Source organism: Terriglobia bacterium (genome assembly GCA_020073205.1).
In the GTDB taxonomy this organism is placed as follows: Bacteria; Acidobacteriota; Polarisedimenticolia; order Polarisedimenticolales; family JAIQFR01; genus JAIQFR01.
This window is the reverse complement of the sequence record JAIQFR010000008.1, coordinates 1-57,429: the sequence shown is the minus strand read 5'-3', so window position 1 is coordinate 57,429 and position 57,429 is coordinate 1. Positions and strand designations below refer to the sequence as shown.

General features: G+C 69.7%; 48 protein-coding genes, 1 tRNA gene and 1 riboswitch (1 of these 50 only partly in view). Of the genes, 27 read left to right on the top strand and 22 right to left on the bottom strand.

Annotated features, from left to right (window positions below; all coding sequences use genetic code 11):
* Positions 1–1,238: the 5' portion of a peptidase T gene (gene pepT, locus LAO51_02945; protein ID MBZ5637695.1), read on the bottom strand. The gene continues 25 nt to the left of window position 1, outside the view; 1,238 of the gene's 1,263 nt are visible here — the first part of the coding sequence; its start codon is at positions 1,236–1,238; the stop codon falls past the left edge of the window.
* Between the two features lie 179 nt (positions 1,239–1,417).
* Here pepT and LAO51_02940 point away from each other — a divergent pair, with 179 nt between their 5' ends.
* The 8 genes from LAO51_02940 (at position 1,418) to LAO51_02905 (ending at position 11,638) form a co-directional block, all read left to right on the top strand.
* The gene (locus LAO51_02940; protein ID MBZ5637694.1) at positions 1,418–4,270 is read left to right on the top strand and encodes a PAS domain S-box protein; all 2,853 of its coding nucleotides are present in this window, start codon (positions 1,418–1,420) and stop codon (positions 4,268–4,270) included.
* Complete coding sequence (locus tag LAO51_02935) at positions 4,267–6,546, top strand: response regulator (protein ID MBZ5637693.1); 2,280 nt, start codon at positions 4,267–4,269, stop codon at positions 6,544–6,546. Before LAO51_02940 ends, LAO51_02935 begins: the two co-directional genes overlap by 4 nt.
* Positions 6,547–6,649: 103 nt before the next feature.
* Positions 6,650–7,441 (top strand): 3-deoxy-manno-octulosonate cytidylyltransferase, encoded by a 792-nt coding sequence (kdsB, locus tag LAO51_02930; GenBank protein MBZ5637692.1) that lies wholly within the window; start codon positions 6,650–6,652, stop codon positions 7,439–7,441.
* Positions 7,441–9,108, top strand: a complete 1,668-nt coding sequence (locus tag LAO51_02925; protein ID MBZ5637691.1) for a CTP synthase — start codon at positions 7,441–7,443, stop codon at positions 9,106–9,108. Before kdsB ends, LAO51_02925 begins: the two co-directional genes overlap by 1 nt.
* A gap of 194 nt (positions 9,109–9,302) precedes the next feature.
* Positions 9,303–9,602: a hypothetical protein gene (locus LAO51_02920; protein ID MBZ5637690.1), complete on the top strand. Its 300-nt coding sequence runs from the start codon at positions 9,303–9,305 to the stop codon at positions 9,600–9,602.
* A gap of 20 nt (positions 9,603–9,622) precedes the next feature.
* The gene (locus LAO51_02915) at positions 9,623–10,603 is read left to right on the top strand and encodes a KpsF/GutQ family sugar-phosphate isomerase (protein ID MBZ5637689.1); all 981 of its coding nucleotides are present in this window, start codon (positions 9,623–9,625) and stop codon (positions 10,601–10,603) included.
* 23 nt (positions 10,604–10,626) lie between these two features.
* The gene (locus LAO51_02910) at positions 10,627–11,169 is read left to right on the top strand and encodes an HAD hydrolase family protein (protein MBZ5637688.1); all 543 of its coding nucleotides are present in this window, start codon (positions 10,627–10,629) and stop codon (positions 11,167–11,169) included.
* Positions 11,170–11,176: 7 nt separating this feature from the next.
* On the top strand, positions 11,177–11,638 hold the full coding sequence (locus LAO51_02905) for a LapA family protein (protein ID MBZ5637687.1): 462 nt from the start codon (positions 11,177–11,179) through the stop codon (positions 11,636–11,638).
* A 37-nt stretch (positions 11,639–11,675) separates the two neighbouring features.
* On the opposite strand, the gene LAO51_02900 is transcribed toward LAO51_02905, so the two are convergent.
* Both LAO51_02900 and LAO51_02895 read right to left on the bottom strand, forming a co-directional pair.
* On the bottom strand, positions 11,676–14,420 hold the full coding sequence (locus LAO51_02900; GenBank protein ID MBZ5637686.1) for a DUF4388 domain-containing protein: 2,745 nt from the start codon (positions 14,418–14,420) through the stop codon (positions 11,676–11,678).
* Positions 14,421–14,659: 239 nt separating this feature from the next.
* Positions 14,660–14,848: a Trm112 family protein gene (locus LAO51_02895; protein MBZ5637685.1), complete on the bottom strand. Its 189-nt coding sequence runs from the start codon at positions 14,846–14,848 to the stop codon at positions 14,660–14,662.
* 107 nt (positions 14,849–14,955) lie between these two features.
* Here LAO51_02895 and LAO51_02890 point away from each other — a divergent pair, with 107 nt between their 5' ends.
* Together LAO51_02890 and LAO51_02885 are read left to right on the top strand one after the other, a co-directional pair.
* Entirely contained in the window at positions 14,956–16,080 is a 1,125-nt protein-coding gene (locus tag LAO51_02890; protein ID MBZ5637684.1) for a hypothetical protein, read from the top strand.
* Positions 16,077–16,751, top strand: a complete 675-nt coding sequence (locus tag LAO51_02885) for a hypothetical protein (protein ID MBZ5637683.1) — start codon at positions 16,077–16,079, stop codon at positions 16,749–16,751. The genes LAO51_02890 and LAO51_02885 overlap by 4 nt, the downstream gene beginning before the upstream one ends.
* 22 nt (positions 16,752–16,773) lie before the next feature.
* Here the strand turns inward: LAO51_02885 and LAO51_02880 are convergent, their stop codons facing one another.
* The 3 genes from LAO51_02880 to LAO51_02870 form a co-directional block, all read right to left on the bottom strand.
* The gene (locus tag LAO51_02880) at positions 16,774–17,475 is read right to left on the bottom strand and encodes a hypothetical protein (protein MBZ5637682.1); all 702 of its coding nucleotides are present in this window, start codon (positions 17,473–17,475) and stop codon (positions 16,774–16,776) included.
* A gap of 143 nt (positions 17,476–17,618) precedes the next feature.
* Positions 17,619–18,329, bottom strand: a complete 711-nt coding sequence (tatC, locus tag LAO51_02875; protein ID MBZ5637681.1) for a twin-arginine translocase subunit TatC — start codon at positions 18,327–18,329, stop codon at positions 17,619–17,621.
* A gap of 7 nt (positions 18,330–18,336) precedes the next feature.
* A complete protein-coding gene (locus tag LAO51_02870) occupies positions 18,337–18,813 on the bottom strand; it encodes a twin-arginine translocase TatA/TatE family subunit (GenBank protein MBZ5637680.1) in 477 nt (158 codons plus the stop codon).
* Between the two features lie 183 nt (positions 18,814–18,996).
* On the opposite strand from LAO51_02870, the gene LAO51_02865 reads away from it, so the two are divergent.
* The 5 genes from LAO51_02865 (at position 18,997) to LAO51_02845 (ending at position 24,327) form a co-directional block, all read left to right on the top strand.
* Positions 18,997–20,619 carry a S41 family peptidase gene (locus LAO51_02865; GenBank protein MBZ5637679.1) on the top strand — a complete coding sequence of 541 codons (1,623 nt, stop codon included), beginning with the start codon at positions 18,997–18,999 and terminating at the stop codon, positions 20,617–20,619.
* A 143-nt stretch (positions 20,620–20,762) separates the two neighbouring features.
* Positions 20,763–21,050 (top strand): co-chaperone GroES, encoded by a 288-nt coding sequence (locus tag LAO51_02860; protein MBZ5637678.1) that lies wholly within the window; start codon positions 20,763–20,765, stop codon positions 21,048–21,050.
* A gap of 98 nt (positions 21,051–21,148) precedes the next feature.
* Positions 21,149–22,786, top strand: coding sequence for a chaperonin GroEL (gene groL / locus LAO51_02855; GenBank protein ID MBZ5637677.1), 1,638 nt, complete (start codon positions 21,149–21,151; stop codon positions 22,784–22,786).
* Positions 22,787–23,002: 216 nt separating this feature from the next.
* Positions 23,003–23,374: a PA2779 family protein gene (locus LAO51_02850; GenBank protein ID MBZ5637676.1), complete on the top strand. Its 372-nt coding sequence runs from the start codon at positions 23,003–23,005 to the stop codon at positions 23,372–23,374.
* Positions 23,374–24,327, top strand: a complete 954-nt coding sequence (locus tag LAO51_02845; GenBank protein ID MBZ5637675.1) for a tetratricopeptide repeat protein — start codon at positions 23,374–23,376, stop codon at positions 24,325–24,327. The genes LAO51_02850 and LAO51_02845 overlap by 1 nt, the downstream gene beginning before the upstream one ends.
* Here LAO51_02845 and LAO51_02840 read toward each other — a convergent pair.
* Positions 24,299–25,972, bottom strand: a complete 1,674-nt coding sequence (locus LAO51_02840; protein MBZ5637674.1) for a SpoIIE family protein phosphatase — start codon at positions 25,970–25,972, stop codon at positions 24,299–24,301. The two genes, LAO51_02845 and LAO51_02840, sit on opposite strands and share 29 nt — an antisense overlap.
* An 83-nt stretch (positions 25,973–26,055) precedes the next feature.
* On the opposite strand from LAO51_02840, the gene LAO51_02835 reads away from it, so the two are divergent.
* Entirely contained in the window at positions 26,056–26,811 is a 756-nt protein-coding gene (locus LAO51_02835; protein ID MBZ5637673.1) for an NRDE family protein, read from the top strand.
* Between the two features lie 9 nt (positions 26,812–26,820).
* Here LAO51_02835 and LAO51_02830 read toward each other — a convergent pair whose 3' ends face one another.
* Positions 26,821–28,347, bottom strand: coding sequence for a sodium:solute symporter family protein (locus LAO51_02830; GenBank protein ID MBZ5637672.1), 1,527 nt, complete (start codon positions 28,345–28,347; stop codon positions 26,821–26,823).
* A gap of 372 nt (positions 28,348–28,719) precedes the next feature.
* Here LAO51_02830 and LAO51_02825 point away from each other — a divergent pair, with 372 nt between their 5' ends.
* Both LAO51_02825 and LAO51_02820 read left to right on the top strand, forming a co-directional pair.
* A complete protein-coding gene (locus tag LAO51_02825) occupies positions 28,720–30,402 on the top strand; it encodes a hypothetical protein (protein ID MBZ5637671.1) in 1,683 nt (560 codons plus the stop codon).
* Positions 30,403–30,561: 159 nt separating this feature from the next.
* The gene (locus LAO51_02820) at positions 30,562–31,296 is read left to right on the top strand and encodes a DUF4412 domain-containing protein (protein MBZ5637670.1); all 735 of its coding nucleotides are present in this window, start codon (positions 30,562–30,564) and stop codon (positions 31,294–31,296) included.
* A 14-nt stretch (positions 31,297–31,310) separates the two neighbouring features.
* On the opposite strand, the gene LAO51_02815 is transcribed toward LAO51_02820, so the two are convergent.
* Both LAO51_02815 and LAO51_02810 read right to left on the bottom strand, forming a co-directional pair.
* Positions 31,311–31,841 carry a nitroreductase family protein gene (locus tag LAO51_02815; protein ID MBZ5637669.1) on the bottom strand — a complete coding sequence of 177 codons (531 nt, stop codon included), beginning with the start codon at positions 31,839–31,841 and terminating at the stop codon, positions 31,311–31,313.
* Positions 31,842–31,854: 13 nt separating this feature from the next.
* A complete protein-coding gene (locus tag LAO51_02810; GenBank protein ID MBZ5637668.1) occupies positions 31,855–32,391 on the bottom strand; it encodes a dTDP-4-dehydrorhamnose 3,5-epimerase family protein in 537 nt (178 codons plus the stop codon).
* A gap of 137 nt (positions 32,392–32,528) precedes the next feature.
* Between LAO51_02810 and LAO51_02805 the strand changes: the two genes are divergently transcribed.
* Positions 32,529–33,665, top strand: coding sequence for a site-2 protease family protein (locus tag LAO51_02805; GenBank protein MBZ5637667.1), 1,137 nt, complete (start codon positions 32,529–32,531; stop codon positions 33,663–33,665).
* Here LAO51_02805 and LAO51_02800 read toward each other — a convergent pair.
* The 3 genes from LAO51_02800 to speA are packed head-to-tail and all read right to left on the bottom strand — an operon-like array spanning position 33,662 to position 38,073.
* Positions 33,662–34,987, bottom strand: a complete 1,326-nt coding sequence (locus LAO51_02800) for an amino acid permease (GenBank protein ID MBZ5637666.1) — start codon at positions 34,985–34,987, stop codon at positions 33,662–33,664. The genes LAO51_02805 and LAO51_02800 overlap by 4 nt on opposite strands.
* A complete protein-coding gene (locus LAO51_02795; protein ID MBZ5637665.1) occupies positions 34,984–36,138 on the bottom strand; it encodes a class I SAM-dependent methyltransferase in 1,155 nt (384 codons plus the stop codon). Before LAO51_02795 ends, LAO51_02800 begins: the two co-directional genes overlap by 4 nt.
* Positions 36,139–36,165: 27 nt before the next feature.
* Complete coding sequence (speA, locus tag LAO51_02790; protein ID MBZ5637664.1) at positions 36,166–38,073, bottom strand: biosynthetic arginine decarboxylase; 1,908 nt, start codon at positions 38,071–38,073, stop codon at positions 36,166–36,168.
* 162 nt (positions 38,074–38,235) lie between these two features.
* On the opposite strand from speA, the gene LAO51_02785 reads away from it, so the two are divergent.
* On the top strand, positions 38,236–38,952 hold the full coding sequence (locus tag LAO51_02785; GenBank protein MBZ5637663.1) for a tRNA (adenine(22)-N(1))-methyltransferase TrmK: 717 nt from the start codon (positions 38,236–38,238) through the stop codon (positions 38,950–38,952).
* A gap of 40 nt (positions 38,953–38,992) precedes the next feature.
* On the opposite strand, the gene LAO51_02780 is transcribed toward LAO51_02785, so the two are convergent.
* From LAO51_02780 to LAO51_02770, 3 genes are all read right to left on the bottom strand, one after another.
* Positions 38,993–39,412 (bottom strand): HEPN domain-containing protein, encoded by a 420-nt coding sequence (locus tag LAO51_02780; protein MBZ5637662.1) that lies wholly within the window; start codon positions 39,410–39,412, stop codon positions 38,993–38,995.
* Positions 39,409–39,903, bottom strand: coding sequence for a nucleotidyltransferase domain-containing protein (locus LAO51_02775; protein ID MBZ5637661.1), 495 nt, complete (start codon positions 39,901–39,903; stop codon positions 39,409–39,411). The genes LAO51_02780 and LAO51_02775 overlap by 4 nt, the downstream gene beginning before the upstream one ends.
* Positions 39,904–39,996: 93 nt before the next feature.
* Complete coding sequence (locus LAO51_02770; protein ID MBZ5637660.1) at positions 39,997–40,578, bottom strand: hypothetical protein; 582 nt, start codon at positions 40,576–40,578, stop codon at positions 39,997–39,999.
* Positions 40,579–40,766: 188 nt separating this feature from the next.
* Between LAO51_02770 and LAO51_02765 the strand changes: the two genes are divergently transcribed.
* The 3 genes from LAO51_02765 (at position 40,767) to LAO51_02755 (ending at position 45,038) form a co-directional block, all read left to right on the top strand.
* Positions 40,767–43,436, top strand: a complete 2,670-nt coding sequence (locus LAO51_02765) for a serine/threonine-protein kinase (protein ID MBZ5637659.1) — start codon at positions 40,767–40,769, stop codon at positions 43,434–43,436.
* Positions 43,437–43,498: 62 nt separating this feature from the next.
* On the top strand, positions 43,499–43,801 hold the full coding sequence (locus LAO51_02760; GenBank protein MBZ5637658.1) for a hypothetical protein: 303 nt from the start codon (positions 43,499–43,501) through the stop codon (positions 43,799–43,801).
* 4 nt (positions 43,802–43,805) lie between these two features.
* Positions 43,806–45,038, top strand: coding sequence for a radical SAM protein (locus LAO51_02755; GenBank protein MBZ5637657.1), 1,233 nt, complete (start codon positions 43,806–43,808; stop codon positions 45,036–45,038).
* Positions 45,039–45,057: 19 nt separating this feature from the next.
* Here the strand turns inward: LAO51_02755 and efp are convergent, their stop codons facing one another.
* Positions 45,058–45,630, bottom strand: a complete 573-nt coding sequence (gene efp, locus LAO51_02750; protein ID MBZ5637656.1) for an elongation factor P — start codon at positions 45,628–45,630, stop codon at positions 45,058–45,060.
* Positions 45,631–45,648: 18 nt separating this feature from the next.
* Entirely contained in the window at positions 45,649–46,443 is a 795-nt protein-coding gene (locus LAO51_02745) for a 3'-5' exonuclease (GenBank protein MBZ5637655.1), read from the bottom strand.
* A 136-nt stretch (positions 46,444–46,579) separates the two neighbouring features.
* Between LAO51_02745 and glgP the strand changes: the two genes are divergently transcribed.
* Complete coding sequence (gene glgP, locus LAO51_02740; GenBank protein MBZ5637654.1) at positions 46,580–48,796, top strand: alpha-glucan family phosphorylase; 2,217 nt, start codon at positions 46,580–46,582, stop codon at positions 48,794–48,796.
* A 31-nt stretch (positions 48,797–48,827) separates the two neighbouring features.
* Positions 48,828–49,019 (top strand): hypothetical protein, encoded by a 192-nt coding sequence (locus tag LAO51_02735; GenBank protein MBZ5637653.1) that lies wholly within the window; start codon positions 48,828–48,830, stop codon positions 49,017–49,019.
* A gap of 95 nt (positions 49,020–49,114) precedes the next feature.
* Here LAO51_02735 and LAO51_02730 read toward each other — a convergent pair whose 3' ends face one another.
* The 4 genes from LAO51_02730 to LAO51_02715 form a co-directional block, all read right to left on the bottom strand.
* Complete coding sequence (locus LAO51_02730; GenBank protein ID MBZ5637652.1) at positions 49,115–51,124, bottom strand: fibronectin type III domain-containing protein; 2,010 nt, start codon at positions 51,122–51,124, stop codon at positions 49,115–49,117.
* 246 nt (positions 51,125–51,370) lie between these two features.
* Positions 51,371–52,474: a hypothetical protein gene (locus LAO51_02725; GenBank protein MBZ5637651.1), complete on the bottom strand. Its 1,104-nt coding sequence runs from the start codon at positions 52,472–52,474 to the stop codon at positions 51,371–51,373.
* 77 nt (positions 52,475–52,551) lie between these two features.
* Positions 52,552–53,145: a DUF4382 domain-containing protein gene (locus tag LAO51_02720; GenBank protein ID MBZ5637650.1), complete on the bottom strand. Its 594-nt coding sequence runs from the start codon at positions 53,143–53,145 to the stop codon at positions 52,552–52,554.
* A gap of 242 nt (positions 53,146–53,387) precedes the next feature.
* Positions 53,388–53,462, bottom strand: a tRNA-Cys gene (locus LAO51_02715).
* 109 nt (positions 53,463–53,571) lie between these two features.
* Positions 53,572–53,668, top strand: a riboswitch (TPP riboswitch).
* Positions 53,669–53,773: 105 nt separating this feature from the next.
* On the opposite strand from LAO51_02715, the gene LAO51_02710 reads away from it, so the two are divergent.
* Positions 53,774–56,164, top strand: coding sequence for a TonB-dependent receptor (locus tag LAO51_02710; protein ID MBZ5637649.1), 2,391 nt, complete (start codon positions 53,774–53,776; stop codon positions 56,162–56,164).
* Positions 56,164–57,429 (top strand): sodium:solute symporter family protein (locus tag LAO51_02705; protein MBZ5637648.1); only part of this gene is annotated, 1,266 nt, incomplete at its 3' end. The genes LAO51_02710 and LAO51_02705, both read left to right, overlap by 1 nt.

The window sequence follows — 57,429 nt, the reverse complement described above, 5'->3', positions numbered from 1 at the left end:
ACGCGGCAGAGGTTGACGATCACCTCTACGGCCTTGTGCATGTCCTGCGCCGAGATCCACTCCAGGCGCGAGTGGAAGTTGTGCTCGCCCGCGAACAGGTTCGGCGTGGGCAGGCCCATGAAGCACAGACGCGAGCCGTCCGTGCCGCCGCGGATCGGATGCGTCTTCGGCACGAGCCCCGCACGCCGAATCGCCTCGTTGGCATGCTCGACGGTCTCCGGGTGGCGGTCGAGCACTTCCTTCATGTTGCGGTAGGACTCCTCGATCTTGAACTCCACGGAGGCGTTCGGGACGTCGCGGACCGTCTCGCGCGCGAGCCGCTCGAGGAGGTCCTCCTTCCCCTTGAGCCCGGCGGTGACGAAGTCACGGATGAGGAACTTCACGGAGGTGCGGTCGACGCCCCCCTGCATCACGTAGGGATGGACGTACCCCTCGTACCCCTCGGTCGTCTCCGGCGACAGCCCGTCCTTGGGCAGCCGTCCGATGAAGTCGGCCGCGATCTTGATGGCGTTGACCAGCTTCCCCTTCCCGAGGCCCGGGTGCGTGTTGAACCCCTGGAACGTGACGGTCATCGAGTCGGCGGAGAATGTCTCCATCTCGATCTCGCCGAGGGTCTCCCCGTCGATCGTGTAGGCGAATTGCGCTCCGAACCTCGCCACGTCGAAGAACTTGGTCCCGTTGCCGACCTCTTCGTCCGGGGTGAATCCGATCCGGATCCTCCCGTGGGGGATCTCGGGATGGGCGATCAGGACTTCGGCGACGCCGACGATCTCGGCCACCCCCGCCTTGTTGTCGGCGCCGAGAAGCGTGGTGCCCGAGGCGGTGATGATGTCGTTGCCCATCTGATCCCGGAGAGCCGGATTCTCCGCGAGGCGGATCACCTGGGTCGGGTCGCCGGGGAGCGCCAGGTCGCGGCCGTCGTACCGAGGGTGGACGATGGGCTTGACCCCCGAGCCGCTGACCTCCGGCGATGTGTCCACGTGGGCGATGAAGCCGAGCACCGGCACCCCGGCCTTCTTCGTGGTGGCCGGGATCGTCGCGAACACGTAGCCGTGCTCGTCGATCGACGCGTCTAAGAGGCCGATCCCCTTGAGCTCGTCCACCAGCAGCCGGAGCAGGTCGAGCTGCTTGCTCGTGGAAGGGAACGCCTCCTGGTCCTCTTCGGAGCGCGTATCGAGGGTGACGTATCGGAGGAACCGTTCGACGCAACTGGACCGGATATCGCTCCTCGAGCTCACGGGCACCTCCCTGGCGCCGGGCGCCGACGACGGGGGCCGGATCGCGAAAGACCCAACGCTATAGGAGCCCGCCCCTCGGTGCAAGACCGAGGGCCGCTCCGCCTGTCCATTTCGCGCCGGACGGCATAGACTCTGCCCGATCGCGGGGGCGCGAGGGGTTCGTGGGGAAGTCCGATACCATGAGCGCTGACCTGAATCCTCGCGCGCGGCCCAGACGGCGCGTCCCGCGCATCGCCTTGCGCGTCGCGCTCCTCTACGCGGCGTGCGCGGCGGTCTGGATCCTCGCGTCGGACGCGATCCTCGGAGCGTTCGTCCACGAACCGGCCCTGGTCACGTTCCTGTCGATCGGCAAGGGCTGGCTCTTCGTTCTCGTCACCGGGATCCTCCTCTACGTCCTGGTTTCGCGCGGGGTGCGGCCGATCGCCGAGAGCGCCGAGGAGTACCGGGGGATGTTCGAGAGCCATCCCTCGATCTATCTCAAGGTGGACGGCGAAGGAACCATCCTCTCGATGAATCCGCTGGGGGCCGAGCAGCTCGGCTACGGTCCGGGCGAGCTCCTCGGCCGCTCGGTCCTGCATCTCTACGCCGATTCCGACCGTCGCGTCGCGATGGAGCAGATCGAGGCCCTGGCGCACGGCTCCACGGCCGTGGCGCGATGGGAGGCCCAGGCCGCGCGCAAGGACGGCACCCTGATCTGGATGAAGCTATCGGCGCGCGCCGTGCAGGGGGCGGGCGGGGGTCGGGCGATCCTGCTGGTCGGTGAGGACGTCACCGAGCACCGGCGCTCCGAAGCCGCGCTGGGCGCGGCCCACGAGAACCTGCGCGCGCTGTTCCAGGCCTCCCCGCTCGCGATCGTCGCGCTCGACCGCGGCGGCCGGGTGCTCTCCTGGAATCCGGCGGCCGAAGCGATCTTCGGCTGGTCCGAGCCGGAGGTCCTCGGGCGCCCGCTGCCGATCGTGCCCGACGACCGGCGCGAGGAGTTCGTCGCGAATCTGGATCGAACCCTCGATGGCGAGGTGCTCTCCCAGCTGGAATTCCGGCGCTTCAGGAAGGACGGGACGCTCGTGGACGTGAGCCTGTCCTCGGCGCCGCTTCGCGACGTCGCGGGCCGGACGATGGGAACCATCGCGGTCATCGACGACATCACCCGGAGGAAGGAGGCGGAGCGCGAGCTCGGCCGCCTGAACCGTGCGCTGCGCGTCCTCACGGCGTGCGGCCAGGCCGTGATGAGGGCCTCGACCGAGGACGAGCTCCTGCGCGGCGTCTGCAGGATCGCGGTGGAGGTCGGCGGCTACCGGTTCGCGTGGATCGGGTACGCGGAAAGCGACCCGGCGAAGACGGTCCGTCCGGTGGCTCACTCGGGTCACGAGGACGGGTACCTCGGGACGATGAGGATCACCTGGGCGGACGAGGAACGCGGGCGGGGACCGACGGGCACCTCGATCCGCGTCGGCGCGCCCTCCGTCGTCAGGAGCACCGAGGCGGACCCGTCCTATCGCCCGTGGCGGGCGGAGGCGGCCCGCCGCGGCTACGCGTCGTCCATCGGTCTCCCCCTGACGGTCGGAGGACAGCCGATCGGCGCGCTGTCGATCTACTCGCAGGAGCCGGACGCGTTCGACGAGGAAGAAGTCCGGCTCCTGTCGGAGCTGGCGGACGACGTGGCGTACGGGATCGTGGCGCTCAGGACGCGCGAGGAGAACCGGCGGAGCGCGCGCGCGCTCGAGCGGTCGAGCGAGCGGCTCCGGCACCTCCAGGAGATCGACCGGGCGATCCTCGTCGCCCGCTCCGTGGAGGAGGTGGCGCGGTTCGCCCTGGGCCGGATCCGCCAGCTGGTCCCCTGCGACCTCGCCGTGGTGACGGTCCGCGAGCGGGAGGCGGGCGGCGTTCGGGCGATCGCGGCGGACGGCGGACCCTGGGGGAAAGACGTGGCGGTCGCGTTGTCGCCGGACGAGATGATGGCGTCCCTCGAGGAGATCGGCCAAGAGCCGTACCTCCACCTCGGCGACATCGCCGCCGCGGCACCGCACTCCGCCTTCGCCGAGCGCGCGGCGGGCGACGGTCTTGGCGCCGCGCTCCTGGTCCCGCTCCGAGCCGAGGGGGATCTCATCGGCGGCTTCGCGCTCGGCTCCCGCCACCCCGTCCCGTTCGATCCCGAGCAGATCGAGATCGCCAGCGAGATCGGCGGCCAGCTCGCGATCGCGCTGCACCAGGATCGACTGCGCGAGGAGCTGAGGCGCCGGGCGGCCGAGCTCGAGCGGCGCGTCGAGGAGCGTACGGCCGAGCTGAGCGCCGCCAACGAGGATCTCCTGTCCTTCACGACCTCGGTGACGCACGACCTCAGGGCGCCGCTCCGAGCCATCGAAGGATTCGCGCGGGCCCTCGTCGAGGACCATGCCGCGCGCCTCGACGAGGAGGGCCGGCGCTGCGCCGATCGGATCATGGCCGCGGCCTTCCGCCTGGACCGGATCGTCCAGGATCTCCATCGCTACAGCCGCCTCAGGCGCGTCGAGATCCGGCTCAAGCCCGTCTCCCTCGAGTCGGTCGTGGCCGAGGTGATCGCAGCGCGCGACACCGCGATCTCGGCGGCCGGTGCTCGGGTGGCGGTGGATCCGCCGCTCCCGGACGTCTTCGCCCACCGGCCGACGCTGGTGCAGATCGTCGAGAACCTCATCGACAACGCGCTGAAGTTCGTGGCGCGGGGCGTCGTCCCGCGGGTGCGCATCCGTGCCGACGCGAAGGAGCGCTCGGTCCGACTCTGGGTCGAGGACAACGGCATCGGGATCGGCGAGAGTCATCGGGAGCGGATCTTCAAGGTGTTCGAGCGGCTCCACGGCGTCGAAACCTATCCCGGCTCCGGCATCGGGCTCGCCATCGTGCGGAAGGGAGCTGAGCGCATGGGAGGAAGCGCGGGCGTCGAGTCGCAGCCGGGCCACGGGAGCGCGTTCTGGGTGGAGCTCGAGGCGCACCACGGGGCCGACGACCCGCGGCACGCCGAGCCGTCGGGGGAGGATCCGGGGGGCACCGACCCATGAGCGAGCGGTTCCGCGTGCTCCTGATCGACGACAACCCGGACGACCGGTCGCTGGTCCTGCGCCAGCTCGAGCGCGAGTTCGCCGATCTCGAGGTGGAGCAGATCACCGAGGCCGAGGGGTTCGAGCGCGCCCTGGCGGCCGGCGGGTTCGGCCTCGTGATCACGGACTACCAGCTCATGTGGATCGACGGCCTCGAGATCCTCCGCGCCACGAAGGCCCGGTGGCCGGATTGCCCCGTGGTGATGTTCACCGGCACGGGGGGGGAGGAGATCGCCGTCGAGGCGATGAAGGCCGGGCTGGACGACTACGTCCTGAAATCGCCTCGCCATTTCGTACGCCTCCGGGTCGCCGCCCGCTCCGCGGTGGACCGAGCGCGGCAGCGCCGAGCCGTGAAGGAGGGGGAGGAGCGCTACTGGCGCCTCTTCGACGGTCTCCCGATCGGGCTGTACCTGAGCTCGCCGGACGGCCACGCGATCGACGCGAACCCCGCGCTCGCGGAGATGCTGGGATACCCCGACCGGGACAGCTTCCTGAACTGCAGGATGCCGGACCATTACGCCGATCCGGGCGACCGCGCGCGGTGGATCGGGCGGATGGAGCGCGACGGGGTCGTCCGGGACTTCGAGGCCCGGCTCAGGCGGCACGACGGCGCCACCATCTGGGTCCGGGACTCGGCCCGCGCCGAGCGCGGGCCCGACGGCGAGGTCCACTACTACGAGGGCAGCCTCGAGGACGTGACCGAGAGGAAGCGGGCCGAGGCTCAGCTCCACCTGCTGGAATCCGCGATTCGCAACGCCGGCGAGGGAATCGTCATTGTCGCCATCGACGGCGAGAGTCCGCGGGTCGTGTTCGTGAACCCGGCCTACTGCGAGATGACCGGATACGAGGCGAAGGAACTGCTCGATCGCCCCCCCGACGTCCTGGCGGGCCCGAAGACCGACCCCGCGGAGATCGCCCGACTCCGGGAGGCGCTCGCCGGCGGCCGGGCGACGGTCGGCGAGGCGGTCTGCTACCGGAAGGACGGGAGCGAGTTCGTGCTCGAATGGCACCTCGCGCCCCTCCGCGGCCAGGGAGGCCAGGTCACCCACCTCGTCTCGATCCAGCGCGACGTGACCGAGCGCGAGGCGGTGTCGGACCAGCTCCGGCAGGCGCAGAAGATGGAGGCGGTCGGACGACTCGCGGGCGGGATCGCCCACGACTTCAACAACATCCTGACCGTCATCGGCGGCTACGGCGAGATCCTCCGCGGAGCCCACCTCCCCGATCCCACCCTGAGACGCCACCTCGACACCATCGTCGCCGCGGCGGAGCACGCGGACGCTCTGACGCGGCGCCTCCTGGCGTTCAGCCGGAAGCAGCTGTTCGAGCCGAGAATCTCGAATCTCAACGCGATCGTCACCGATATGGAGCGCCTCCTGCACCGTCTCCTGGGGGAGGACATCCATCTCGCCATCGACCTCGACCCCCGGCTCGCCAACGTGCGGGTGGACGTCGGGCAGATCGAGCAGGTGGTGGTCAACCTCGCGGTGAACGCCCGGGACGCGATGTCCCGGGGCGGGACGCTGCGGATCGAGACCGCGAACGTCGCGATCGAAGAGGCCTCCGCGACCTCCCCGGCCGGCCTCGTTCCGGGCTCCTACGCCAGGATGACCATCACCGACACGGGGCACGGGATGGACGCGGAGACGCGCGGGCGGATCTTCGAGCCGTTCTTCACCACCAAGGAAAACGGTCGCGGCACGGGTCTCGGGCTCGCCACGGTGAAGAGGATCGTCCGCCAGAGCGCGGGTCTTATCGACGTCCGCAGCGAGCCGGGGCGCGGCGCCGCGTTCGAGATCCTCCTCCCGGCCGTCGCGGGGCCGGCGGAGCCGACGGGAGCGGCTCAGGTCGCTCGACCGCCCGGCGGTTCGGAAACGGTGCTGGTGGTGGAGGACGAGCCCGCGATCCGCACGCTCCTCACCGAGATCCTCGAGGAGGGGGGCTACCGGGTCATGACGGCAGGGCGCGGGCAGGACGCGATCGACCTCCTCGAGCGGAGCCCCGGGCCGGTTCACCTGCTGCTGACCGACGTCGTGATGCCCGGAATGAGCGGCCGCGACCTCGCGGACCACGTGCAGCCGGCCCGGCCGGGCCTGAAGGCCCTGTTCATCTCCGGGTACTCCCCCGAAGAGGTGTCGCGACGCGGCGTCGCCTCGTCGGGCTCGGCGTTCCTCCAGAAGCCGTTCTCCTCGGGATCGCTCCTCCGTAAGGTCCGGGAGGTGCTCGACGGCCCGTGACGCGGGTCTTCCCCGGCCCCTTGTCATCCGCGCGGGCGCTGCGCTACCATTCCGCGTCGCCGCGGGACCGTTCCCGACAGCGACCCTGGGAGGCCCCCGAGTCGTGCTCGCCCTGGGTGTGATCCCCGCGCGCTTCGCCTCCACCCGCTTTCCAGGCAAACCCCTCGCTCCCCTCGGCGGCCGGACGCTCCTCGAACGGGTGTGGCGGCGCGCGAGCGCCGCGCGGAGGATCGAGCGCCTCGTGGTCGCCACCGACGACGAGCGGATCGCGGAGGCCTCTCGGACCTTCGGCGCGGAAGCGATCCTGACTTCCGCCAGCCACGCCTCCGGCACCGACCGCGTGGCGGAAGCGGTCCTCGGGCTCGAGCGCTCCTTCGCGGTGATCGTGAACGTCCAGGGAGACGAGCCGTTCGTGACCGGCACGAGCCTCGACCTCCTGGTGGACGCCTTCGAGGGCGAGCGCCCGCCGGAGATGGCGACCCTCGCCGAGCCGCTCCTGAGCGCGGACGAGCTGTTCGACCCGAACGTGGTCAAGGTGGTGACCGCGATGGACGGCCGAGCCCTCTACTTCTCCCGGGCGCCGATTCCCTACCATCGCGGGAGAGGGGCGCGGCTCGCCGCCGATTTCCGCGGGCCGCTCGCGGCGCGACCCGGCGGCCTCGTCGGCTATCGCAAGCACCAGGGCATCTACGCCTACCGGCGCGAGACGCTGCTGGCCCTGACGCGGCTCCGGCCGTCGCCGCTCGAGAGGGACGAAGGTCTCGAGCAACTGCGAGCCCTCGAGGCCGGCGTCGCGATCCGAGTGCTGGATTCCGATTTTCGTTCCGTGGCGGTGGACACGCCCGAGGACCTCGTCCGGGCGGAGTCGCTGCTGGCGGGGGCCCACGAGAGATGATGAAGAGCAAGCGCGGAACCAAGTACATCTTCGTGACGGGCGGGGTCGTCTCGTCCTTGGGGAAGGGGCTGGCGGCGGCCTCGATCGGGCGGATCCTCGAGGGGCGCGGGTTCGACGTGACGCTGCAGAAGCTCGATCCGTACATCAACGTCGATCCGGGCACGATGAGCCCGTTCCAGCACGGGGAGGTCTTCGTCACCGACGACGGCACCGAGACGGATCTCGATCTCGGCCACTACGAGCGCTTCACGTCCATGGTCGCCAACCGCAACAACAACTACACCACCGGGAAGATCTACGCGAGGGTCATCGAGAAGGAGCGACGGGGCGACTATCTCGGAGCGACGGTGCAGGTGATCCCGCACATCACCGACGAGATCAAGGAATCCATCCTGACGGTCTCCGAGGGGCACGACATCCAGCTGGTGGAGATCGGCGGGACCGTGGGCGACATCGAGTCGCTCCCGTTCCTCGAGGCGATTCGACAGTTCCGGCTGGACGTGGGGCGAAACAACGCGATCTTCATTCACCTCACCCTGGTGCCGTGGATCGCCGCGTCGGGAGAGCTGAAGACGAAGCCGACCCAGCACTCGGTGCGCGAGCTCCGCGCCATCGGCATCCAGGCGGACCTCCTCCTCTGCCGGTGCGACCGGCCGGTCCCCGCCGAGCTCAAGCGGAAGATCGCGCTGTTCTGCAACGTGTCGGAGGACGCGGTGATCACCGCCCGGGACGTCGAGTCGATCTACGAGGTGCCGCTCACCCTCTCGGGCGAAGGGATCGACGAGATCATCATGAAGTTCCTCGACCTTCCCTACCGCCCGCGGAACCTGAAGGCGTGGGAGGACCTCGTGGACCGGATCCGGCACCCGGCGGACGAGGTCACCATCGGGATCGTGGGGAAATACGTCGCGTACGAGGATTCGTACAAGTCCTTGAACGAGGCGCTGATCCACGGCGGCGTGGCCTCGAACCTCAGGGTGCGGCTGCGGTGGATCGAGGCCGAGGACATGCTCGACGGGAAGCTCGAGTCGGAGCTCGCGCAGGTGGACGGGATCCTCGTGCCGGGTGGCTTCGGCATCCGCGGCGTCGCCGGGATGGTCGAGGCGATCCGTTACGCGCGGGAGCGGAGGATCCCGTTCCTCGGGATCTGCCTCGGCCTGCAGTGCGCGGTCATCGAGTGCGCGCGCAACCTGTGCGGCCTCGAGGGAGCGGACTCCACCGAATTCAACGAGGGAACGCCGCACCGGGTGATCTACAAGCTCCGCGATCTCCTCGGCGTCGAGGAGATGGGCGGTACCATGCGGCTGGGGTCGTACCCCGCGGACCTCGCCGAGGGCTCATTCGCCCGGGCGGCGTACGGCGCCCCGCGCATCGGCGAGCGGCACCGGCACCGCTACGAGGTCAACCAGGAGTATCTGCCGCGGCTCACGGCCGCGGGGCTTCGGGTGACCGGCCTCTCCCCGGACGGGAAGTTCGTCGAGATCGTCGAATACGACGACCACCCGTGGTTCCTGGCGTGCCAGTTCCACCCCGAGTACAAGTCCCGGCCGCTCGACGCCCATCCCCTGTTCCGGGAGTTCATCGCGGCCTCGTACCGCCACCGACGGGCCCGCCGCGGCGCGTCCGCGGCGGCGGCCGCCGTTTCCTCCGGCGAGGCAGGCCGCTGAGCGGGTCGCGTCCGCGGGGCGTCCGGACCGTCCGGAGCCTGGCGGCCGCCGTTCTCTCGGCTCTCCTGACGGCGTGCGGTCCACGCGGCGGACCGGGGCCGGTCCTCCGTCCGCCTACGTCCCCGGAGGCGGCGGCGACGGAGCTGTTCGCGCTGGCGCGAGCCCAGGGCCTCCCAGACCGCCGGATGTCGAACGTGCTGACGCCGGGAGCCGGGGGCTGGGAACGGCCGGCTCTCTCCGCCGCGCTTCGCGCCCTCGCGGTCGCGGAGTCTCCGCGCGCCGTCGCGGTCGAGCCCCTCTCCGTCGCCGAGCGGACCGCGGTGGATCTCGAGGCGCAGTTGGCGGGCGGCGGCACGCTCCGATGCTCGGTCCAGGCCGTTCGTGTCTCGGACGGAACTTGGCGGGTGGAGTGGTTCGAGACGCCGACCGGCGCTTGGCCGCCTCACAGGACCGGTCCGGGCGACGGGCTCACCTCCTCCTCCCCCCCGCGTTGATCGTGCGCACCTGGGCTATCATGCCGGGCCGTGGGGGTGCAGCCGTGGCGCGAGAGACCGCACGCCGGGTCCTGGAAGTCGAGGCCAAGGCCGTCGCCGATCTGGTCGGACGGCTTGACGAGAGTTTCGACGAGGCCGTGACCATGCTGGTCGCGTGCCGGGGACGGATCGTCGTCACCGGCATGGGCAAGTCGGGCATCATCGCCCAGAAGATCGCGGCGACCCTGGCGTCCACCGGCACTCCCGCCTATTTCATGCACCCCGCGGAAGCGATCCACGGCGACCTCGGAATGATCGTCGCCGGCGACCTGGTGCTCGCGCTGTCGAACTCCGGCGAGACCGAGGAGATCGTCCGGCTGCTGGAAGTCCTGAGGAGACTGGGCGCGTCCCTCGTGGCGTTGAGCGGCGACCCGCGGTCCACGCTCGCCCGCCACGCCGACGTCCACTTGGACGTGGGGGTCCATCGCGAGGCGGGAAGCCTCGAGATCGTCCCCACGGCTTCCACGACCGCCGCCCTGGCCATGGGAGACGCCTTGGCCGTGGCGTGCTACGAGCGCCGCGGGTTCTCCGCCAAGGACTTCGCGCGAATCCACCCGGGCGGCCGGCTCGGACGGGCCGTCCTGACCGCGGCGGAGCTGATGCACACCGGCGACGGGATCCCCGCGGTCCACGAGTCGTCGCCGATGCCTGACACGATCCGAATCATGTCGGAAAAGCAGCTCGGGATGACCTGCGTCGTCGATGGCGACGGCCGGCTGGTCGGCCTCGTGACCGACGGCGACTTGCGGCGGTTCATGCTCCGGTCCGAGCGCCCCCTCGAGTCCACCGCCGGCGACGCGATGACCCGCTCGCCGGTGACCCTCCCGCCCGACGGGCTGGCCACGGCCGCGCTCCGCATCATGGAAGAGCGAAAGATCACATCGCTCCCCGTCGTGGACGCCGCGCGGCGGGTGATCGGGGTGATCCACCTCCACGACCTCTGGAGAACCCAGCTCTTCTAGGACGGCGAGGAGGCCCGGACCCCATGAAGGACGTCCCCCGTGACATCTTCGATAGGGCGGCGAAGGTCCGTTTCGTCCTGCTCGACGTGGACGGCGTGATGACCGACGGCAAGTTGCTCCAGTTCTCTGACGGGACCGAGGGGCGCGCGTTTCACGTTCGGGACGGGTACGGGATCAAGATGGGCCAGCGGCTCGGACTGGAATTCGGCGTCCTTTCCGGCCGGGCTTCCGTGGTGGTCGAGGCGAGGGCGCGAGAGCTCGGCATCGCCGAGACTCACGTGGGCGTGCTGGAGAAGGAGGCCCGCTACGAGGAGATCGCGGGACGCCTCGGACTCCACGACGAGGGGGTATGCTACATGGGAGACGACCTCGTGGACGTGCCGGTGCTCCGGCGCGTGGGGTTGGGCGTCGCCCCGGCGGGCGCGTCCGAGGAGGCGACGGCTGCGGCGCGCTGGGTCACGGAGCGGGCCGGAGGAGACGGCGCCGTTCGCGAGGTGATCACCCTGATCCTCAAGGCGCAGGGGAAGTGGGAGGGGATCTCGGGGACGTATTTCAAGACGCGATGAGGCGGACATGCGGCTGCTCGTGATCCTGTTGACGATCCTGCTTTTCCTCAACCTCCTGGGCTTCGTGCTCACCAATCTCGAGACCAAGGTCGACGTGACCGTCTGGAAGAGCCGGCACGACGAGGTCCCGCTGTTCGCCGTCGTCGTCCTGTCGGTCCTCGCCGGGATCGTCTACGCCGGGGTGATCGCGGTCGCGGAGGGCGCGAACCTCCGGCTCGCCAACCACCGGCTGCGGCGGGAGATCCAGAAGCTCGAGACAGAGCTGAATTACCTGAGGACCCAACGTCTCACGTTCCCGCGCGTCGAGCCCGACGCGATTCGCGAAGCCCGCGAGCCCGGATCCACGACGGACCCGTCGGCCTCCGGCGAGCCGGGAGCGCCGCCTGCCAGCGCGCCGGTCTACGACGCCGAAGAGCTGTGGGATGACGATCGCGGCGACGACACCTACTCCGGCGGGCGGGCGGTTTAGCCCCCGGGCACGTCAGACGCCGACTTGAACCGTCGGCTCAGGGCGATGCGCGGAGTTCCGACAGCTGCTCGTGGAGCGCCTTGATACGCGTCTCGTCGATTTGCGGCCTGAGCATCTCCAACTCGCGATCGAGGAGCCTTTGGAGACGGGGCCAGGGCTCGTTGACGCGCCTCTCTCGCATCGCCTTCTTGAGCCCTTCGGGATCCCAGCTCCCGTCAGGCAGCAGCCGGCTTCCCGCGAACAGCTCGCCCTGACCTCCGTCGAGGCCTCCGCGACACGCGTGGATGAAGTTCACCGCCCCGGCGCCCACCTCGGACCGAATCGCGCGATAGAGCACCCGGTGGAGCTGGTTGAAACGGCCGATGGCGCGGTCGAGCTCCGCGAGCGGACCCGGGGAATCGTGCTCCGGCTCCGGCGTCTCGACAGGGGCGGCGGCCGGTGTCTCCGGTGCCGCCTCGGACTCCGCGCGACCGGACTCGGCGGTGAAGGCTTCGCACCGTGTCTCCGCTTCCTGGGGCGCCGGCTCCGCCGCCGCCGGCCCCTCCTCGGCGAGCGTCCCGATCGCTCGGGCGACGTCCTCGGGTGGAATCGCGCCGGTGCTCTCGGGATCCGGGAACTCCGGTGTCGATGTCTCCGAGATCGGTTCCTCTCTCCGCGGCGGAGTATCCTCGGCCGCCAGTTCGAACGAAGGTCCGGCATCTCCGGAGGTCGCGGGCTCGGGCTCCGAGGCCTCCGGCGCGGGCTCGCCGATCTCGAACTCCCTCCCGCCGGCCGCATCCTCCGTCACGGCGTCAGCGAATGGACCGTCCGCACCGGTTCCCGGCTCGGCCAGCTCGAACTCCTCCTCGTGGCGCGTCGCGGGCGCCAGCCCCAGGGCCGTTTCGACCTCGTCACGGGTCAAGGCCAGGGTGGCGTCCGCGGGCGAGTCGAGCGCAAAGGCTTCGGGAGCGGACGGCGCCGCGCCTTCCTGCGGCTCCGCGGGCTCGCTGCGCGGCCCGGCGGCGTCCCCGCAAGCCTCCGTCGTACGAACGGCGCAGGCGGCCTCCCCGGTCGCGGGGGGCTCGAGCTCCTCGTGCGGTGACGCGGCGAATGCTTCACCGGTGAGTCGCCACGTCTCCGAGACGACCTCCGGCGAGGTCTCCTCGGGCGGCGAGACCGGGATCGAGTTCGCCTCTACCGCGGCCGCCTCCACGCCGTTGCCGACCATGGGAGGTTCCTCGGGTGGACCGGCGGCGGCGGCGGGAGGCCCCGGGGAATCGGCGGACCGATCCGCGAGCGACTCCGTCGGAAGCACCTCCGACACGCCGGACGCCGGCTCGTCCCGAACCGCTCCGAGCAGGCGCAGAGCCCACAGGATCTGGCAGACCCGGAAGTCGCCGAGCGACACGCTTCGACAGATGTCGAGCAGCGTCTTCGGCGCGCCGAGGCAGGAGACGACCTCCCATTCGTCCGCGCCGACCTTCATGTGGTCCAGGACGTCGAGGTATCCTGGGGTCAAGGCGAGGCGCGAACCCGCGAAGCCGCCGCAGCCGGCCCGCACCCTCGACCAGGAGGTCACCCGCCGGATCCCCTCGGAAACCAGGTCCTCCAGGCTCGATTCAAGGACGATGTCCTCGATGGTGGGGAGTTCCCCGCGGACGAACTGGTACTCTCCCTCCTCCCATCGGAACGTGTCGCAGACGATCTCGCTGAGCTGCTCTCTCACCATCTCGCGCAGGTCCAGCTCGTCGAGCACGCCCATCTCGAGCAGGATGGTGCCCACCCTCTTGTTGCTGAGGAGCCGCCTCGCCGTCTCCTCTCGGTCACGAATCGAGATCACGCCGCGCCGCAGCAGGTGGGCGATGAGGCCGTCGTCGATGCTGTTGCTGGTGGCGAAGACACAACGTCCCTCCCGGAGATGGAACGTCCGTTCCAGCGGTCCGCGATTCGCGTGGAGCACACCGGTCTCGCCGGCGCGGCAGAGCTTGACCAGAACGTCGACGATGCCTTCGGGGCCGAGCCGGCCGTCCAGCGAGGATTCGGCCAAGGCCGACCCGTCCGAACCGTCGGCCTCGGTCACCGCGCCGAGCACCCGGAACGCCCACAGCGCTTGATGGATCTCGAAGTTCGAGGCGTAGATCTCGCGGCAGAGGGCCTCGATGGACGCACTCCCGCGCTGGAGCCGCTGCAGGAGGAGCCGCTCGCCGTCGGTGAGCAACAATCCTCCCACGATCTCCGCCGACCCGGGGGACAGCGCGAACCGCTGCCGCAGCCCGCCGACGCTCCGCCGGATCCGGGTGAACGAGCGGATCCGACGAATCCCCTGCATGAGGATCTCGCCGGTCTTCATTCCCAGGGTGACCACCTCGTCCAACGGCAGCGGCCCGTCGTCGAAGCGGTAGGCTCCCTCCTCCCAGGTGAACGGCTCGAGGACGATCTCGCGAACCTGCGCGATGACGCCGCGGACGAGGTCCTCCGGACGGAGGTGCCCCATCTCCACCAGCAGCGTCCCCAACCGCCTCCCGAGGTAGAGCTTGGAAATCGCGTCCTCGAGCTGCTCGAGATCGATGAGCCCTTCCCGGAGCAGCATCTCGCCGAGCCGGTCGTTGGGGTCGCTCGATGCGGCAAAGACGATGTGGCCGTCCTGAAAGAAGATCCGCTTGGCCAGACCGCGGCGGCTCAGGTGCAGAACCCCGGTCGCCTGTCTCCGGAACAGCAACCACATGAGGTCAGGGATGCTCATCCCCTCGAGGCGCCCGGCCACAAGGCCGGCGGAATCCTCCGGCAGGCTCGTCTCGTGCATGTCGTTCGCCCCGTCATCCAGCCGGCCGCGCCAGCGCGCCGGGTACTCGGCCGCCCTGGGTCTGTTCCCCGCCTTGGGCCGTCTCCCGACGGGAAGCCCCCCGCTTTAACTTAGTCCGGGTGGGAGCGGCGTCAAGTGCATGGTGCTCAAGGCCTTATCCGGCGCGCGAGCCATCGGGTCGCCGAGGCGAGCGACGACCGGATTTTCCGTGCCTTCCGGCTCCTCGTGCTGTCAGCGCATCATCGTCTCGTCGTGCGCCGGGTCGGTGGGCTGGCCTCCTCCACGAGCATGGCGGGAATGCCATCTCGAACGGGATAGACGCGCCCGCAGTCCGCACACTCCAGTCCGCTGTCCTCGCAACCCTCGCGGATAGGCCCGCGACAAGCCGGGCAGACCAGGATCGCCAGCAGCCTCGCGTCGATCGACATCCATCCTCCGCGCGGCGCGGCATCGCCGCTCTCCTGATTCTACCGCCGGGTCGCCGCTGCCCCGACGATGGGAAAGCGCGAGCGCCCGATGCGTCGGCTATACTCGCGTGGTGAAGCCCCTGCCCGAAACGCTGGCCCAGCGGTTCCTCGGACACGGCGAGGGGTTGACCGTTCTCGCGCTTCGCATGGGCGCACTCGGCGATGTCTTGCGGACGCTCCCGCCGGTGCGCCTCTTGAGGTTCGCCTTCCCCGACGCGAAGATCTACTGGGTCGTTGACGACCGGTGGGCCCCGATCCTGACCGACCACCCCGACCTGGACGGGTGCTTCGCGGTCCCTCGGCGCGAATGGTCTCGGCTCGCGCGCTCGCCCGCCCTCTGGGTCTCGCTCGTGCTCTCCGTCGCGCGCTTCGCCCGAGAGGTGCGGTCCGCGGCCCCCGACATCGTTCTCGATTTCCACGGGAACCTCAGAAGTGGAGTCCTGGGCCGGCTTTCGGGCGCGGCCGTCCGCCTGGGCTACTCGGGGCCCCAACAAAAAGAGGGGAATCGCCTCTTCACCACGCACCGCGTCGACGCCGGGCCGCAACGGATGCCGCGCATGGAGCGGAACCTGGCGCTGGTGCGGGCGCTCGGCGTCGCGGTGGAGCCACTGCCGGACGGCGGGATACCGTTCTCCGTGCCGTGCCTCAAGGCCGGACGCGACCTCGTGGCCGGCCGGATCGGTCGCGGTCGCCCCTACGCGGTGATCGTGCCCGGAGCGAGCGCGAAGCAGTCCTACAAGAAGCCGCCCGCCGGGTTGCTGGCCGCGGCCGCTCGCGAGATCCGCTCCCGTGGGGTCCATCCCCTGGTGTTGCATGGCCCGGGGGAGGAGAGCGATGCGATCCAGACGGTCCGGGCGTGCGCCGGCGCGGCGGCGCTCGCGCCACCCACGGACCTCCGCATGCTGGCGGCGGTGGTCCGGCGCGCGCGCCTCCTGGTGGCCGGCGATACCGGGCCGCTTCACCTCGCGTGCGCGGTCGGCTGCCCCGTCGTCGCGATCTACGGCCCGACCGATCCCGAGGTCAACGCGCCGTGGGGCGTACCGCATGCGGCGGTGTCCCCGCCCGGGCGCGTCTACACCGGCGTCAAGCGGACGGATCGAGAGGCGGGGGGGTTCGAGGGGGTGACCCCGGAGGCGGTGGCCGGCGCCGTCCGTGAGGTGCTGGATCGAGCCAGCCCGAGGCGGCTCGCGTGACGGGCCGGGTCAGGAGGGCTCTCGGGCTGACCGCGTTCGCGATCGCCATGGGAATCCTCGAGTCCGTCGTCGTGTTGTACCTTCGCGAACTGTACTACCCTGGCGGATTCCGTTTCCCCATCGTGCGGATGCCGGATCGGGTCGCCGTCGCGGAAGTCATCCGCGAGGCGGCGACGATCGTCATGCTCGCCTCGGTCGCCGCGCTGGCCCGGCGCCATCGCGCCGACGGCTTCTTCGTGTTCGGGTTCCTCTTCGGCGTGTGGGATCTCGTGTACTACGCGGGGCTTCGGATCTTTCTCAGTTGGCCCGACTCCTTCGGCGCCTGGGACATCCTCTTCCTGATTCCCGTCCCGTGGCTCGCCCCCGTGATCTACCCGGTCGTCGTATCGCTCTTGCTGATCGTGGGCTTTCTCGCCCACGAGACCGCGGAGGCGGCGGGACGGTCCATCTCCCCGTCTCGCATCGGCTGGGCGGTCGCGGTCGGCGGCGCTTCCGGAGTGGCCGCGTCGTTCTGCTGGAGGTTCAGGGACGTCCTCGACGGCCGGGTGCCTCAGGGATTCCCCGCGGCGCTCTTCTGGACGGCGCTCGCGACGGCGGCGTCGCCGTTCGTCCGGGGGACGCTCGACGCCCTCGCGGGCCGCCGGTCCCGGGAGGCGGCGGGACCGCGCTGAGCCGGTCGCCGGTCCGCCGTCCTCATTTCCGCCACCCGAGCCGATGGATCGCGAGCGAAGCGCGGGCGACGCGGTTTCCCGTCTCGAGGGCCCTCGCGAGCGTGCGGTCGCCGGCCGCGTACGCGTCGATCCACGTCGGCCCGCGGGGCGCCGGGAGGGGTCCCAAATCGCCGAAACTCTTGAGGTAGGAGCGCTCCATGCGGAGGAGCGCCGCGCGGCGCTTCCGAACCGGAAGCGGCGCGTCGAAGAGTCGCGCACGATCGAGATCAACGATCCACGCCTCGGGGTGCGCGCCGGCATCCGAGCTCAAGAGGAGGTTGGCGAGGTTGAGGTCGCGATGCTCCACCCCCGCGTCGTGCATGCGCCTCACCGCGCGGAGAAGCTCGGCGATCTCTTCCCGGGCGGGCGGGCGGGGACCCGATAACCGCGTCAGGAGATCCTCGGCGCCGGGGATCTCGTCCACCGCCATCCAGGCGCGGTCGAGACCGATCGGCCCGATCTCGATCAGCATCGCGGCGGGCGCCGCGGTCGGAACGCCCCGCCGCGCGGCCTCCATCGGCACGGAGAGGTTGCCGAGGAGGCGAGCGGTCCCGGGGAAACGGTCTCGCCAGATCCGGGCCAAAAGTCCCCCGCGGCGCATTCGCTTGACCACCAGGCGGACTCCTCCCGGGAGAACGAGCCTCCCGGACGCTCCGCGGCCGGAGCCGCCGGGCCGCTCGACCAACTCGCCCTCCCACGAAGCGGGTTGCCCTAGGCCGGCGTCAAGGGCGCGACCGAGGAGTTCCACGCGCGCCAGGAGAACGTGCCGCCCCTGCCCTCTCGCGAGGAAACCGGCCGGCGCGCGGACCGCCACGGGTGACATGCCGATCAGGTCTTCCGCGGCCGTGCCGTGAACCAAATGACCAGCACGCCCACGAGGTACAACGCCACCATCGGGAGCGCGAATACGCTCATGGTGAGCATGTCGCCGGTCGGGGTGATGACCGCGGAGATGACGAAGCAGACCACGATGGCCAGTCGGAGATGGCGGAGCAAGAACCGGGGCGTCACGAGACCGATGCGGCCCAGGAAGTACAGGACGATCGGAAGCTCGAAGACCAGTCCCATCCCGAGGAGCACCCAAGCTTCGAACTCGAATGCGGATTCGAGCGTGAGCGACGCCTTGAAGCCGGAGCCGAGCTGGATCAGCCATTTTGCCGCAATGGGGGTGGCGACGTAGTAGCCGAAGAGACCGCCGAGGACTAGGAACAGGGTGCCGAACGTGAGGAACGCGACGCCGGTCAGCCGCTCGTGCCGGTAAAGGCCAGGAGCGACGAATCCCCAGAGCTGGTGCAGGAGGTAGGGAGCGGCGACGAACAGAGCCGCTATCGCCGACGCCTTCATGTACACCATGAACGGCTCGGTCAGCCGGAGGAACACGATGTCCCCTCCGGCGAACAGGTGCCGCCTGATCGGCCGCAGTAGGAATTCGACGATCGTCGGGCTGAAGTACCAGCAGGCCGACAGGACGGCGACGTACACGATCGCGCAGCGGAAGAGCCGCTTCCTGAGCTCGTCCAGATGCTCGAGGAACGTCATCGTGCCGTCAGGGTTCTTCGCGCTTGGCGCCATCTTCGGGGAGGGCCGGGGCCGCGGCGGCTCCGGGAGGAGCGTTCGCCTCGCTCTCGTCGGAAAACGGGATCGGAGCGGCGGAGGGCCCCGCGGCGGCAGGAGCGACGCCGGCTGGGATACGGACCTCCTCTCGATTGAGGCGATCCGTGCCACCGTCGTACGGTTCGGCCGCGGGGCGCAAGGCCGACGCGAGCTCGGCGATGAGACCTCGGCCCCTCACGGAGTCCGCGGTGTCCGCCGCGGCGGACTTCAGCGCCCCGCCGGTCTCCTTCAGCTTCTCCATCTCGACCTCTCGCTCGAGCGTGCCCCGGAACTCCGCGGTCGCCTTCCGGAACTCGGCGACGGTCTTCCCCAGTGCGCGGCCGATCTCGGGCAGCTTCCGCGGGCCGAATAGGAGAAGGGCGAGAACGAAGATCAGGAGGATCTCAGGGCCGCCGATCGAACCGAACATGGCGGGTCCCTCCTCTCCCGACCCCCGCGCCCACACGACGTCGTAGCCTACTTCGCCGCCCCGGTGGTGTCAAGAAAGTCCCGTCCCTGCGATCCGCGCAATCGCCGAGAACCCCGTCTTTGCCCCGGCGCAGACCACAGCCTATAATCAAACCCTCCCGACAACCTCTTCCGAGGGGATACGATGAAGCGAACGACGGGTCGATCCGCACTGATGGTCCTTCTGGTCCTGGCCGCCTGCTGCACGCTGGGCGGCATCATCGGCGGTCGCGCGCGCGCCGAGGCGGACAAGTCCGACGCGCTACTGCAGTCGTTCGGCCGGGCCCTCGCGATCGTGGAGGAGAACTACGTCGGCAAGGTCGAATCGAAGGCCATGGTCGAGGACGCGGTGCAGGGGATGCTCCACACGTTGGACCCCCACAGCAATTACCTCGACAAGGATGCCTACAACGAGATGAAGGACGAGCAGCGCGGGAAGTTCTTCGGGCTCGGAATCCAGATCAACAAGCCGGGGCCGGACAAGCCGCTCACGATCATCGCACCGATCGACGGCACTCCCGCGAGCCGCGCGGGCCTACAAGCCGGCGACATCATCTCCAGGATCGAGGGGTCGGACACGATCAGCCTGTCCGTGCAGGAGGCGGTCCGGCGACTCAAGGGCGAAAAGGGAACCAAGGTCACGATCACCATCCAGCGGCCGCGCGAGGACGCTCCGTTCGACGTCACGCTGATCCGCGACGAGATCCCCACCCACAGCATCACGCTGGCCTACATGGTCCGACCGGGAACCGGCTTCATCCGTCTCGCCAACTTCACCTCCACGACCGCGACGGAGCTGGACGAGGCCGTGAAGCACCTTGAGGCCCAGGGAATGGCGCGGCTGATCCTGGACCTGAGGCGGAACCCTGGAGGCCTCCTCGAACAGGCCGTGCAGGTTGCGGAGCGGTTCATCCCCGCGGGGAAGATGATCGTGTACACGCGCGGGCGCGTCCCGGGATCGGACCAGGACTACCCGGCGGCGAAGGACGTGGACCGAATCGACGCGCCGCTCGTGGTCCTCGTGGACCATGCATCGGCTTCCGCCAGCGAGATCGTGTCCGGCGCGATCCAGGACCACGACCGGGGGCTCGTCGTCGGCGAGACCACGTTCGGGAAGGGACTCGTGCAGCGGGTGATCCCGCTCCACGGCGGCGGCGCCGTCGCGCTCACCACCGCGAAGTACTTCACCCCTTCGGGGCGCCTCATCCAGCGCGACTACTCGGACCTCGACGACTACTTCCTCGAGCCGGAGGAAGAGGCCGAGGCGCCGGCCGCCGAGGCGCAGCCGGCGCCCGACCGGCGGGAGACGAAGCACACCGACTCCGGACGGACCGTCTACGGCGGCGGGGGGATCACCCCCGACTACGTGGTGCGCGCCGAGCGGGCGCTCCCGGTCCTTTCGCGCCTCGTACGAGACAACCTGATCCTCGACTTCGCCGTCCGTTACGTCCCGGCGCACCCGGACCTCAAGCCGGAGGTTCCGGTGGATGCGGCGTTCCGTGACGAGGTCCGCCACTTCCTCGAATCGAAGTCGATTCCTTTCGATGCCGCCATGGAGACCGCCTGGCCGCAGGTCGAGCTCCAGCTGCGGGCTCAGATCGCGAAGGTCAAGTGGGGCGTCGAGGCCCAGAACCGGATCCTCTCCGACGCCGACCCGCAGGTCCGGAAGGCACTGACGCTCTTCGACGAGGCCTCACGGCTCGCCGCGGCGGGCGAGCGCAGCCGCGAGGTTAGGGAGCGTGCATCTTCCCCCGCTTCGTCGATCTGACCTCTCGGCTCCCGCCTGACTCCCCTCGGGCTTGACAGCCCCGCGGGGCTATCCTATAGTAACAGCACTCGTCGCTGACGAGTGCTAGTTTGTGAAGTCAAATCGTTTAAAATGAGTAACTTACGGAGAAGGAGGTCAAGGACATGAAGGTGAAACCCCTTTACGACCGGATCCTCGTCAAGCGCATCGAGGAGAAGGAGCAGAAGCGCGGGAACATCATCATCCCCGACACCGCCAAAGAGAAGCCGATGGAGGGGAAGGTGATCGCGGCGGGCAACGGGAAGCTCGACGACAACGGCAAGCGAGTCCCGCTCGAGGTCAAGGTGGGTGACCGCGTGCTCTTCGGCAAGTACGCGGGCACGGAAATCAAGATCGACGACGACGAGCACGTGATCCTGCGTGAGGACGAGGTCCTCGGGGTCATCGGGTAACTGGCCGGCGCGACCGGCGATGCGCCGGCCACGGGACGCCTCAGGGCGCAGGTGGCTCGGCCTTCACGCGAGACAATCACTCGGGAGGTGGAGAAGCGATGGCTGCCAAGAACATCACGTACGCTGAGGACGCGCGGCAGGCGATGCTGCGCGGCGTCAACAAGCTCGCGGACGCCGTGAAGATCACGCTGGGCCCGAAGGGCCGCAACGTCGTCCTCGACAAGAAGTTCGGATCGCCGCTGTCCACGAAGGACGGCGTATCCGTGGCCAAGGAGATCGAGCTCGAGGACGCCCGCGAGAACATGGGAGCCCAGCTCGTGCGCGAGGTCGCCAGCAAGACGTCGGACGTGGCCGGCGACGGCACCACCACCGCCACGGTCCTGGCTCAGGCGATCTTCCGGGAAGGCGTCAAGGCGGTGACCGCCGGCGGCAACCCCATGGACATCAAGCGAGGCATCGAGAAGGCCGTCGAGGCCGCGGTCGCCGACATCCGGAAGCTCTCCCGCCCGATCGCCGGCAAGGCGATCGCGCAGGTCGGGAGCATCTCGGCGAACGCCGACGAGTCCATCGGCGAGATCATCGCCGAGGCGATGGAGAAGGTGGGCAAGGACGGCGTGATCACCGTCGAGGAGGCCAAGGGGCTCGAGACCTCGCTCGAGGTCGTCGAGGGGATGCAGTTCGACCGCGGCTACCTCTCCCCCTACTTCATCACCGACCCGGAGCGGATGGAAGTCGTCCTCGAGGACGCGTACATCCTGATCCACGAGAAGAAGATCTCGTCCATGAAGGACCTTCTCCCGGTGCTCGAGCAGGTGGCGAAGCTCGGCAAGCCCCTCCTGATCATCGCCGAGGACGTCGAGGGCGAGGCCCTGGCGACCCTGGTGGTCAACAAGCTGCGCGGCACGCTCCACGCCGCCGCCGTCAAGGCGCCCGGCTTCGGCGACCGCCGCAAGGCGATGCTCGAGGACATCGGGATCCTGACGAACGGCAAGTGCATCACCGAGGATCTCGGAATTCGCCTCGAGAACGTGAAGCTCGAGGACCTGGGCCGCGCGAAGAAGATCGTCGTCGACAAGGAGAACACCACCCTCGTCGAGGGCGCAGGGAAGTCCAAGGCCATCGAGGGCCGCGTGAAGCAGATCCGGACCCAGGTCGAGGAGACCACGTCGGATTACGACCGCGAGAAGCTGCAGGAGCGTCTCGCGAAGCTGGTGGGCGGTGTCGCGGTGATCAAGGTCGGCGCGGCCACCGAGACCGAGATGAAGGAGAAGAAGGCCCGGGTCGAGGACGCCATGCACGCCACCAAGGCGGCCGTCGAGGAGGGCATCGTCCCCGGCGGCGGCGTCGCCCTGCTCCGCTGCATCCCCGTGCTCGAGGACCTGGCGAAGAAGGAGAAGAACGAGGACATGGCGATCGGAATCAAGATCGTCAAGCGCGCCGTGGAAGAGCCGATCCGCCAGATCGCGAACAACGCCGGGTACGAGGGCTCCGTCGTCGTCAACCAGGTCAAGGGGTTGGAGAAGGACAAGGGGTTCGACGCCCAGAACGACAAGTTCGTCAACATGATCGAGGCGGGCATCATCGACCCCACGAAGGTCGTCCGCTTCGCGCTCCAGAACGCCGGATCGATCGCGGCGCTCATGCTCACCACCGAAGCGGTGGTCAGCGAGATTCCCGAGAAGGAGAAGCCGGCGCCCGGAATGGGCGGCGGCGGCATGGGCGGCGGGGAGTTCTGATCCGGCCACCCCGGGAGGAACAGCCCTCCTCCCGTCGCATGACGGCGCCCGGTCCCGCGAGGGGCCGGGCGTTTTCCTTTCCGGGAGCTCGGTCGGAGCGCCCCGGATCGTCCGCGAGCCCGCGAGCGGCGTTGGTCTTACGCGGCGAACGGCCTAAGATGGATGGGCGCGGCGGCGGGACCGGCTCCCGGTAGGCCGCGACGGAGGGGCGACGCGATGACGAAACGTCTTGCGAGAACGACCCTGTTCGCCGTCCTCGCCGCGACCTTGCTCTCCCTCGCGGCTCCGTCTTCCGCCGCTCCGATCCCTTCGAAACCCGCGCCGGACGCCGCGCCCGCCGGGCGGGCGGCCGACGAGACGTCGGTACGCGCGTTCCTGGCGCGGAGGGACGTGGCCCGGGCTCTGGCCGGAACGGGGCTCACGGCGCCGGAGGTCGAGCAGCGCCTCGCCCGGCTTTCCGACGACGACCTTCGCTCCCTCGCCGCGAACCTCGACCAGGTCCAAGCGGCGGGAACCGAAGTCCCCCGGTACATCTGGCTGCTGCTCGCGGTGTTCCTCGGCGTCCTGATCCTGGCCGCGATCTTCTGATGATCCGCCCGGCCCGGGCGGCGGCGATGCTCCTCCCGGCGGCGGCCCTCGCCGGCTGCGCGACGATGACGCCGCGGCCCCGTCCTCCGAGTCCAGGGGCCCGGATCGTCCAGGGGGTCCCGAATCGAGTGTTCGGGACCGACCGCTGCGGGGCCGGCGCCCTCTCCGCCGTCCTGAACGCCCTCGGCGACCCGGTCAACCTTGAGACGCTCGACGCCGAACTCCCGAAGGCCCCCGGCGGGGGCGTTCTCTCCGTGGACCTCCTCCTCGCGGCGCGCGCCCACGGGTTCGAGGCGCGGCTGATCGAGGGGAGCGCGGCGAAGGTCCGAGAGTCCTTGGAGGCGGGCCGTCCTGCGATCCTCATGCTCCGATTGCTCGACGCGCCCGGCACGAGGCACGACGTCCACCACTTCGTGGTCGCCGACGGCGTGGACGCCGATCGCGGCCTCTTTCGAGTGCACTTCGGCGACGCCTCGCCTCGCTGGATCCCGCTGGACCGGATCGAGCGCGGGTGGGCCGCGGACGGACACGCCCTGCTCCTCGTGGGGCCCGGGCGCCCCTCCGCCGAGGATCGGCTCGCGCGGGCGGTGGAACTCGAGGCCTACGGCAGCATCGACGATGCGATCTCCGCCTACCGCTCTCTCGTGACGGAGCGGCCGAGCTGGGGGCTGGCGTGGACCGACCTCGGGAACGCCGAGGCCCGCTCGGGACAGTTCCGGGAGGCGGAGGAGGCGTACCGCCGCGCGATCGCCATCGAGCCCGAGGACCGCGACGCGCTGAACAACCTCGCCTGGCTGCTCCTCCAGGACGGCTCGCGGTTGGACGAGGCGGAATCGCTCGCCCGCCGGGCCCTCGCGGCGGGTGGAGCGAACGAGGATCGGGTTCGCGACACGCTGGACCGCATCCTCCGGAGGAAAGGGGAGATCAGCAGCGGCGAATCGCGACGACCGTGATGTCGTCGGTCGGGGGCGCGCCGGCGGTCCATTCGGCGAGCGTCTTGCCGATGAGGTCCAGGACGGCCTCGGCGGAGATCCCTCGGGCCCCCGCCAGCAGGCGCGCGAGCCGCTCCTCGCCGAATTCCTCGTCGGCGGGGCTGGACGCTTCGGTCACGCCGTCGCTGAACAGCGTGAGGAGGTCCCCCGGCTCCATCCGGCATCGCTTTTCCTCGTAGCCGAGGTCCGGGAACATCCCCAGGACCGTCCCCCCCCCGCGGAGCTGCTCCACCTGCCCCTCCGCCCGGGCGAGGAGCGGCGGGTTGTGCCCAGCGTTGCAGTAGGCCATCTCGCCGGTCCTCGGGTCGAGGACGCAGAGGAACATCGTGACGAAGCGGTTGCCGGGGCAGCTCTTCGACATCATCCGGTCGAGGCGGGACATAAGACGAGGCAGGTCGTCGGGCTCCTCCAGGAGCACCTGCACCCGCGCCTGAAGGCTGGCCATAAGCAGCGACGCCGGCAGCCCTTTCCCCGATACGTCCGCCAGAACCACGGCGACCCGGCCGTCGGTGAGCGGGAAGAAGTCGTAGTAGTCGCCGCCGACCGTCCGGCACGACGTGTTGAACCCCGCGAGGTCGGCCCCCTCGACCGCGGGGGCGTCGTTGGGAAGGAGGCGCCGCTGGATCTCCGCAGCCTGCTCGAGCTCCAAGGCGTGGCGGTGCTCGTCCAGCTCCACGAGCGCCAGGCGCTCCTGCTCGATCCGGATCGCGGCGACGTTCGCGAGCACGGTGAGGAGGTCGAGGTCCCTGGGCGCGAGGTCGGCGGCGAGAGCCGGGAAATCGACGTAGATCAGCCCGATCACCCGGTCGCCGGTCTGGAGCGGAACCGCCATCAGCGTTCGCACGTTCTGCTCGCTGATGCTCACCCTGTTCCGGAGCGCCTCGTCGAGGCTCGTGTCCCGGACGAGGAGGGACTGCCTCGAATGGAGCACGCGATCGCGGACCGCCGTGCTGATCCTGAATCCCTCCCCTCGCGCCGCCCGCGCCAGGAGCCCCTCTTTCTCAAGGGTCAGGAGCACGCCTCGATCGGCTTTCACGGTCTCGACCGAGAGGTCGAGGATCAGGTGGAACAGCTCCGGGAGGGGCCGACGGATCGCCAGCTCTCGTCCGGCGCGGATCAGCGCGGTCACCGCGGCGTCGTCGAACGGGGTTTTCGGTCCCGTGGTCCGGACCGCGGCCTGGAGCTTCCCCGATTGGGTCGGAGTGCTCTCCCCGGACAGCGCGCCCTCGAGGTTCGAGATGATGGTCGCGTTGGGAGGGAGATCCGCCTCCGACCCGGCGAAGAACGTCACGTCGCCCGCCGCCGCACCCAGCGGGTCCTCGAACGCCAGGGTGAGATGGCCCGCAGCGATGCGGTCGCCCGGCGTCAGTCGATGCGACTCCGAGAGCCGCTCTCCGTTGACGAACGTCCCGTTCTTGCTCCCCAAGTCGCGGACCGTCCAGTCGTCGCCGGTCCGTTCCAGCAACAGGTGACGGCGGGACAGGCTCGTGTCGTCGGGGAAGTGAAGCTCGTTCTCGTGGGCGCGGCCGAGGGCCAGCTTGTCGCCGTCGAGCGGCACCGTCTGTCGTCCGCCGTCGGCGGTTCGGATCTGGAGCGTTCTCTTCATCGCGTCGACCCCCTCGAAACCGCGAGCCCCGGATGCCGCTAGAATAGCATCGGTCGGCCCGCGGGCCCTCCGGGGAAAGCGCGATGTGCACCGTCGTGTTCCTGCCGTCCGGCGACGGAGGCTACGTCCTGGGCCACAACCGGGACGAGAGCGCCCGGCGCTCGCGCGGGCTCCCGCCTCGCCGACGGCGTCGCCGGGACGCGGCGTTCCTCGCGCCCTTCGACCCGGACGGCGGAGGGTCTTGGATCGGCGTGAACGATGCCGGATTGACCGTCTGCCTCCTGAACGCGGAGGAGCGGGACCCGGCCCGGCTGCCCGCCTCGCCCACCAGCCGCGGCCGCATCGTCTGGAGCGTGCTCGACGCCCGCTCGGTGGACGACCTCGAGGCCCGGCTCGCGCCCCGCACCGCGGATCTCCGCGAGGTCCGCGCCTTCCACCTGGTGGCCGTCCAGCCCGGAACGAGAGGCCGCCGGGCCCGGGCCTCTCGACTCCGATGGAACGGCCTCTCCGCCTACTGGGACGACGAGGATCGGCCCGCCTTGTTCGTCTCGTCGGGGTACGACCAGGGCGCAGCGGAGCGCGCGCGGCGGCGTTCCTGGCAGCGGCTCCTCGCGGCGCCGGCCGGGCCCGGCGCGGTGGACCTCGCGCGGTGGCTCACTTCGCACGAACCGGAGCGCGGCCCGCTCTCGGTCTGCATGCACCGCCCCGAGGCCCGAACGGTGAGCCGTACGCTCGTCGAGGTCGCCGGCGACTCCGCCGCGATGCGCTACCTCGACGGCTCGCCCTGCGAGCCCGCCGCGCCTGAGGTGCGGCGGACTCTTCGGCTCCGCCCGCGTTAACTCCTCGGCTCAGCGCACGGCCTTTCCGAAGAAAGGCTCCAGCTCCTCCTGCTTGGGCGGCGGGGAGAGGTACGAGCCGATCACGAGCCCCGCCATCGAGAGCGCGAAGGAGAAGAAGATCCCGGGAACCCCCCAGGGGGCCTTCCCGAAGACTCCCGTCGCGGCGGCGTTCGGCGCGCCGAGCATCGCTCGCGGCCACGCGTAGGGGAACACCACCTCGAAGAACAGGGTGGCCAGCGTGCCCAGCACGATGGACAGCAGCCCTCCCACGCGCGTCGCGCGCCGCCAGGTCAGCGCCGCGAGCAGGGCGGGGGTGATGGCGACGCCGTAGATCGTGTAGGCGAAGTAGCTGTACTGGAGCACGGAGATGTTCGACTTCAGGATCGTGGGGACGAAGATCATCAGGAACGCCAGGAAGCCGATGGCCACCACGACGATCTTCTGGAGCGCCACCATCCTGCGCGGGTCGGCGTCCGGCCTCAGGAATCGCTGGTAGACGTCCCGCATGACGTTCGTGCTGGGGGACAGGAGGTAGTTCATGCCCGTCGAGATCACCACCGCGCACGCGGCCCCCAGGAGGAGCACCCCGACGGGAAGGGGGACCATCCTGCGCGCGGCCTGGAGCACCATCGCCCTCGCGTCCCACGAGAGCGCGTGCTCCGCGTTGTAGCTCGACGCGTAGACGGCGATCACGATCACCACGACCTCGACCACGATCGTCCCGACGATCCACACCCCCACCGCCGCGCGCGCCTCGACCGCGCTCCTCGCCGCGTAGAACTTCTGGTACATGGACTGGATGCCCATGAGGAGGAGGAGCGTCGAGAACGCGTAACCGAGGGCGGTGAGCGCCGGGAAGTGCCCGAAGTCCGCCGAGAACGTCGCGAAGTGCGTCGCGGGAAGGACCTCTGCCGCGTGGGACCACCCCCCCGCGGCCAGGACCACGAACGGGACCGAGACGAGGCACGCCAGGACGATCACGATCCCGTTGGGGAGGTCGGTGTACGCGACCGCCACCATCCCGCCGAGGGCGGTGAACAGGATCACGAACGCCGCCGCCGCCAACTGCCCCCACTCCACGGAGATCCGGCCGTCGCTCAACACGTTCAGGATGTACCCTCCGGCGCGGAACTGGTACGCGACGATGGTCGTGAACGAGATCACGATGGCGACGGCGCCGAACAGCCGGGCGAACCTGCCGTAGCGCACCTCCAGGATGTCGCCGACGGTGTACTGGCCGAAGGTGCGGATCTTCGCGGCGAGGAAGTAGATGACGAGGATGCCGATCCACGCCCCGGCGGGCATCCACACCGCGGACCACCCCGCGTAGTAAGCGTACTCCGCGCCGGCGATGAACGTTCCCGAGCCGATCCAGGTGCAGATCAGCGTGAAGACGATGACCCAGAGGCTCAAGGTACGCCCCGCGACCATCATGTCGTCCTGGGTCCTGACCTTCCTGGCCCGGAGGACGTTGAGCGTCGTCAGGACCCCGAAATAGATCAGGATCGTCGCCGCGAAGACGTACGTTCTGTCCATCGGGTCGCCTCCCTCGATGCGCCCCGCACGGGGTGGACCTTCCCGTCGGGCGGTGGCGAAGCATACCCGATTCGGGCGACGGCGGCGCTTGTCGTGCTTCTCGGCCTCCTCGGGATCGCGGTGACGACCCGCCTCCGGCGCCGACGCGCGTCGTTTTCCGGATTCTGCCGCCCTCCGCCCGCCGATTGCGATCCGGTGATCTCCGAGGTACGAATCGTGCTGTAATCCTCCCGTCGGCGGAGCACCCGCTGATGAAATCGGCGCCGCCGGAGAATGCACGTGGGCCCCGATCCCGGTCGATGGATGACGGAATCCGGGACGGCGACAACGCGATCGCAATACCCGCAGGAACCCTGCGCCAGGAGGAACGCCATGAAGGACGAGAAACGACCCCTACCCCCGGGCCGCCGCGTCGCCGTCCGCCTCGCGGTGCGCGCGCTACCGGCCTTGCTGTGCCTCGCACCGTTCCTGGCGACCGCGGGCCGCGCCGCCTTCCCCGGAACCAACGGCCGGATCGCGGCGGAGACCCTCCGCGACGGCGACTGGGAGATCGTGACGATGGCGCCCGAGGGGAGCGGCGTCACGCTGCTCACGCACAACACCGTGACGGATCGGCAGCCCGCCTGGTCTCCCGACGGATCGAAGATCGCCTTCACCTCGAATCGATCCGGGGCGTTCGAGATCTGGGTGATGGATTCCGGCGGATCGAACGTGCGGCGGCTCCTCGCCAGCCCGAGCCGCGACAACTTCCCGGCCTGGTCGCCGGACGGCCTCGAGATCGCGTTCGCTCGTAACGATCCCGTCAGCGGATATGACGATATCTGGGTCGCGAACGCCGCGACCGGAACCGGCCTCCGCCGCCTGACCGCGACCGACGACGCCAATGAGACCCAGCCGGCGTTTTCCCCCGACGGTTCGAAGATCGCTTTCGTAACCGACCGCGACGGCGATTCCGAAATTTACGTCATGGGCTCCGACGGCTCCGATCCGTCGAATCTCACCTCGAGCTCGTTCTCCACCGACACCTCTCCCGACTGGTCCCCCGACGGCGCTTCGATCGCCTTCGACAGCGACCGAGAGGACGGCTCGACGCGCATCTTCGTCATGGCCGCCGACGGCTCCGTCCAGGAGGCGGTGGCCGGATCGGAGCCGGACGACCGCCAGCCGGGGTGGTCGCCGGACGGACGCGAGCTCGCGTTCGCGGGGTTCCGCGGCGGGAGCATGGCGGTCTACCGCATCGCCCTCGGCGACCCGGACAGCCGGATGGAGGTGAGCGATTCGGCGTCCTTCGGGTTCGACGAGGAGCGCCCCGACTGGCAACCGGTGGTCGAGACTCACGACGACCGACCGCCCGTGGCCGACGCCGGGCCCGACGCCGCCGCCGAGTGCGCGTCGGCGCAGGGCGCCGCCGTGACCCTCGACGGCTCCCGATCCTCCGACCCCGACTCCACGGCGGGGACAGACGACGACATCGTATCGTTCGAGTGGTTCCTCGACTTCGGGGCGCCCGCACAGGCGCTGATCGGCGAAGGTGAGATCGTGCAGACCACCCTCGCACTGGGCACGCACGTCGTCACGCTGCGGGTCACGGACAAGGCGGGAGCGACGGCCACCGACGAGGCCGTCTGGACCGTCCGTGACACCGTGCCTCCCAGGATCCTGGTGGTCGTGGATCCCTCGGTGCTCTGGCCGCCGGACCACGGAATGGTCCCCGTGCACTCCAAGATCGCGGTCTCCGATGCCTGCGGCACGCCGTCGCTGGCGCTCGCCTCGGTCACGAGCAGCGAGCCCGACGACGCCCGCGGCGAGGGGGACGGTCACACCGTCAACGACATCCAGGGAGCGGACATCGGCGGTCCCGACCTCGACGTGCTGCTCCGGGCGGAGCGGGCGGGCAGCGGGGCGGGCCGGGTCTACACGATCGTTTACACGGCGACGGACGGCGCGGGAAACGCGGCGAGCGCCCGCGCCCTCGTCCTCGTTCCGCACGATGCCAGCGGCCGAGGACTGCCGGGGAGCCAGGAACGGAAGCCGCCCCGCAGGCCCCGCTCGTAGAGCGCTGCCGGACGGAACCGGATAGGACCCGCGGGGTCAACGCCGCCGTCGCGCCGCGGTCGCGTTGACCCCGCCGCGCCCGCGCGCTAGCCTCGGAGGGGTCGCGCTCGGCGTCGACGGAGCACCCCGTTCGGTCGCCCGGGCTCGAGGGGAGCTTCCATGAGGCCGTTCCGCGCTCTGGTCCTCGGGGCCGTCCTTGCCGCGTCGCTCACGGTGGCCGCCGCGGACACCCTGTTCACCATCTCGGCGTCCACGAGCGGCGTCGGCTCCGAAAAGCAGGAGTCGAAGGAGACGGTCTGGATGGGCCCTGGCAAGCTCCGCCACGACGGCGACGAAGCCACGCAGATCATCCTCGCCGTGGAGAAGAAAGCGCTCTTCATCGATCATCAGGAGAAGACCTACAGCGTGGTCCCCCTTCCGGTGGACCTCGCCAAGCGGGTGCCGGCGGACCAACGCCCGATGCTGGACCAGCTGATCGCCGGTATGAAGATGGACGTCAAGGTGACGCCCACCGACGAGCGGAAGAAGATCCGGGGCTGGAACGTCCGAAAGTACGCGGTGGCCCTGTCGACCGCGACGGGCATGAAGCTGAACGTCACGGTCTGGACGACCACGGACCTCAAGGTCGACGCCGCCGCGTTCAAGGCCTTGAGCCGGGACGTCAGCTCGATGTTCCCCGGCGCGGCCCAAATGGCCGCCGAGATGGACAAGATCGAGGGAATCTCGGTACTCACCGAGACGTCCATGGCCGGGTCGGCCTTCAAGCGGAGCCAGGAGCTGCTATCGGTCGAGGAGAAGGCCCCTCCGACCGGGACCTACGATCCGCCCGCCGGCTACCGCGAGGCCCCATTCGACCCGCTCGCGAGGATGCGGCAGGAGCAGCAGCACCCTTAACGGGGAACCGCCGCTCACCAGTGGTCGGAGGAGAACACCTCGCTCCGGGGCTTCCTGTCGCCGGGCTTCACCGCCTGGAGCAGGGATGGGTGCCGCGGGTAGCCCAGCGGGGTCAGCGCCACGATCTTCGCCTCCTCGGGTACGCCGAGCAAGCGCCTCAGCGCGCCCTCGTCGTACGAGCCGATCCAGCAGGTCCCGAGTCCCTCCGCGACCGCGGCGAGCGTGAGATGGTCGATCGCGACGGCGACGTCCACGTCGGCGCTGTTCCAACGCTCGCCCATGCGCTTGTAGGCCGTCTCCGGCAGAGCGCAACCCACGACGACCACCGGGGCCTCCGCCACGAACAACTGCTCGTGGCAGGCCGCCGCGACCTCCGCCCGGAGCTTGGGCTCCGTCACGAGGACGAACCGCCAAGGCTGGTAATTGCAGGCCGAGGGGGCGAGCCTGAGCGCCTCGGTCACGCGCTCCAGGACGTCCGCCGGGATCGGGTCGCTGCGGTACTCCCGAACGCTTCGTCGGCGCCGGATCGCTTCCATCACGTCCATGCCAGAGCCCTCCCTAGTCCCGTGCCGACTCCCACAGGCCTGCCCCGAAGTGGTCCCAGGGGAGCCGCCCCTCGTCGGTCGCTCCCGGCTCGGCGGAGAAATGCACGTCCGTGAAGTAGAGGATCCGCGCCGTCGCGCCGCCGATGTTGCGGCAGCCGTGGGCCACGCCGGGCGGAATCCTGACCAGCCTGGAGTCGCCGTCGCCGAGCGTCAGCCGGAGGCGGCTCCCCTCGGTGGGCGATCCCTCCCGGACGTCGACGAGCACGAGCAGGACACGGTCCGAAGGAGGAACGAACCAGACGTCGGTCTGCCGTCGGTGAACGTGGAAAGCCTTGATTCCACCCGGCTCGAGCGTGCTGTAATTGACCTGAGCCGCCACGAAACCTTCGAGCCCCCCCACCCGCCCGCCCTCGAGCCGGGCCAGCTCGGTCATCGAGCCCGCCTCGTCGTGAAAGCGCCTGAGATCGACGAGCACCACCCCACCGATCCCCGACGGCCTCGAGTAGTCCTGTACCCGGTAGCGCGCCTCCGCCTCGGAGCTGAGCTTCATCTCGACGTCCCTCCCGGCCCCAGATTCTATGCGCAATCGGGGACGAGGGTCAGCACGACGCAGGGCTGGCGCGATTCCTCGTCTCGCAGGAGAATCGTGCGTCGGAGCGGTCGGGTCCGCCGCGGGGGCCGGGAGACATGGGAACGGGGATCGACGAAAGGAAGCCGAAGGCCGCCCGCACGAGGCCCGGCGCGTCCAGCACCGGCTGGGCGATCGAGGTCGGGAAGGCCATGGGTATCCCGATCCGGATCCACTTCACGTTCCTCCTCCTCCTGATCTGGTTCGGCGTCACCGCGACGTCTCGCGGCGAGAGCCCCCTCAGAGCCGTGCTGTTCCTCGTCCTGCTGTTCGCGTGCGTCGTGCTCCACGAGCTCGGCCACGCCGCGATGGCGAAGCGCTTCGGCGTCCGGACGCGGGAGATCGTCCTCTACCCCATCGGGGGCATCGCGAGGCTCGAGAACATCCCCGGCGGAAAGGCGGAGCTGCTCATCGCCCTGGCGGGCCCCGCGGTGAACCTGGTGCTGGCGGTCGCCCTGTTCGTCGGGATGCGGGCCCTCGAGGTCCCGCTCCTGGCCGAGCCTTCGCGGATCCTCTCCCCCGGCAATCTGGTCCAGCAGCTCCTGGCCGCGAACGTCACCCTGTTCGTGTTCAACCTGGCTCCGGCGTTCCCCATGGACGGCGGGAGGGTGCTGCGCGCGTCCCTGTCCATGGCCTTCACCGAGGAGCGCGCGACGAACATCGCGGGGGCGGTCGGCCAGGGAGTCGCGATCCTCCTGGGCGCCGTGGGGATCTTCATCTCGAATTGGGCGCTCCTGTTCATCGCGCTGTTCGTCTTCCTCGGCGCGGCGCAGGAGGTGTCGTTCCATCGCCGTCGCGCCATGGTGATCGGGCGGACCGCGCGGGAGGCGATGATCACCCGGTTCGAGACCCTGGCGCCCCAGGACTCCCTGGCCCGCGCCGCGGAGCACCTCCTGGCCACGCACCAGCAGGACTTCCCCGTGGTGGACGCCTGGGGACGGGTCGCCGGCGTGCTGTCGCGGGCGCGCCTGATGCGCGGGCTCGCCCGGGAGGGAAGCGGCGGCGCGGTCCTGGACGCCATGGAGCGGGAATTCACCGCGGTCTCACCGGACACCGACCTCGAGGAGGTGCTCCGGGGCCTCCAGAACGACCCGGGCACCCCGGTGCTGGTGCTCGACGGAGAGCGCCTCCTCGGCATGGTCACCCTCGAGAACCTCGCGGAGTTCATCGAGATCGCCCGGGCGAGTCGAGCCTAGAGGCGTCCCGTCCCGTAGCGTTTCCAGAGCGCGTAGGCGGGGAACCCCAAGAGCAGTAGCCCGAGGCCCGCGAGGGAGCGCGTCGGGTCGTCGTACATGAGGCTCGCGGTCATCCCTAAGGACGTCACGAGCACCACGGCGGGAGGAAGGGGACCGAGCGGCGCCCTCCAGGAGACCGGCTCCCCCACCCCGCGCCGCCGCAGCACGACCAGCGCGGCTGCAGTCAGCCCATAGAAGATCCAGACGCTGAACGAGAAGAACGCCAGGAGGTTGCCGAACCCCGCGGAGACGACGTACAGGAGCGCGGCGACCACGAGGCCCGCGACCGAGCGCGCCGGGGTGTTGAAGCGAGGGTGCACCCGGCCGAACCACGACGGGAATCGGCCGTCCCGCGCCATGGCGAATCCGAGGCGGGAGGCGGTCAGGACCGTCCCGTTGATCGAGCCGAAGGTGCAGACGACGACCAGGACGGCGACGAGCCTCCCCGCCCGGGCCCCGATGCCGGCTTCGACCGCCTCCGCGACGACCCGCTCCGAGGACGACGCGTGCGCAGGATCCAGCAGCGCCCCCACCGACAGCTGGACCAGGACGTACAGCACGGCGAGGACCGCCGTGCCGAGCAGCACCGCCCGCCCCAGATCCCGACCCGGCCGTTTCAGCTCGCCCGAGACCAGCGTGACGTCGGACCAGCCGTCGTAGGTCCACAACATCACCACGAGGGCCGCGAGAAGCGCCGCGGGACGGACGCCGAGCCCGATGGGCGATGGGGACGGCGGTGCCGGGGTCCCGGCCAGGAGCGCCGCGGCACAGAGGAGCGCCAGCGCCGCGAGCTTGACGCCGGTGAGCGCCCGCTGGGCCCCGGCGCCCACCCTGACCCCCAGCGCGTTGAGGGCGCCGGCCGCCACGAGCGCGGACGCGGCGACCGGGACTTCCATCCCCCGAAGCGGGATCACCTCGCCGAAGTATCGGGCGAGCACCAGCGCGATCGCGGCGATCGACGCGGGGTAGGTCACGAGAACCGCCGCCCAGCCACCGACGAACGCGAGGGGCGCGCCGAACGCCTCGCGGTAGAACACGTAGAAGCCGCCGGTCCGGGGAAGCCGCGCCCCGCACTCCGCGTAGCAGAACGCGCCGCAAGCCGCGATCCCCCCCCCGACGAGCCAGAACGCGGCGGCGGCCGCTGCGCCGGGAGCGATGCCGGCGATCGCCGCCGGGGCCACGAAGATTCCCGAGCCCAGCACGATTCCGACGTAGATGGCGGCCGCATCCACGAGGCCGAGCTGGCGCCTCAGGTCCTCGGAGGGCGCTTCGGGCCCGATCATGGCTTGACGTCGGAGCCCTTCGATGGACCCTTCTGCATGTCCACCAGCAGGATCGTGCACATGCCCGCGGTGATCCTCGGAAAGAGAGCTTCGAGTGCTCTCACGCAGGTGGCAGCGCGCATGGAATCTCCGAAGAGAAGCTCGAATTCGCTTTTTCGGAACAATCGCAGGCCTTCGACCGAATACGCCCGCGTCAGGCCCCGCGCCACCCTCCGCCACCAACCGCGATCTCGGCCGTGAAAATACAGCTCGTGCGGCGGCAGCGAGGATGCGCTCGCTCCTCGAGATCGCGACACGACGGCGGGACGACCGGTCGACAGCAGGTTCAAGACGGTTCGGATGGCCCGCAGCAGGAGCACCAGTGCGCGGTGCGCCCACGGTCTCCGGACGGCGGAAACGATGCAGAGATGGCCGCCCGGCTCGAGCACGCGGTACAGTTCGGCCACCGCGCGGGATTGCCTCGACTCCGCGATGTGCTGAATCGTGTAGGCGGACACCACCGCTCCGAAGACCCCGTCGCGGAACGGCAGGTGTCCGATGTCCGCCATGCAGCAGAACCCTCTCCCCTCCAGCTTGGCATCCGCTTCGAGCAGGGCGGTGGCAGAAATGTCGACGCACACGCGGCACTCGTAGAACCACGAGTAAGCCATGCTCTCGGCGTGCGCGAGGGCCCCGCTCGCGGCATCGAGGAGAAATCCCCCTCCCGACAGGCGGCCCAGCATGGAAAGGTGCGAAGACAGCTCATAGAAGCCGTGCGCCGTCGGCGCCGCCTGCGAGAAGAGCGCCGTATCGTGATAGGTTCCGTTCTCGTTCCGGCGCCAACCGAATTCGTCGTACCACCGCTTGACGCTCCGCTGGATCGAAGCGCTCTCCGGATCGGTGCCGGGACGCACCTCGTTCCGTCCTCCGGACAGCCGCAGGGAATCCTGTTCGAGGAAATCGACGATCCTCCCCACGATGGGGTACGCGGTCAGCGAGGACTCCGAGACGAACGCCCCCGCCGTTCCCTCGGGCACGCGCCGGCGCTCGACATCCGGGAGGCGTTCGAGCAGCGAGGAGAGGCTGATCAGCGAGAGCGGCGATCGGTCCCGCGGGCAACGGAGGATCGCCAGTAGCTTCTCGAACGGCGGGTGAATCGTTGTCTCGGGCATCGGCCGAGGCGCTACCTTCTTGGCCTCTCAGTCGAGATACGTGTAGTGCGTGAGCCGCTGCCGGTAGTCGTCCAGGAGGCCGTCGGCGTCCTCGCGGCCCAACTCCCCGCGGTTCACCCGCTCGCGAAGCGCCACGGCCACGGTCTCGGTCAGCTCCCCCTCGTCGTAGCCGAAGCAGGCCAGCGTCTCGCTGGCGGGCTCGCCGCGCCGGGTGTCACGGATCAGCGAGGAGCCCATCGGGTCGAGGATGACCTCGGCCTCGTGGACCCGGCCGAAGAGGTTGTGCATGTCACCCATCGTGTCCTGGTAGGCGCCCACCAGCAGGAACGCGAGGTAGTACGGCTCCCCCGGGTTCATGTCGTGGACCTCGAGGGCGTCCTTGATGTCCTTGAGGTCCACGAACTTCTCCACTTCCCCGTCGGAGTCGCAGGTGATGTCCACCAGGGTCGCCCGGCGGGTCGGCGGCTCGTTCAAACGGTGGACCGGGATCACCGGGAACAGCTGGTCCAGGGCCCAGTGGTCCGGCAGCGACTGGAAGACGGAGAAGTTGCAGATGTACTTGTCGTGGAGCCGCTGCTCCAGCTCGACGAACTCGTCCGCGACGAACTTGGCGCTCTTCGAGAACCGGACCGCCTTGCCGGCGGTCTCCCAGAAGAGCGTCTCGGCCTTGGCGCGGTCCTCGAGGCCCAGCATCCCCAGGTTGAACAGCTGGTACATCTGGTCCCGGTACTCGATGGCGTCGTGGTAGAACTCGCGGTAGTTCTTCACCGAGATCTTCCGAGCCACCTCCGCCAGGTCCTGCACCACCTGGGGCTCGCGCCCCGTGAGCGCCGGCGGGTCCGGCTCGATCCCCGAGATGATGCCGCGCACGTCGGTCACCAGCATGGCGTGGTAGCCCACCAGCATCCGCCCCGACTCGCTGGTGATCGTCGGCGGCGGCACGTGCTCCTCGGAGCAGACCTCCGCGATGCCGAACACCACGTCGTTGGCGTACTCCTGGACCGTGTAGTTCACGGAGGCGTCCGAGGAGGTCTTCGAGCCGTCGTAGTCGATCCCGAGCCCTCCCCCCACGTCCAGGTACGCGATGTCCGCCCCCGCCTTCCTGACCTTCGCGTAGATCCTCGCGGCCTCCCTCACCGCGTTCTTGATCCGGCGGATCTCGGTGACCTGGCTTCCGACGTGGAAGTGGAGGAGCGCGATGCTCCGGGAAAGCCCCGCCTGGCTGAGCTTGTCCAGCGCGCGCATGAGCTGGAGCGTCGTCAGCCCGAACTTCGAGGCGAACCCCGACGACTTCTCCCACTTCCCCGACCCCTTCGACTGAAGCCTGATCCTGAACCCGATCTTCGGAAGGACCTCCTCCTCCCGGGCCAGCTCGAGGATCTGGTCCACCTCGAACGGCTTCTCCACCACCACCACGACCTGCTTGCCGAGGCGGGTGGCGAGCGAAGCCGACGAGAGGTAGTCGGGGTCCTTGAATCCGTTGCAGATCAGGAGGGCCTCGGGCGAGGTGGGCAGGCCGATCGCCGCGAGGAGCTCCGGTCGGCTCCCGACCTCGAGGCCGAGACCGTACCTCCAGCCGCTGGCGACCAGCCCCTCGACCACCGAACGCTGCTGGTTGACCTTGATCGGGAACACGGGCAGGTACCGCTCGGGGTAGCTGAACTCGCGGATCGCGTTGGCGAAAGCGTTGGCCAGCTCGTGGACCTGCCCCTCGAGGAGCTGCGGGTACCGGAGGAGCAGCGGCGTCTTGAACCCGCGCCGGCCGAGGTCCTCGACCACCTTCACCACATCGATCGCGCGGCTGGGATCCCGCGAGGGCGTGACCAGCAGGTGGCCGTCCGTCCCGACGGCGAGGTACCCGTTCCCCCAGCCGTCGAGGCCGTACAGGTTGACCGCATCGTCGACGGTGAACCGGTCGGTCGCCGGAACGTTCATGGAAGACCTCCCTGTGACTCGCCTCGAGCCGGCGCCGAGTTCACGGTTCCGAAGCCGCGCTGATTATAGAACCCGGCGCGAGCGCTGCAAGAGTTCGAACGCGATTCCGGCGACGATCGGCGGCTCTCGCCGGACGGGGCTCGGGCGCGGTAACCTTCCGGCGTGAGGAGAGGCACCGCTCGCCCAGCCGAGGACCGCCTCGCCGCCCTGGCCCGGATGGTGCCGCCGGGGTCGGCGGTGGCGGACATCGGAACCGACCACGGCTTGCTCCCTCGGCGCTTGCTCGAGTCGGGCCGCGCCATCCGGTGCATCGCGACCGAGCCGCTCGCCGGCCGGCTGGCGAAGGTCCGCGGGTTCCCGCCGGGCGACCCGCGGCACGGCGCCCTGACGCTCAGGGTCGGTGACGGCCTCACCGTGCTCGCGCCCGCGGACGGCGTCGACGTGGTGGTCGTCGCGGGGCTCGGCGGGCAGGCGATCGTCGCGATCCTCGACCACCCGATCCGCCGGTCGCTCGCGCTGAGACGCCTCGTCCTCCAGCCGCAGACCGATCCGGTGGTGGTCCGGGCCTGGCTCGTCGAGCACGGCTTCCGCCACGCGGAGGAGCGGCTCGTCCTCGACCGCGGCCGCTTCTACGTGCTGATCGCCGCCGAGCCGGGAAGGGAGAGGCTCTCGCACCCCAGGCTCGCCCGCGCGGACCTCCTCGAGGCGGGCCCCCTCCTCGTCCGCACCCGGGACCCTCTCGTGACGTTGTTCTGGACGCGCTGGCTCGAGCGGCACGAGCGAATCCTCGCCCGGGCCCGCCCGGGCGCCGCCCGAGACGAGGCGGTCCGCCAGCGCGACCTGGCGCTCCGGGTGTTGGAAGCGCTACGGGAGGGTTGAACCACGTTCCCGAGCGACCGCGGCCGGGGACGCGACGACGTCAGGGCGTCAAGCGGTGGACCACCCGCTCCGCCATCTCCACGATGGAGGCCGCCTCGGCATAGGCTCTCTCGGCGTCCGCCGCCGAGTACTCCTCGGTCGGGATGAAGTCGAGATCCCCGTAGAACGCCAGCTCCCGTTCACGGCGCAGGCGCTTCGAGATCTCGGCCGCGCGAGGAAGCGCATCGCGCTCGCTCTCGGGGAACTTCGCCGCGTGGTCGACCAGGAGCCCGCCGACGTCGTGGAGCTTGGGCGGCTCGATGCCTGCCGCGCGGAGCATGCCCTTGAGGGCCAGCTCGACCAGTTCCTGGGCCTCGCGCACGACGTCCGAGTGCGCCCCCTCGTCTTTCAGCACGGCCAGCGCCTTGAGCCGCTTCCGCGCCTTGACCACGTAGCTCTGCGCGAGGTTCCGGTTGTTCACAGCGCGAAGACCTCGCCCGGCCTCAAGTCCGGCTTGAGCTCCCAGTACCACGCGTTGCCGCTCCAGACCCGCCGGGCACCGAGGTCCTTCAGCCTCCCGCGGAGGCGATCGAGACGGCGTGCGAGGATCCCCTCGGCATCGACGAGGATTTTCGCGTCCTCGACCATGTCGAGGAACAGGGGGCTGCCTTCCTCGGACTCCTCGGGAGTCTTGAAGACCGGAGAGAGTTCGATCGGGGCCGCGGCGTCGTCGACGGGCCGAAGGTCCATTTCGAGCCGGGACTCGACCGGAAGGAACTCCTCGACCCGCGCGAATCGCCCTCGAGGAAGATCGCGGGCCACGATCAGAAGGTCGATGTCCGAGTCGTGACGCGGCGTGCCGCGCCCGACCGAGCCGAACACGGCGCACGCGACGAGTCTGGGGCCGTAAAGGCTGGCGACCTCTTCGGCGACCCGTTTCAAGATGGCATCGTACCTTTCGAGGAGCTTCATGGGGCTCGCCTCGCTCGCGATTCTACCCCATCGGGCCGGGAGCTTCGCGGCGGGACCCCCGAGCGATGGCTTCCGGGGTCCTGGTCTCGGTCATCAGCGCCCGGGGACCTGCCTCGCCAGGCACTCTTCGCAGATGGAATGGGTAAACTGGACGCCCGCGTGCGCCTCGAGGTAGCGCTCGAGGGCTTCCCAGTAGTCGTTTTCGTTCCGCACCTTCTTGCACCAGGCGCAGATCGGGATCAAGTTCTGAAGCTCGACGAGCTCGCGCAGGTCCTCGAGCACGAGCAGGACCCGCCGGACCCCACCGTGGTCGAACGCCGAGGTGGTGACGAGCAGGTGAGCCTCGGTCGTTCCGCCGTTCCTCCGCAGGTCCATGCGCGCGTGCGCCCGGCTCACGCCCTTCCCGGACATCGCGGCGGCCACGCCGTTCCGGACGACGCAATCCTTGCAGACCTCGGCCTGACCGCACCCCTCCGCGCTCTCGAAGGAGTGGACGCAGCGCAACGCGTCGCCGACCCGACGGCGCAGCACGATGTCCCCGGGGGCGACGAGCGCCGCGGCGGACCGGTTGACCGCGAGCAGGACGACATCCGAGTCCGCGATGAAGACCGGGATCGGCATCGCGTCCAGCACGGCATCGAGAAAACCGGCGCTCCCGAGATCCGCTGACTTCATTCCACCTCCATTCGGCCCGATGCCCGCCCACCGCGCCAACCGGGACCCGCGGGCGGCCGGCGGATAATCTCGATGCCGAACGCATCCGAGTCAAGCGCCGCCCCCGGCGTACGAACCGTGGTAAGATCGCGCCAGAAGCAACCAAGCGGCGTCTCAAGAGTCCGCTCGACGCCGTGGAAGGTTCAGGCATGACCTCGGCCCAACCGCCGGGAGGAGGATTTTGCGCTCCCCAGCCCGGGAGCATGGTCGGGCACTACCGGATCGTCGGGGAAATCGGGCGCGGCGGGATGGGCGTCGTCTACCGGGCGCTCGACGTGAACCTGGAGCGCGAGGTCGCCCTGAAGTGCCCTCGGCCCGACGTTGCCCCCGACGCCAAGCTCCTGCGCCGGTTCCTCCACGAAGCGAGAACGGTGTCGAGGCTCCCTCACCCGAACATCATCCCGGTCTACGAGGTGTTCGAAGACACCGGCCACCCCTGGCTCGCCAGCGAGCTGGTGGAAGGCGAGGATCTTCGCGCGGCGCTGTCGCGCCGGGGCCCCCTGCCGGCCGAGGAGGTGCTCGCCCACGCGGAGGGGTTGACCGACGCCCTCGCCGCGGCCCACGCGAAGGGGATCCTCCATCGGGACATCAAGCCCAGCAACGTCCTGATCGGAACGGACGGCCGGGCGAGGCTCGCGGATTTCGGCATTGCCGGGGCGATCGCGTCCGGCTCGGAAGACGCGACGACTCGGAGCGCCTCCCTCACGGGAGACGGACACGTGGTCGGCACGCCGGGCTACATGTCCCCCGAGCAGGTCCTGGGCAAACCCCTCGACGATCGGAGCGACATCTTCTCCCTGGGAGCCGTGCTCTACGAGATGTGCACGGGGCGCCCCGCGTTCGGCGTCACCGGGCAGGGCGATTGGGTGGACGCGCTCCTCCACCGCGAGCCCCAGGCCATCTCCCGGTTCAACTACGACGTCCCCGAGGAGCTGGAGCGGATCGTCCGGAAGTCGATCGCGAAGCGCGCCGACGAGCGGTACCAGCACGCGAGCGAGATGCTGGTGGACGTGCGGGCGATCCGTCGGAGAATCGAATCCGGCTCGCAATCCGGGGAGAAACCCAGACCCGTGCCCCGGCGCTCGCGAACGTGGCTTCTCGTTGGGGCTCTGACGTGCGTGGTCGCGCTGCTCGCTCCTCTCGGCGTCGGGGAGATTCGGAAACTGCTCCGGCAGGATCATCCGCCGGCGCCGGGGACGCCCCGGCAGCTGACGGGTGGTCCCGCCTGCGAGCAGAATCCCGTGCTTTCTCCCGACGGAAGCCTCGTCGCCTACGTGTCGGACGAGTCGGGTACCCCCGAGGTCTTCATCATGGACGTCCGAGGCGGGACACCGCTTCAGCGGACGCGAGGGCAGGCGGTCGATGGCAAGCCGGCGTGGTTTCCCGACGGAAGCGCCATCGCCTTCACCGGGCATCGGGACGGGAAGCCGGCCATCTTCAAGATCCCGAAGCTCGGAGGATCCCCCGTTCTCATTGTCCTCGACGCGGCCTATCCCGCCATCGCTCCGGACGGTGACCGGATCGCTTTCTCCCGAAGGGATGCCTCGGGGCGTCTTAGGATCGCGGTCGCCCCGCTTTCCGATCCGTCGCGCTTCCAGATCCTGACGCACGACGGCGACGGGATCTTTTTGCACGCCAATCCCGCCTGGTCCCCCGACGGCACGACCCTGTGCTACGAGGACTTCAAGGACATCTGGACCGTGCCGTCCGCGGGCGGGTCGGCCCGCCCGTTGACCCTGGATCACGCTTCGTCCACCGATTGCGCCTGGTCCCCGAGCGGGAGCCGGATCTACCACTCGTCGTTGCGACAGGGAACCGCGGCCCTCTGGTGGATCCCCGTGCGCGGCGGAGACCCGGTCCGTCTCACGATGGGCGTGGGGACGGAAGTCCAGCCGAGCGTGGCGCGGGACGGAGCCCGGCTCGCGCATTCCACCGCCGTGGCCCAGCCCGACATCACGCTCTTCGACACGCAATCCGGCGACCAGCTCCGGCTGCCAGGCTTCCGGGAGGACGGCTCCCCGGCGCTCGCGCCGGACGGGAGCGCGGTCGTATGGGTTTCCGCTCGGGACGGGAAGCTCGACCTGTGGCTCCAACCCCTGTCCGGCGTCCACCCCGCCGGCCCGCCGAGACGCCTGACCGACCACCCCGGAGACGGCCTGTCAGCGCCAAGCTTCTCCCGGGACGGGAAGTGGATCGCTTACTACAGGGTCTTGGAGGGCCAGCGCGACATCTGGGTGATTCCGGTCTCGGGCGGACCGCCCACGCGCTTCACCGACGATCCTGCCACGGACTTGCACCCCTCGTGGTCGCCCGACGGCGCGAGCCTCGTCTTCTCCTCCGATCGCGACGGCCGCCCGCACCTCTGGGTCCAGCCCATCGCGAACGGGCGTTCCAACGGCCCCGCGAGAAGGCTCACCTCCGGCGCGACTTTCGATTACTCCCCGGCCTGGTCGCCCGATGGGGGGCGGATCGCTTTCGTCGGGCAGACGCCCGTGGAATCCGAGGTGTGGGTGATCGAGGCTGCCGGGGCGTCGCCGCCGCGCCGCGTGACGCGCGGCGCGTGGGCGCAGTGCGGGAGATGGCTGCCTTCCGGAACCGAGATCCTGGTCAGCGGAGAATGGGACAGAGGAAGGATCGAGGCACGCCGCGTCTCGCTCGCCGATGGCCGGAGCACTCCGCTTCAGCCTGGGTTCTCATTCGGGAGCGGGACCCCGTCCGGAGAATTCGACGTCTCGCACGACGGGCGCGTTCTCGCCTTCGTCCAGGTCGACACCAGGGGAGATCTCTGGGTCCTCGAGGCGCCGCCGGGCAACTATTGAGGGATGCGGGGGACCACTCGGCCTCCGCTTCGAAATAACGGGTCAGGAATAAGGAGACGACGATGGCGAAGAAGAAGGCGGCCCGGAAGAGTATCACGGTAGCGAACCTGGTAGCGGCTCTCTCGGCGAGCGAGATGTACCTCTGTGGCGTGCGTCAGGCCTTGATAAGCATGGGTCCCAACAAGCGGGTGCCACCGCCACTCCCCGCTCCACACTGGGGTCTGTTCGTCGCGGGTCGGCGCTCGATCGACATCAACCCCGTGCCGATCTGTCTGCCGCGGGGCGGTAAGTGCTGGCCAGATGGGCTGGTTCCGCCGGAGAAGGGAGGGAACGGGAAGCGGCTCACGGGCGGGACGCGCAGGTAGCGACATGGCCGCAAGCGGCGTCGATCGCATCCGCTGCGTGCAGCTGGTGCTGACCGCGGAGTGCAACCTGCGCTGCGCGTACTGCTTCCAGAACGCTAGGGGGCGCGGACGGATGGGCTCGCGAGTTCTCCGGCGCGCCGCCGACCTCCTGCTCGAATCACGCTCGCCGGAAGGGGAACTCGCTTTCTATGGAGGAGAGCCGCTTCTCGAGTTCCCCCGCATCCGTGAGGCCGTGCGCTACGTCGAAAAGGCCACCCCTCCCGGCAAGAGGATTCGGTTCTCCCTTTCGACCAACGGCACCTTGCTGGACGACCGGATCGCCGCGTTTCTGTCCGACCATAGGGTCGAGACGCAGATCAGCTTCGACGGAGTGCCCGCAGCGCAGAGGCTCCGCGGGGTGGGGACGTTCGCCCGCCTCGACCGGCTGCTCGATCGCCTCTCGCGCCGGTTCCCGAGCTTTCTCCGCGAGGACGTCGCCATCGCGATCACGCCCACGGTCCGCGCGCTCCCGTACCTGGCCCGATCCGTCCGCTACTTCCTCGACAAGCGAGTCACGACGATCCACATGGCCCCCCCGACGACCCACGACCTCGATTGGACACCGGGTACGGTGAAGGAGATCGAGCGCCAGTTCGAGCAGATCCGCGAGGTCTGCTCGCGCCACTTCCGGCGGGAGGCGACGATCCCCCTGACTCTACTGAGGCGGACAAGCGCCGTTCACGCCGGTATGCCGCGCCATGCCCCGATCTGCGCCGCCGCGACCGGCGAGAGGCTCGCGGTGGACGTGGACGGGCAGGCGCACGGCTGCGCTGCGTTCGCCGAATCTTACCAGTCCCTCCCGGCCGGAATCCTGCGCGACGGCCTGCGGGCGATGCGCCTGGGCGATCTCCGCGACCGCTCCTTCACCAGGCGCCTCCGGCGGTATCAGGAAGCCGCGCGCTCCGCGAGCCTGTTCCATTCCAAGGAGGCGAAACACTCGTTCCACGGCCGTTGCCGAGCCTGCCGGTTCGTCGAATCCTGCAGGATCTGCCCGCTCGGGACCGGGTTCATCCCCGGAAACCGCGATCTTCACCGGATCCCCGATTTTCCTTGCGCATTCAATCGGGAGGCGCTCCGGTCGCGCGAGCGGTTGCCTTATCTGCCGGACGCGAACGATGTCTTGACCGGCCGGGCACCCATTCCCGAGAAGGTCCGGGAATTCGAGGAGTTCCTCTCCGTCGCTTGGACGGGCGGCTAGATGAACACCGCTGGGTGTTCTACTTCGGCGCCCGCTTCGAGAACTCCCACGTCCGGGTGTCCACCAGGATCTTCTCCCCCGCCTCGACGAATAGCGGGACCTTGACGGTCCTGCCGTTGGTCAGGGTGGCGTCCTTGAGGTTCTTCCCCGACTGGGTGTCGCCGCGCGCGCCGCCGCCGACCATCTCGATCTCCGCCTCCACGAACTGCGGCAGGCTCACGCCGACCGGCTTCCCGTTGAAGATCACGGACGAGAGCGTGAGCCCCTCGGTGAGCCAATCCGCGGCCTCCCCCACCTGCTCCCTCGGAAGCGAGAACTGGTCGTAGCTCTGCACGTCCATGAAGTTGCAGCCCTCGCCGTCGTCGTAGAGGAACTGGATCTGCCGGAACTGCACGTCCGGCTCGTCGAACTTCTCGCCCGACTTGAACGTGCGGTCCTGGAGGGTCCCCGTGATGATGTTCCGCATCTTGGTCCTGACGAGGGTGGCCGCGCCCCGCGCCGACGGAGTCTGCACCGTGTAGTCCTCGATCGCATACGGCTCGCCGTCCATCAGCACCCTGAGCCCCCTCTTGAAATCCGACGTGGTCAGCATGGCGCCCCGTCCTCCGCGTCACCGCGCCGCGGCCGGCGGTGCGGGGAATTCGCCCTTGAGGGCACCTTCCACGATCCGCCTCGCGTCCGCGGGAAAATCCTGCTTCAGGATCCACTCGAGATAGTCCCGGTGCTCCCGGGCGACGTCCCGAATCGCCTTCCCCTGGTGCTTGCCGAACGCCAGCACGACCTCCCCGTTCCTCCAGAGGAACTTCCCCGACAGGTCGGCCGCGCCCGGCGGGGCGGGAGGCCGGCACCAGGCGTCGAGCTCCGCGACCGAGCGCGGGAGGTCCAGGTACCTCCCGAGCTGCGCTTCCAGGACCTCGAGCGCCGCGTCCGCGTCCGCCTCGGCGCCGTGCGCTCCCGCGTGCTCGCGCCCCAGGTAGAACGCCACCGCGGCGGCCAGGTGCCTCGGCTCCTTGCGATGGAAGATCGCCATCGCATCGATCACGCGTCGCCGCGGGAGCGCGAGGTCGAGCCCCGCCTCCCGGAACTCCCGGTCCAGGAGCGGAACGTCGAACCTCAGGATGTTGAATCCCGCGAGGTCGGACTCCCCCAGGAACTCCAGGAGGCTCCGCGCGATCCGGCGGAACTCCGGGGCGTCGCGCACGTCCTCGTCGCGGATCCCGTGGATCGCCGTGGCCTCGGCGGGAATCGGCCGGCCCGGGTTCACGCGCCGCGTGCGCCCGTCCCTGCCGCCGTCGGGGTCCACCCGCCGAACCGAGATCTCGACGATCCGGTCCGTCGCGGGATCGGTCCCCGTCGTCTCGAGATCGAAGAAGGCCAGGGGGCGATCGAGGCGGAGGTTGTTCATCGGGATCCCCAGGTCGCGTCGACGGACCGAGTAACTTATCCGCACCCTGTGCCCTTCCGCAAGCTCCGGGCGCCGGACGGACGCCCCGCCGGGAGCTATAATCCCGCTCCCGCGAGCGAACAGGAGGAAGCGGCGAATGCGCACTCGCATGCCCGAGATCCGCACGGTCCCGGTGGCGGACATCGAGATCCCGATGGAGCTGTCGCGGCTCTACGACCTGGTCTACAACCTCTGGTGGACCTGGTCCTCGCGGGCCCACCTCCTCTTCAGCTCCATCGACCCCGTCCGGTGGATCCGCTACCGCAATCCGGTGGAGCTCCTGATCAACGTCGAGCCACACCGGTGGGAACCGCTGCTCCTCGACGAGAACTTCATGTCATCCTACGAGGCGGTCGTCGAGGCGTTCGACGACTACCTCGCCGGAAGCGACACGTCGTGGTTCCGCCGGACCTTCCCGGACTACGACGCCGGCCCGTTCGCCTACTTCTCGACGGAGTTCGGCTGGCACGAGAGCCTCGGGATCTACTCGGGCGGACTCGGCGTGCTGTCCGGCGATCACTGCAAGTCCGCCAGCGACCTCGGGCTCCCGTTCGTCGGCGTCGGCCTCCTCTACCGCCGGGGGTACTTCCTCCAGACCGTGGATGCCGACGGCGAGCAGCAGCACTTCTACCCCGACTTCGACGTCCGCAGGCTCCCGGTGCTCCCCATCGTCGGTCCCGGCGGCAAGGAGGTCCGGGTTTCCGTGGAGCTGCTCGAGCGCAAGGTGCACCTGAGGCTCTGGAAGGCCACCATCGGGCGGGTCCCGGTCGTCCTTCTGGACTCCGACGTCCGCGAGAACGCGCCGGCCGACCGCCAGATCACCTCCATCCTGTACGTCCGCGGCCGCGAGATGAGGCTCTGCCAGGAGATCATCCTGGGGATCGGCGGAGTTCACGCGCTGCGCGCCCTCGGGATCGAGCCGGCCGTCTGGCACCTCAACGAGGGGCACTCGGTGTTCGCCTCGCTCGAGCGCCTGCGGGAGAAGGTCCTGAAGGAGCGGCTCCCGTTCGCCGAGGCGCTCCGCCGGGTCGCGGACAACGCGGTGTTCACGACCCACACACCGGTCCCGGCCGGCAACGAGGTTTTCGACGCGCCGCTGGTGCGGGAGTACTTCGAGGACTGCGCGAAGCGCTGCGGCGTACCGGTCGACGACCTGCTCGCCCTCGGCCGCGCCACGCCGGACCGGGACGACGGACAATTCAACCTCACGGCCCTCGCGATCCGGACCACCCGCCAGACGAACGGCGTGAGCGAGCTGCACGGCCGGGTCGCCGACAAGATGTGGCGACATCTCTGGCCGAAGACGGACGACGCGGCGGGCGAGCAGCGGATCACGCACATCACCAACGGCGTGCACGTCCCGACCTGGCTCGGCCCGGAGCTGGGGGACCTCCTGAGGCGCAGGCTCGGAAGCGGGTTCCTGTCCCGCCTTCTCGACCCCGGCTTCGGCGAGGCGGTCATGGCGATTCCCGACGCCGAGTTCTTCGAAGCGCACCAGGCGCAGAAGAAGCGGCTCATCGACTTCGCGCGCGAGCGGCTCATCGGCCAGTTCGCCCGTCACGGGCGGTCGCCCAAGGAGCTGCGGCAGCTCGAGAGCCTCATGGACCCCGCCGTCCTCACCCTCGGCTTCGGGCGACGATTCGCGACCTACAAGCGCGCCGACCTGATGTTCCACGACCCCGGCCGGCTCCGCTCCATCCTGACGGCGTCGGGGAGGCCCGTACAGATCCTGTTCGCCGGCAAGGCGCATCCGGCGGATCGCCCGGGCCAGGAGCTCATCCGGCGGATCTTCGAGGCTTCGCTCACCCCCGCGCTCGAGGGCCGGATCGTCTTCATCGAGAACTACGACATGCGGGTCGCCCGGAGGATGGTCCAGGGGGTGGACGTCTGGCTGAACACGCCGAGCCGCCCGCACGAGGCCAGCGGCACCAGCGGCATGAAGGTCGCGGTCAACGGCGGACTCAACTTCAGCGTGCTCGACGGCTGGTGGTGCGAGGGGTACGACCGGTCGCACGGCTGGGTCATCGGGAGCGGGCAGGACAATCCGGACCTCGCGGCGCAGAACCGCGAGGACGCCGCGTCCTTCTACCAGGTCCTGGCCGGGGAGATCGTCCCCTGCTTCTACCGGCAGGATCCGGCGTCGGGTCTCCCCGTGGAGTGGATCGCGCGAATGAAGCGCGCCCTGGCCAAGCTCACCCCGCGCTTCAGCACCGAGCGGATGCTCCGCGACTACGCGAGAAAGGCGTATCTCCCCGCCGCGCTGGGAGAGGAGCCGGGGGCCGCCATTCAGGAATCCCAGTTCTGGCAGCCCTGACGGAGACGACGGCGGGGCAGGAGCGTTCGAGATGAAGCGAAGCGACAGCGACACGCCGCGGGCGGACACGAACCGGACCGGCCTCTGCGAGGAAGCGCAGGCCGACGGGGTACCCTGCTACGAGCTGGGCCGGCCCTGCGAGACGTGCGAGCGCGCGCGCCCGGAGTCCCTGGAGCCGAACGTGACGAAGCCGCCGCGGAAGCCCCGGGGCAAGAAGGCCTGAGCGCGGGTTGCCGGGACCCGCAGGAGATACAGCGCCTCCCGGCGCGCCCCGCCACCGGGGGGATAGGGGGGAGCGCGCCGGGAGGTTTCCGAGCGTCAGGGTCGTGTGTCTGAGCGCCGCAGGTTCGTCACCGCCGCGGGCGGGACGTTGTCGGTAGGCGTCCCCTGAGCGTGCGCCGCGACCGAGACGTTGCCGTTGGCGTCCACCGCGAAGGCACTGTAGCTGTAGACCGTACCGTTGGTGAGGCCCGCGTGGACGTAACTGTCCGCCGTCCCCGGCGCGGCCGGCTCCTGCGTGACCGCGAAGCCGTCCACCGGGCTCGTCGGGTACCTCCCGTCGATGCGGTAGCGCAACACGGTGCTGGCGAAGTCCGCATCGGACGGGTCGGTCCAGGTCAACGTGTTCTGCAGGTTCGACGGCGTTGCGGCGAACCCGGACGGCGCCGCCGGCGGCGTCTGATCGTCTACCGGCTGCGCAGTCGGCCGGAAGGCCACGTCGTTGGTGAGGAGCACCTGGTCCGCCCTGGCCTGGGCATCGCGACCGCCCAGCTCGACGGTGTGGAGCCCCTGCGTCAGGGTGTAGGACCGCCCCGCGACCCAGGTCCAAGCGCCGGTCGTAGAAGCCGTCACCGTTTGCCGAGCGGCGCCGTCCACCGACTCGAACCAGGTGTCGGAAGAGGTGCTCGGGCCGTAGATCCTGAGCCACAGGTACCAGGTACCGGCGGTCGGGATGTTGATTCCGAGGGTCGCGGTGCCGGACGGGCTCGAGGCCGTCCCGGTCGCGGTGCCCGACGGCGTGTCGATCCAGCTGCCGCCGAAGCCACCCGACCCCGACTGGATCCGCACCGGCGCGACGAGGATCCCCGCCTCCGCCTCGGAGCGGAGGTAGCTGTAGGTGCTCGCGCTGGTGGTGAAGGTCTGGTCGGGCGACGAGGTCGAGGCGTTCCCCGCCGCGTCCGCGCTGCGAACGTGGTACTGGTAGGTCGCGGACGGGTCGAGCCCCTGGAGCGTGACCGAGTGGCTCGTCACCTGGGTCGCATCCACGTCGGTCTGCTGGTAGCCGGTCTGGCCCGACTTCCGGTAGAAGACCTGACTGTCCGCCGTCTCGTTCGTGGTCCAGGTGATCTGCGCCGTGCTGGAGGTCACGCTGCCGGACTGCACCGAAGATATCGTCGGGGGAGCCGTGTCCGGCGTCGTCGAGAAGCCGGTGGCCTGGTTGTACGTGGAGGTCATCGAGTGGTTCGCGAGATCGAGCACCCCCGATGCGCCGCCGACGACCTGGATCTTGTAGGTCGCGCCCATCGTGAGGTTCGCCGCCGGCACGACCGTCGCGGTCAAGCCGTCGCCGGAGAGCGAGGGCGAGCCGGCGGCTTGCGCCACCGCGGCCCCCTGACCGTCGAGAATCCGCACGGTCGACGACGTGACGGACGAGGCGAGCATCGCCTCGCTGAAGGTGACGGTGGGGTGCACCGAGACCGAAACGCCCGTGGCGCCGTTGGCCGGCGAGGTCGAGGACACCGTCGGAATCGTCGCCGCCTGGACCGTGAAGAGGCCGGACCCGGAGCCGAACACCTGGTCCGGATTCGTCACGTCCAGGTTGGTCGCGCCAGCCGCGGCGGATCCGCCCACGGTCACGTTGGCCGTGATCTGGGTGCAGGAGTTCACCGTGACGGAGTTCACGGTGATGCCCGCGTTGCCCGTCTGCACGGTGGCACCGGACATGAAATTGGTGCCGGTGAGGTTGAGGGAGAGCGTCCTGCCCTGCTCAGCTGCGGAGGGCGCGCTGAGGGTGACCGTCGGACGCGGCCACCCGGATATCGCGTTCGAGTAGTTGACGCTTAGGTTCCCGGTGGTGTCGTAGGCCTTGACCGCCAAGTACCAGGTGGTGCAGTCGGTGAGCCCGTTGATCGTGGCGGAAGTCACGTTGCCAACGTTCTGGCTGTTGGTATAGGCCCCCTGCGAGGTGCCCCAGTAAACCCGATATCCGGCCAGATCCGAATCGGAGACCGGGTTCCACGTCAATGAGATCGTACCCGCGGAAGCGGTCAGTGCCGCGAGCGAGGTGACGACCGCGAGGAGCGCGATGCGGCGATGAATGTCTCGCATTCCCGGGCTCTCCTATGAGTCGGTGTCCCAATGCGGGGAATGCCTTAATGCCAGCGCCGTGCCATGCTCAGGACAATCGAATCGTTACCGGTAAACCTTTGGGAGATAGCCGCTTGCGGTAACCGTACATTTGCGGTCCGCCGCCGCGCATACTTGCCGAAGGTTACTGCATTGTAGGGAGGGCAAGACGAACATACTCGGAATCGAAATTGAAACTGCGGAGGCCGATCTTCCGATTTCGGGTCGTCACTCCCAGAATTTCCACGCCGGCTTCCGGTGCTCGTCGCCCGATTCCAGGACCACGTCGTGCACGGAGAACTGCGGCAGGGCGGAAGCGACGAGATCGCGGAAGCGCACCGGATCCGCGTCCGGGCCGGCGTGGTTCGCCGGGTTCGTCGCCACCGCGACGATCCTCATCGGACGAACCACCTGGAACCGGCCGTTCGCCTTCAGCCAGGCCTTGAAGTAGATCGGGGCGACGTTGATCCGCGTCGCGTCGCGAACGACCAGGATGCACCGGAAGGTCGACCGCACCAGCGGGATCATGAACTCGTCGTTGAGCCCGTGCGGCAGGACGACGGTCGAGGCCGGGGCTTTTCCCTGCGACTCCAGCGCGCGAGTCGGGTCCTCGAGCCCGGGAGGGAGGACGCCGATGGCCTTCCCGCGCGCGTCGAGGAGCGCCGCGGCCCCGGACGACGCGGTCTCCTCCCAGGCCACCCGGGCCGCCTCCTCGCAGGGCGGCACCGAGAGGGTCTCGACCACGTAACGCGTCGCCGCCGCGGAGCGCTCGGGCGACGGGGAATAGCTGGATCCGACCACGAGGATCGTCCCGTCCACGGTCCCGGGCGCCGCGAACGCTCGACGCTCCCAACCGCCGTCCACCACGACGAGTCCGCCGGAGACCTCGCCGAGCCGAGCGAGCACCTCCGCCATTCCGTGGGTTTCGGAGGGACCGTGGAGATCGACCTCGCCACCCCGGAAGACACGGTAGAGGCCGACGGGACCCAGGGGAGTCTGCCAGGACGTCGCCTCGACCAGCTCGAGGCCGCCCTCGGCCGTCCTCACCGTGTCCGCTGCCGTGGCCACGAAGGCCCCGTCCGGGAGCGCGAGCCGTGTCACCGGCTGCGCCGCCGGGACCTGTTCGAACTCGATCTCGAGAGGGAGGCGGGGCGCCGAGGTAACGGCGATCGGCCACGATCGGGCGTGAATCCGGCGAACCAGGTACGACAGGACCGTGCGCGTCCCGGAGCGGGCGTGGAGCCCGAGGATCGCGACCCTTTGGCACCCCGCCGCCACCACGCGATCGAGGAGGTCGGGACCTTCGGGAAGCTTGGGCTTGCGCTCGAACATGCCTCCGCCCCCGCGGCACCGGGGGCGGGAGGAGCTCCCTTCGGCCGGGCCGCAGGGGAGATTCTAGCAAGACGCGGTCAGCTGTGGGACGCCCCCACCGGCGTGATCACCGGACGGAGGATGAACGGGTGCTCGCCGTTCGTCGCGTTGACCTGGACCGACATCGCGGCGTCGAAGTCCAGCGTCACCGCGGTGGGCTCGCCGCTCGTCACGGTCAAGGACACCGGCACGTCGACCTTGCCCGAAGGAACGAAGATCGGGTCCACCTGGTCCGCGGCATCGGCGGTGGCGCCGGCCCGGACCAGCTCGGCCGAGTCGATCTCGAGCCGTATCCTGGAATACGACCCCGGCGGCACGTCCGCGGTTGCGACCACCACCGTCTTGCCGTTCCGGTAGTCGAGCAGGTTGACCTTCATGCCGGCGCCGGCGACCACGTTCTGCAGCTCCATCGAGGTCCCGCCGGTGTCCGACGAGGTCCCGCTCGTTTCCGGCGGGTACAAGATCATGTCCTTGAGGGTCACGTTCACGGCTTTGACCCCGGTCAGATCGAGGGGCGCGTCGGTCAGAAGTACGGCGACGTTCCCGCGCGACGGGATCGTGGTGTTCGATGTGCACGCGGTCATCGTGGCGACGATGATCGCCAGGAGGAAGATCGTCACGGGCCTACGCATCGGGAGCCTCCTTCGGGGCATGGACCGCCCCGGTATCGTCCGGTCGGCGGCCTGCCTTCGGCACGCCTCGGGTTACGACATGCAAGCCGCAAGCCCCTTCGAGAACTTCCGGGCCGGGAGCGCGAAAACGCGCCGCTGGGGCGTCGTGTGAGCAGATTCGCCGCGTCGAAATGACGAACGCGATGTAAGAAGGTCGATCCGGGCGGCGTGAGGAGTGTCGTGGTGTTGCCGGCGAAGATCGATGGAGGCGGCGACCGGATTTGAACCGGTGAATGACGGTTTTGCAGACCGTTGCCTTACCACTTGGCTACGCCGCCATGCGAAGCGTTCAATCATAGTTCGGGCCGCCTAGGCGGTCAACGCGGCGGATTCGGCCGGCGGTCCGGCCGGGGTTGACGGTCGACGCCGGTCGTCGTAGGGTGATGGCGGTTCCGTTAGGGGTGCCGGGAGAGTTCCCGGCTGAGAAAAAACCCTCGAACCTGAACTGGATCATACCAGCGTAGGGAAACGGGACGTGCCCGCAGGAATCCTCTCCCAGGCTCCTTCGGACCGTTCGCCCTCGCGCTCAGGGTCGGCAGGACGGTCCCGATCGGAACCAGGGACCGCACCTCCCGACCGGGAGGCCGCGATGGAATCGAATTGCATCCCGCATTGGGCGCGCGCGTTGACGGCTTGCGCGCTCGCGGCCGCGTGGCTCGTCGTCCCGCCGGTCGTGCGAGCGAATGCCGGGGAAACCCCACCGCCGCCGTCGAGCGGCGACGAGAAGCCCGCCGAGGGAAAGAAGAAGCCGAAGCGGCTCCCCCCTCTCGTCGAGAGCGTGATCGTCACGGCGACCACGGCCGAGGAGGGGAAGGACGCCGCCACCTTCACCAACGTCTCCCGTGAGGAGATCGAGGCGCGCGATCGCGGCCAGGACCTCGCGATGATCCTCGCGGACACGCCGAACGCGTACGCCTACAGCGACGCAGGGAACGGGATCGGCTACAGCTACCTCAGCGTGAGGGGGTTCCGTCAGGAGCGGATCGCGACCTACATCGACGGGATCCCGCTGAACGTCCCGGAGGACCACGCGCTGTACTTCATCGACCTCGCCGACCTCGCCGGGGGGCTCTCGAGCCTCCAGGTCCAGCGGGGCACCGGCACGGCGCTCTACGGGTCGCCCGCGGTCGGCGGCGCGGTGCGGCTCGAGACCGGCCACCTCGATCCGGTCGAGGGCGGACAGCTGACCATCGGCGTCGGCTCGTTCGGCACGCGGCGGCTCGATTTCCGTTACGGCGGGCCGATCGCCGGGGGCCGGTGGGCCTTTTCGGCGCGAGCCGCGCGCGTCGAGAGCGACGGCTACCGCGTTCCGGCCTGGACGCGCCACACGCTCTTCCAGCTCGCGCTCGAGCGATACAGTGACGACCAGGTGCTCCGCATCCAGCTGTTCGGCGGCCCCGAGCACACCCAGCTCTCCTATTACGGCGCCCCGATCGAGTACCTCCGCGGCGAGATCACGGGGAACGCCGACCACGACCGCCGGATCAACCCGATGGCCCCCGGCGAGACCGACAACTTCGTCCAGCCGCATCTCCACGTGCTGCACGACTGGAAGATCGCGGAGGGTCTCTTCCTCCACGACGCCGCCTACGTCGTGGTCAACGACGGCTACTTCATGCAGCACGACGACCTGTTCGACGGCTACGTCACGTCGTACGACCCCGACGGGACGCCCGAGATCGTCCGACCGGTCGAGAATGCGTGGCGGCGGCGCTGGATCGGCGGACGGGATCTCGGATGGGTCCCGCGCCTCGTCTGGGACCACCCCGGCGGCACGCTGACCGCCGGCCTGTTCCTGCAGGACCACGCGCTGCGGCACCAGGGGTCGCTTCGGGCGGGAACCGTCTGCGCGCCGGGGGACCCGACCGGCCCGTGCGTCGATCCGGAGCCGCTCGACTCGGCGAAGACGTTGTACGACTACACGAACTCCAAGGCGACCGTGTCGGCCTTCGCCCGCGAGACGTGGCGCCCCCTCCCCCGGCTCGCGCTCCATTTCGAGGCGCAGGCGACGCGCCACCGGTTCTCGATGTCGGACGACGCGATCCGGCACTTCTCGTGGAGCGCGACGTACTCGTTCTTCACGCCGAGGATCGGCGTCAACTGGAACCCAACCGACCATTTGGGCTTCTACGCCACGGCGTCCGACGCGGCGAGCGAGCCGGCGTTCGCGAGCGTGTGGGACCCCGAAGACCCGTATTCCCTGCCCACCGGCGCCTTCAGGAGCGGCAGCCTGTCGAGCCGGGAATTCACGGATCCTCGGGCCCGCCCCGAGAAGCTGAACGACTACGAGGCGGGAGCGACGTGGATCTCGGGGGCGACGAAGCTGAAGGTCGCGGCTTACGAGATGCGGTTCCGCGACGAGTTCGTCCCCGAGGGTGGGCTCGACCAGGACGGCTTGCCGATCACGGTCAACGCGGGCCGCTCGCTCCACCGCGGGATCGAGCTCGAGGCCTCGGGGCGGCTGCCCGGAGAGGTGGACGTGTCGGCCTACCTCGCCGCGAGCCGCGACGTGCTCCAGAGCTTCACGATCTACGGCAGCGACGCCTCCGGCGCGCCGATCCGCGTCGACGACTCCGGGAACCGGATCGCGGGGTTCCCGGAGAGCACCGCGCGCATCCGGGTGTCGCGAGCGTTCGGAATGGTGCGCGCCACGCTGGGCGCGCGCCGGATCGGCACGATCTTCCTCGACAACAGCGAGGACGAGAGGAAAGACCCCGCGGCCCGCCTCGCGCCGGACTACGTCTCGAAGCGGATCGGACCGACCACGGTGGTGGACGCACGGGCGAGCCTCGACCTGACGCGGCTCGTCTCGAAGCGAGGCGCCACGCTCCGCCTCGACCTCTTCGTGGACAACCTGCTCGACCGGCGCTACGTGGCGATGGGGTATTCGTACCCGAGCGCCGATTTTTCGTCGTTCTACTCGGAGTTCTTCCCCGGAGCGACTCGAAACGTCCTCCTGGGCCTGACCTTCGGATTCTGATGGGCCCGCTGGATCTGGGGGTCGTGGCGGCGTACCTCGCCGCGACCGTGTGGCTCGGGGTGCGCGGGGCCCGGCGCGCGGCGGACCGGACCGACGACTACCTCCTCGCCGGCCGGACCTTGAGCCTGCCCGCGTTCGTGGTGGCGCTGGTGGCGACCTGGTACGGCGGGGTGCTGGGCGTCGGCGAGTACAGCTACCTCCACGGCCTCTCCAACTGGCTCGTGATGGGGGTCCCCTACTACGTCGGCGCCCTGCTCTTCGCGGCGCTGTTCGCGAGGAAGGCGCGGATGGCGGCGGGGTACACCGTCCCGGACCTCCTGTTCGACACCTACGGGCGCGGCGCCGGGATCGTGGGAACCGTGACGGTGCTCGCGCTGTCGCTCCCCGCAGCGTACCTCCTGATGCTCGGCGTCCTGCTCCGGAGGGTGACCGGCTGGGACCAGCGATTCGCGGTGGTGGCTTCCGCCCTGTTTTGCTTCTCCTACATCGCCGCCCGCGGCTTCCGGTCGGTCGTGCGGACCAAGGGCCTGCAGTTCGGGCTCATGTACGGCGGCTTCCTCCTCTTGCTGCCGGTGGCCGTCTGGACCGCCGGCGGCTGGAGCTTCCTGCATCAGAGCCTCCCGGCGGAGCACTTCACCTGGGACGGCGCGCAAGGAGCGGGATACGTGGCCGCGTGGTACTTCATCGCCCTCGAGACCCTCGTCGAGCCCACCTTCTACCAGCGCTCCTTCGCCGCGAGGTCACCCCGGACCGCGCGGAACGGCATCCTGGTCTCGATCCTCTTCTTCGCGCTGTTCGACGGCCTCACGACCTTCACAGGGATGTACGCGCGCGCGCTGCTGCCGGGGCTCCCCTCGGGGGTGGACGCGTTCCCGGCGCTGGGGGAGAGGCTGCTCCCGGCGGTTCTCCTCGGCGTCTTCTACGCGGGGATGGTGGCGACGGTCATGGCCACGGTGGACTCGTTCCTGCTCGTCGGGGGGGTGACCTTGGGGCGCGATCTGGTGTGGCGGCTCAGCGGCGGGAAGGCCGACCAGATCTTCTGGACCCGCGCGGGTCTCTGCGTCGCGACCGCGGCGTCGGCTGGGATCGCTCTGGCCTCGCGCTCGGTGGTCGCGCTCTGGTACGGGTTCTACAGCGTCGGGACCGCGACGCTGCTGCCTCCGCTCCTGGGGGCGCTCTACCCCCGTCTCCGCCCCGCGCGGCGCTTCGCCGGCTGGGGCATGGTCGTTTCGGGCGCTCTCACCCTCGCGTGGCTGCTTCGAGAG

Coding starts and splice junctions, on each gene's coding strand:
- LAO51_02940 (MBZ5637694.1), top strand. CDS start 1,418: ATGAGCGCTGACCTGAATCCTCGCGCGCGGCCCAGACGGCGCGTCCCG.
- LAO51_02935 (MBZ5637693.1), top strand. CDS start 4,267: ATGAGCGAGCGGTTCCGCGTGCTCCTGATCGACGACAACCCGGACGAC.
- LAO51_02925 (MBZ5637691.1), top strand. CDS start 7,441: ATGAAGAGCAAGCGCGGAACCAAGTACATCTTCGTGACGGGCGGGGTC.
- LAO51_02915 (MBZ5637689.1), top strand. CDS start 9,623: ATGCCGGGCCGTGGGGGTGCAGCCGTGGCGCGAGAGACCGCACGCCGG.
- LAO51_02910 (MBZ5637688.1), top strand. CDS start 10,627: ATGAAGGACGTCCCCCGTGACATCTTCGATAGGGCGGCGAAGGTCCGT.
- LAO51_02905 (MBZ5637687.1), top strand. CDS start 11,177: ATGCGGCTGCTCGTGATCCTGTTGACGATCCTGCTTTTCCTCAACCTC.
- LAO51_02900 (MBZ5637686.1), bottom strand. CDS start 14,420: ATGCACGAGACGAGCCTGCCGGAGGATTCCGCCGGCCTTGTGGCCGGG.
- LAO51_02895 (MBZ5637685.1), bottom strand. CDS start 14,848: ATGTCGATCGACGCGAGGCTGCTGGCGATCCTGGTCTGCCCGGCTTGT.
- tatC (MBZ5637681.1), bottom strand. CDS start 18,329: ATGACGTTCCTCGAGCATCTGGACGAGCTCAGGAAGCGGCTCTTCCGC.
- LAO51_02870 (MBZ5637680.1), bottom strand. CDS start 18,813: ATGTTCGGTTCGATCGGCGGCCCTGAGATCCTCCTGATCTTCGTTCTC.
- LAO51_02865 (MBZ5637679.1), top strand. CDS start 18,997: ATGAAGCGAACGACGGGTCGATCCGCACTGATGGTCCTTCTGGTCCTG.
- LAO51_02860 (MBZ5637678.1), top strand. CDS start 20,763: ATGAAGGTGAAACCCCTTTACGACCGGATCCTCGTCAAGCGCATCGAG.
- groL (MBZ5637677.1), top strand. CDS start 21,149: ATGGCTGCCAAGAACATCACGTACGCTGAGGACGCGCGGCAGGCGATG.
- LAO51_02850 (MBZ5637676.1), top strand. CDS start 23,003: ATGACGAAACGTCTTGCGAGAACGACCCTGTTCGCCGTCCTCGCCGCG.
- LAO51_02845 (MBZ5637675.1), top strand. CDS start 23,374: ATGATCCGCCCGGCCCGGGCGGCGGCGATGCTCCTCCCGGCGGCGGCC.
- LAO51_02840 (MBZ5637674.1), bottom strand. CDS start 25,972: ATGAAGAGAACGCTCCAGATCCGAACCGCCGACGGCGGACGACAGACG.
- LAO51_02835 (MBZ5637673.1), top strand. CDS start 26,056: ATGTGCACCGTCGTGTTCCTGCCGTCCGGCGACGGAGGCTACGTCCTG.
- LAO51_02830 (MBZ5637672.1), bottom strand. CDS start 28,347: ATGGACAGAACGTACGTCTTCGCGGCGACGATCCTGATCTATTTCGGG.
- LAO51_02825 (MBZ5637671.1), top strand. CDS start 28,720: ATGAAGGACGAGAAACGACCCCTACCCCCGGGCCGCCGCGTCGCCGTC.
- LAO51_02820 (MBZ5637670.1), top strand. CDS start 30,562: ATGAGGCCGTTCCGCGCTCTGGTCCTCGGGGCCGTCCTTGCCGCGTCG.
- LAO51_02815 (MBZ5637669.1), bottom strand. CDS start 31,841: ATGGACGTGATGGAAGCGATCCGGCGCCGACGAAGCGTTCGGGAGTAC.
- LAO51_02810 (MBZ5637668.1), bottom strand. CDS start 32,391: ATGAAGCTCAGCTCCGAGGCGGAGGCGCGCTACCGGGTACAGGACTAC.
- LAO51_02805 (MBZ5637667.1), top strand. CDS start 32,529: ATGGGAACGGGGATCGACGAAAGGAAGCCGAAGGCCGCCCGCACGAGG.
- LAO51_02800 (MBZ5637666.1), bottom strand. CDS start 34,987: ATGATCGGGCCCGAAGCGCCCTCCGAGGACCTGAGGCGCCAGCTCGGC.
- LAO51_02795 (MBZ5637665.1), bottom strand. CDS start 36,138: ATGCCCGAGACAACGATTCACCCGCCGTTCGAGAAGCTACTGGCGATC.
- speA (MBZ5637664.1), bottom strand. CDS start 38,073: ATGAACGTTCCGGCGACCGACCGGTTCACCGTCGACGATGCGGTCAAC.
- LAO51_02775 (MBZ5637661.1), bottom strand. CDS start 39,903: ATGAAGCTCCTCGAAAGGTACGATGCCATCTTGAAACGGGTCGCCGAA.
- LAO51_02770 (MBZ5637660.1), bottom strand. CDS start 40,578: ATGAAGTCAGCGGATCTCGGGAGCGCCGGTTTTCTCGATGCCGTGCTG.
- LAO51_02765 (MBZ5637659.1), top strand. CDS start 40,767: ATGACCTCGGCCCAACCGCCGGGAGGAGGATTTTGCGCTCCCCAGCCC.
- LAO51_02760 (MBZ5637658.1), top strand. CDS start 43,499: ATGGCGAAGAAGAAGGCGGCCCGGAAGAGTATCACGGTAGCGAACCTG.
- LAO51_02755 (MBZ5637657.1), top strand. CDS start 43,806: ATGGCCGCAAGCGGCGTCGATCGCATCCGCTGCGTGCAGCTGGTGCTG.
- efp (MBZ5637656.1), bottom strand. CDS start 45,630: ATGCTGACCACGTCGGATTTCAAGAGGGGGCTCAGGGTGCTGATGGAC.
- LAO51_02745 (MBZ5637655.1), bottom strand. CDS start 46,443: ATGAACAACCTCCGCCTCGATCGCCCCCTGGCCTTCTTCGATCTCGAG.
- glgP (MBZ5637654.1), top strand. CDS start 46,580: ATGCGCACTCGCATGCCCGAGATCCGCACGGTCCCGGTGGCGGACATC.
- LAO51_02735 (MBZ5637653.1), top strand. CDS start 48,828: ATGAAGCGAAGCGACAGCGACACGCCGCGGGCGGACACGAACCGGACC.
- LAO51_02730 (MBZ5637652.1), bottom strand. CDS start 51,124: ATGCGAGACATTCATCGCCGCATCGCGCTCCTCGCGGTCGTCACCTCG.
- LAO51_02725 (MBZ5637651.1), bottom strand. CDS start 52,474: ATGTTCGAGCGCAAGCCCAAGCTTCCCGAAGGTCCCGACCTCCTCGAT.
- LAO51_02720 (MBZ5637650.1), bottom strand. CDS start 53,145: ATGCGTAGGCCCGTGACGATCTTCCTCCTGGCGATCATCGTCGCCACG.
- LAO51_02710 (MBZ5637649.1), top strand. CDS start 53,774: ATGGAATCGAATTGCATCCCGCATTGGGCGCGCGCGTTGACGGCTTGC.